Annotated in this window: 53 protein-coding genes and 1 riboswitch (2 of these 54 only partly in view); of the genes, 22 read left to right on the top strand and 31 right to left on the bottom strand. The window is 61.4% G+C overall.

Annotated features, from left to right (window positions below):
* Nucleotides 1-328, top strand: the final stretch of a protein-coding gene (locus tag AUR04nite_RS08175) for a hypothetical protein (protein WP_141363799.1). 665 nt of this gene lie to the left of the window's left edge; 328 of the gene's 993 nt are visible here — the last part of the coding sequence; the start codon falls outside the window, past its left edge; its stop codon occupies nt 326-328.
* A 12-nt stretch (nt 329-340) separates the two neighbouring features.
* Here AUR04nite_RS08175 and AUR04nite_RS08170 read toward each other — a convergent pair whose 3' ends face one another.
* The 3 genes from AUR04nite_RS08170 to AUR04nite_RS08160 form a co-directional block, all read right to left on the bottom strand.
* Nucleotides 341-1075, bottom strand: a complete 735-nt coding sequence (locus tag AUR04nite_RS08170) for a ZIP family metal transporter (protein ID WP_141363798.1) — start codon at nt 1073-1075, stop codon at nt 341-343.
* A 58-nt stretch (nt 1076-1133) separates the two neighbouring features.
* Nucleotides 1134-2492 (bottom strand): replicative DNA helicase, encoded by a 1359-nt coding sequence (gene dnaB / locus AUR04nite_RS08165; RefSeq protein WP_141363796.1) that lies wholly within the window; start codon nt 2490-2492, stop codon nt 1134-1136.
* A gap of 601 nt (nt 2493-3093) precedes the next feature.
* Nucleotides 3094-3594, bottom strand: a complete 501-nt coding sequence (locus AUR04nite_RS08160; protein ID WP_141363794.1) for a flavin reductase family protein — start codon at nt 3592-3594, stop codon at nt 3094-3096.
* A 100-nt stretch (nt 3595-3694) separates the two neighbouring features.
* Nucleotides 3695-3812, bottom strand: a riboswitch (SAM riboswitch).
* Between the two features lie 284 nt (nt 3813-4096).
* Between AUR04nite_RS08160 and AUR04nite_RS08155 the strand changes: the two genes are divergently transcribed.
* Both AUR04nite_RS08155 and AUR04nite_RS08150 read left to right on the top strand, forming a co-directional pair.
* The gene (locus AUR04nite_RS08155; protein WP_141363792.1) at nt 4097-4669 is read left to right on the top strand and encodes a HutD family protein; all 573 of its coding nucleotides are present in this window, start codon (nt 4097-4099) and stop codon (nt 4667-4669) included.
* A 385-nt stretch (nt 4670-5054) separates the two neighbouring features.
* Complete coding sequence (locus AUR04nite_RS08150; RefSeq protein ID WP_141363790.1) at nt 5055-5639, top strand: dihydrofolate reductase family protein; 585 nt, start codon at nt 5055-5057, stop codon at nt 5637-5639.
* Here the strand turns inward: AUR04nite_RS08150 and AUR04nite_RS08145 are convergent.
* Nucleotides 5636-6190, bottom strand: coding sequence for a helix-turn-helix domain-containing protein (locus AUR04nite_RS08145; RefSeq protein WP_141363788.1), 555 nt, complete (start codon nt 6188-6190; stop codon nt 5636-5638). The two genes, AUR04nite_RS08150 and AUR04nite_RS08145, sit on opposite strands and share 4 nt — an antisense overlap.
* A gap of 31 nt (nt 6191-6221) precedes the next feature.
* On the opposite strand from AUR04nite_RS08145, the gene AUR04nite_RS08140 reads away from it, so the two are divergent.
* Nucleotides 6222-7160 (top strand): DMT family transporter, encoded by a 939-nt coding sequence (locus AUR04nite_RS08140; protein WP_141363786.1) that lies wholly within the window; start codon nt 6222-6224, stop codon nt 7158-7160.
* Nucleotides 7161-7204: 44 nt separating this feature from the next.
* Here the strand turns inward: AUR04nite_RS08140 and AUR04nite_RS08135 are convergent, their stop codons facing one another.
* The gene (locus tag AUR04nite_RS08135; protein ID WP_246055452.1) at nt 7205-8722 is read right to left on the bottom strand and encodes an acetyl-CoA hydrolase/transferase family protein; all 1518 of its coding nucleotides are present in this window, start codon (nt 8720-8722) and stop codon (nt 7205-7207) included.
* 266 nt (nt 8723-8988) lie between these two features.
* Here AUR04nite_RS08135 and AUR04nite_RS08130 point away from each other — a divergent pair, with 266 nt between their 5' ends.
* From AUR04nite_RS08130 to AUR04nite_RS08120, 3 genes are all read left to right on the top strand, one after another.
* Complete coding sequence (locus AUR04nite_RS08130) at nt 8989-9447, top strand: DUF6153 family protein (RefSeq protein WP_141363784.1); 459 nt, start codon at nt 8989-8991, stop codon at nt 9445-9447.
* Between the two features lie 106 nt (nt 9448-9553).
* Nucleotides 9554-10147 (top strand): DUF305 domain-containing protein, encoded by a 594-nt coding sequence (locus AUR04nite_RS08125; RefSeq protein ID WP_141363782.1) that lies wholly within the window; start codon nt 9554-9556, stop codon nt 10145-10147.
* A gap of 36 nt (nt 10148-10183) precedes the next feature.
* Nucleotides 10184-10810, top strand: a complete 627-nt coding sequence (locus AUR04nite_RS08120; protein ID WP_170184140.1) for a CueP family metal-binding protein — start codon at nt 10184-10186, stop codon at nt 10808-10810.
* A 676-nt stretch (nt 10811-11486) separates the two neighbouring features.
* Here the strand turns inward: AUR04nite_RS08120 and AUR04nite_RS17890 are convergent.
* Nucleotides 11487-11654 carry a hypothetical protein gene (locus tag AUR04nite_RS17890; RefSeq protein WP_170184139.1) on the bottom strand — a complete coding sequence of 56 codons (168 nt, stop codon included), beginning with the start codon at nt 11652-11654 and terminating at the stop codon, nt 11487-11489.
* Nucleotides 11655-11670: 16 nt separating this feature from the next.
* Complete coding sequence (locus AUR04nite_RS08115; protein WP_141363780.1) at nt 11671-12081, bottom strand: hypothetical protein; 411 nt, start codon at nt 12079-12081, stop codon at nt 11671-11673.
* A gap of 147 nt (nt 12082-12228) precedes the next feature.
* Between AUR04nite_RS08115 and AUR04nite_RS08110 the strand changes: the two genes are divergently transcribed.
* Together AUR04nite_RS08110 and AUR04nite_RS08105 are read left to right on the top strand one after the other, a co-directional pair.
* Nucleotides 12229-19752, top strand: a complete 7524-nt coding sequence (locus AUR04nite_RS08110) for a prealbumin-like fold domain-containing protein (protein ID WP_141363778.1) — start codon at nt 12229-12231, stop codon at nt 19750-19752.
* Nucleotides 19753-19849: 97 nt separating this feature from the next.
* Complete coding sequence (locus AUR04nite_RS08105; RefSeq protein ID WP_141363776.1) at nt 19850-20080, top strand: hypothetical protein; 231 nt, start codon at nt 19850-19852, stop codon at nt 20078-20080.
* Between the two features lie 53 nt (nt 20081-20133).
* Here AUR04nite_RS08105 and AUR04nite_RS08100 read toward each other — a convergent pair whose 3' ends face one another.
* Nucleotides 20134-21924 (bottom strand): NAD(P)-binding domain-containing protein, encoded by a 1791-nt coding sequence (locus AUR04nite_RS08100; protein ID WP_141363774.1) that lies wholly within the window; start codon nt 21922-21924, stop codon nt 20134-20136.
* Between the two features lie 96 nt (nt 21925-22020).
* A complete protein-coding gene (locus AUR04nite_RS08095) occupies nt 22021-23193 on the bottom strand; it encodes a helix-turn-helix domain-containing protein (protein WP_246055451.1) in 1173 nt (390 codons plus the stop codon).
* 221 nt (nt 23194-23414) lie between these two features.
* On the opposite strand from AUR04nite_RS08095, the gene AUR04nite_RS08090 reads away from it, so the two are divergent.
* From AUR04nite_RS08090 to AUR04nite_RS08080, 3 genes are all read left to right on the top strand, one after another.
* Nucleotides 23415-24083 (top strand): DUF6518 family protein, encoded by a 669-nt coding sequence (locus AUR04nite_RS08090; RefSeq protein WP_141363772.1) that lies wholly within the window; start codon nt 23415-23417, stop codon nt 24081-24083.
* Between the two features lie 77 nt (nt 24084-24160).
* Complete coding sequence (locus AUR04nite_RS18480; protein WP_141363770.1) at nt 24161-25159, top strand: TIGR00730 family Rossman fold protein; 999 nt, start codon at nt 24161-24163, stop codon at nt 25157-25159.
* A gap of 137 nt (nt 25160-25296) precedes the next feature.
* Nucleotides 25297-25662, top strand: coding sequence for an SPW repeat domain-containing protein (locus AUR04nite_RS08080; protein ID WP_170184138.1), 366 nt, complete (start codon nt 25297-25299; stop codon nt 25660-25662).
* Between the two features lie 95 nt (nt 25663-25757).
* Here AUR04nite_RS08080 and AUR04nite_RS08075 read toward each other — a convergent pair whose 3' ends face one another.
* The 5 genes from AUR04nite_RS08075 to rpsF form a co-directional block, all read right to left on the bottom strand.
* Nucleotides 25758-26597 carry a PfkB family carbohydrate kinase gene (locus tag AUR04nite_RS08075; RefSeq protein WP_141363766.1) on the bottom strand — a complete coding sequence of 280 codons (840 nt, stop codon included), beginning with the start codon at nt 26595-26597 and terminating at the stop codon, nt 25758-25760.
* 92 nt (nt 26598-26689) lie between these two features.
* Nucleotides 26690-27148 carry a 50S ribosomal protein L9 gene (gene rplI / locus AUR04nite_RS08070; RefSeq protein WP_141363764.1) on the bottom strand — a complete coding sequence of 153 codons (459 nt, stop codon included), beginning with the start codon at nt 27146-27148 and terminating at the stop codon, nt 26690-26692.
* 18 nt (nt 27149-27166) lie between these two features.
* The gene (gene rpsR / locus AUR04nite_RS08065) at nt 27167-27406 is read right to left on the bottom strand and encodes a 30S ribosomal protein S18 (RefSeq protein WP_013350683.1); all 240 of its coding nucleotides are present in this window, start codon (nt 27404-27406) and stop codon (nt 27167-27169) included.
* Nucleotides 27407-27468: 62 nt separating this feature from the next.
* The gene (locus AUR04nite_RS08060) at nt 27469-28026 is read right to left on the bottom strand and encodes a single-stranded DNA-binding protein (RefSeq protein ID WP_141363762.1); all 558 of its coding nucleotides are present in this window, start codon (nt 28024-28026) and stop codon (nt 27469-27471) included.
* Between the two features lie 54 nt (nt 28027-28080).
* Nucleotides 28081-28377 (bottom strand): 30S ribosomal protein S6, encoded by a 297-nt coding sequence (rpsF, locus tag AUR04nite_RS08055; RefSeq protein ID WP_141363759.1) that lies wholly within the window; start codon nt 28375-28377, stop codon nt 28081-28083.
* Between the two features lie 249 nt (nt 28378-28626).
* Here rpsF and lhgO point away from each other — a divergent pair, with 249 nt between their 5' ends.
* Nucleotides 28627-29823, top strand: coding sequence for an L-2-hydroxyglutarate oxidase (gene lhgO, locus AUR04nite_RS08050; protein WP_141363979.1), 1197 nt, complete (start codon nt 28627-28629; stop codon nt 29821-29823).
* A gap of 46 nt (nt 29824-29869) precedes the next feature.
* Here the strand turns inward: lhgO and AUR04nite_RS08045 are convergent, their stop codons facing one another.
* Both AUR04nite_RS08045 and AUR04nite_RS08040 read right to left on the bottom strand, forming a co-directional pair.
* Complete coding sequence (locus tag AUR04nite_RS08045) at nt 29870-30637, bottom strand: DNA alkylation repair protein (protein WP_141363757.1); 768 nt, start codon at nt 30635-30637, stop codon at nt 29870-29872.
* The gene (locus tag AUR04nite_RS08040; protein WP_141363755.1) at nt 30627-31256 is read right to left on the bottom strand and encodes a TetR/AcrR family transcriptional regulator; all 630 of its coding nucleotides are present in this window, start codon (nt 31254-31256) and stop codon (nt 30627-30629) included. Before AUR04nite_RS08040 ends, AUR04nite_RS08045 begins: the two co-directional genes overlap by 11 nt.
* Before the next feature lie 72 nt (nt 31257-31328).
* Here AUR04nite_RS08040 and AUR04nite_RS08035 point away from each other — a divergent pair, with 72 nt between their 5' ends.
* Together AUR04nite_RS08035 and AUR04nite_RS08030 are read left to right on the top strand one after the other, a co-directional pair.
* Nucleotides 31329-32927, top strand: a complete 1599-nt coding sequence (locus AUR04nite_RS08035) for an amidohydrolase (protein WP_218024659.1) — start codon at nt 31329-31331, stop codon at nt 32925-32927.
* A 7-nt stretch (nt 32928-32934) separates the two neighbouring features.
* The gene (locus tag AUR04nite_RS08030; RefSeq protein WP_141363753.1) at nt 32935-34032 is read left to right on the top strand and encodes a C45 family autoproteolytic acyltransferase/hydolase; all 1098 of its coding nucleotides are present in this window, start codon (nt 32935-32937) and stop codon (nt 34030-34032) included.
* Between the two features lie 67 nt (nt 34033-34099).
* Here AUR04nite_RS08030 and AUR04nite_RS08025 read toward each other — a convergent pair whose 3' ends face one another.
* From AUR04nite_RS08025 to AUR04nite_RS08015, 3 genes are all read right to left on the bottom strand, one after another.
* On the bottom strand, nt 34100-34444 hold the full coding sequence (locus tag AUR04nite_RS08025; RefSeq protein WP_246055449.1) for a DUF1801 domain-containing protein: 345 nt from the start codon (nt 34442-34444) through the stop codon (nt 34100-34102).
* Between the two features lie 78 nt (nt 34445-34522).
* The gene (locus AUR04nite_RS08020) at nt 34523-36142 is read right to left on the bottom strand and encodes an amidohydrolase (RefSeq protein WP_141363751.1); all 1620 of its coding nucleotides are present in this window, start codon (nt 36140-36142) and stop codon (nt 34523-34525) included.
* A gap of 44 nt (nt 36143-36186) precedes the next feature.
* Nucleotides 36187-37596 carry an APC family permease gene (locus AUR04nite_RS08015; protein ID WP_246055448.1) on the bottom strand — a complete coding sequence of 470 codons (1410 nt, stop codon included), beginning with the start codon at nt 37594-37596 and terminating at the stop codon, nt 36187-36189.
* A gap of 130 nt (nt 37597-37726) precedes the next feature.
* Here AUR04nite_RS08015 and AUR04nite_RS08010 point away from each other — a divergent pair, with 130 nt between their 5' ends.
* Nucleotides 37727-38743, top strand: a complete 1017-nt coding sequence (locus AUR04nite_RS08010; RefSeq protein WP_141363749.1) for a LacI family DNA-binding transcriptional regulator — start codon at nt 37727-37729, stop codon at nt 38741-38743.
* A 47-nt stretch (nt 38744-38790) separates the two neighbouring features.
* On the opposite strand, the gene AUR04nite_RS08005 is transcribed toward AUR04nite_RS08010, so the two are convergent.
* The 4 genes from AUR04nite_RS08005 to AUR04nite_RS07990 all read right to left on the bottom strand — a co-directional run bounded on the left by AUR04nite_RS08005 (nt 38791) and on the right by AUR04nite_RS07990 (nt 43043).
* Nucleotides 38791-40209: a purine-cytosine permease family protein gene (locus AUR04nite_RS08005; protein WP_141363747.1), complete on the bottom strand. Its 1419-nt coding sequence runs from the start codon at nt 40207-40209 to the stop codon at nt 38791-38793.
* Nucleotides 40210-40526: 317 nt separating this feature from the next.
* The gene (locus tag AUR04nite_RS08000; protein ID WP_141363745.1) at nt 40527-41015 is read right to left on the bottom strand and encodes a helix-turn-helix domain-containing protein; all 489 of its coding nucleotides are present in this window, start codon (nt 41013-41015) and stop codon (nt 40527-40529) included.
* 95 nt (nt 41016-41110) lie between these two features.
* The gene (locus tag AUR04nite_RS07995) at nt 41111-41665 is read right to left on the bottom strand and encodes an LURP-one-related/scramblase family protein (protein ID WP_141363743.1); all 555 of its coding nucleotides are present in this window, start codon (nt 41663-41665) and stop codon (nt 41111-41113) included.
* Nucleotides 41666-41762: 97 nt separating this feature from the next.
* Nucleotides 41763-43043 carry a M18 family aminopeptidase gene (locus tag AUR04nite_RS07990; protein ID WP_141363741.1) on the bottom strand — a complete coding sequence of 427 codons (1281 nt, stop codon included), beginning with the start codon at nt 43041-43043 and terminating at the stop codon, nt 41763-41765.
* A 229-nt stretch (nt 43044-43272) separates the two neighbouring features.
* Here AUR04nite_RS07990 and AUR04nite_RS18275 point away from each other — a divergent pair, with 229 nt between their 5' ends.
* Nucleotides 43273-43740, top strand: coding sequence for a LapA family protein (locus tag AUR04nite_RS18275; protein ID WP_246055444.1), 468 nt, complete (start codon nt 43273-43275; stop codon nt 43738-43740).
* On the opposite strand, the gene AUR04nite_RS07980 is transcribed toward AUR04nite_RS18275, so the two are convergent.
* The 7 genes from AUR04nite_RS07980 to AUR04nite_RS07950 all read right to left on the bottom strand — a co-directional run bounded on the left by AUR04nite_RS07980 (nt 43737) and on the right by AUR04nite_RS07950 (nt 51592).
* A complete protein-coding gene (locus AUR04nite_RS07980; RefSeq protein ID WP_141363739.1) occupies nt 43737-44429 on the bottom strand; it encodes a response regulator in 693 nt (230 codons plus the stop codon). The genes AUR04nite_RS18275 and AUR04nite_RS07980 overlap by 4 nt on opposite strands.
* Before the next feature lie 8 nt (nt 44430-44437).
* Nucleotides 44438-45727 carry a sensor histidine kinase gene (locus tag AUR04nite_RS07975; RefSeq protein WP_141363737.1) on the bottom strand — a complete coding sequence of 430 codons (1290 nt, stop codon included), beginning with the start codon at nt 45725-45727 and terminating at the stop codon, nt 44438-44440.
* Nucleotides 45728-45754: 27 nt separating this feature from the next.
* Entirely contained in the window at nt 45755-46618 is an 864-nt protein-coding gene (locus tag AUR04nite_RS07970) for an ABC transporter permease (protein WP_141363735.1), read from the bottom strand.
* A 3-nt stretch (nt 46619-46621) separates the two neighbouring features.
* Entirely contained in the window at nt 46622-47548 is a 927-nt protein-coding gene (locus tag AUR04nite_RS07965) for an ATP-binding cassette domain-containing protein (protein ID WP_141363733.1), read from the bottom strand.
* A 122-nt stretch (nt 47549-47670) separates the two neighbouring features.
* Entirely contained in the window at nt 47671-48705 is a 1035-nt protein-coding gene (locus tag AUR04nite_RS07960) for a YdcF family protein (RefSeq protein WP_141363731.1), read from the bottom strand.
* A gap of 11 nt (nt 48706-48716) precedes the next feature.
* Entirely contained in the window at nt 48717-50132 is a 1416-nt protein-coding gene (locus tag AUR04nite_RS07955) for a phytoene desaturase family protein (RefSeq protein ID WP_141363729.1), read from the bottom strand.
* On the bottom strand, nt 50129-51592 hold the full coding sequence (locus AUR04nite_RS07950) for a glycosyltransferase family 87 protein (protein ID WP_141363727.1): 1464 nt from the start codon (nt 51590-51592) through the stop codon (nt 50129-50131). Before AUR04nite_RS07950 ends, AUR04nite_RS07955 begins: the two co-directional genes overlap by 4 nt.
* A gap of 196 nt (nt 51593-51788) precedes the next feature.
* On the opposite strand from AUR04nite_RS07950, the gene AUR04nite_RS07945 reads away from it, so the two are divergent.
* The gene (locus AUR04nite_RS07945; RefSeq protein ID WP_141363725.1) at nt 51789-52448 is read left to right on the top strand and encodes a hydrolase; all 660 of its coding nucleotides are present in this window, start codon (nt 51789-51791) and stop codon (nt 52446-52448) included.
* A gap of 616 nt (nt 52449-53064) precedes the next feature.
* Here AUR04nite_RS07945 and AUR04nite_RS07940 read toward each other — a convergent pair.
* Entirely contained in the window at nt 53065-53673 is a 609-nt protein-coding gene (locus AUR04nite_RS07940; RefSeq protein ID WP_141363723.1) for a class I SAM-dependent methyltransferase, read from the bottom strand.
* 152 nt (nt 53674-53825) lie between these two features.
* Between AUR04nite_RS07940 and AUR04nite_RS07935 the strand changes: the two genes are divergently transcribed.
* The 4 genes from AUR04nite_RS07935 to AUR04nite_RS07920 form a co-directional block, all read left to right on the top strand.
* Nucleotides 53826-55022 carry an acylneuraminate cytidylyltransferase gene (locus AUR04nite_RS07935; RefSeq protein WP_141363721.1) on the top strand — a complete coding sequence of 399 codons (1197 nt, stop codon included), beginning with the start codon at nt 53826-53828 and terminating at the stop codon, nt 55020-55022.
* 12 nt (nt 55023-55034) lie between these two features.
* Nucleotides 55035-55928 (top strand): N-acetylneuraminate synthase family protein, encoded by an 894-nt coding sequence (locus AUR04nite_RS07930; protein ID WP_141363718.1) that lies wholly within the window; start codon nt 55035-55037, stop codon nt 55926-55928.
* 93 nt (nt 55929-56021) lie between these two features.
* A complete protein-coding gene (locus tag AUR04nite_RS07925; RefSeq protein ID WP_141363716.1) occupies nt 56022-57020 on the top strand; it encodes a glycosyltransferase family 2 protein in 999 nt (332 codons plus the stop codon).
* On the top strand, nt 57017-57460 hold the 5' end (the start) of the coding sequence (locus AUR04nite_RS07920) for a polysialyltransferase family glycosyltransferase (RefSeq protein ID WP_141363714.1). The gene runs 900 nt beyond the window's last position; 444 of the gene's 1344 nt are visible here — the first part of the coding sequence; it begins with the start codon at nt 57017-57019; the stop codon falls past the right edge of the window. The genes AUR04nite_RS07925 and AUR04nite_RS07920 overlap by 4 nt, the downstream gene beginning before the upstream one ends.

Here is a 57460-nt window from a genome sequence, read left to right as displayed (position 1 = left end):
GCACCGTCGAAAATATGAGCTCTTGGAGCTGTCGCTGCGCGATGAATCCGAGGCCAGAATCTTCCTCACCGACACGCTGCGTGAGGCGCTGCAGTCTGCACGAGCCGAGGGGCTCGTCATCGACTTCAATGACATCCGCAATGTGCCGCTGCCCGCGCAGGTGCAGCGGAAAATGGAGCAAGAGCTGCTACAGCGGCTGCGCCAGCCGAAGCTGTACAGCGAACTGAATGTCGTGGCGTTTCCGCGGCCTTCACGTACTGCCGTATCCATCCTGGTCCGCCCCCGGGCACCCGGTGCGCCAGAGCAGATCGACATTTCCAACGAATAGCCGGCGCACTTTTCAGCCCCCGATGGCATGCAGCGCGAAGGCGGAGAGGAATCCTGCGGTGACAAGCAGGCCCGTGTAGTCGTGGTCTGCCTCGTAGGCTTCGGGGATCATGGTGTCGGCAATCATCGTCAGGATGCCTCCGGCGGCCACTGCTGTGGCAAAGGCCAGCACTTCCTGCGGCATATCGGCCAGCGATATGGCTCCGATAAACGCCGCCAGGCCGCTGGCCAGGGCAATGCCTCCCCACAGCAGGAATATCGATTTGCCACTGCGCCCAGCCTGCTTCATGTCCGCGGTGCTCGCCAGGCCCTCGGGAATATTAGACACGAAGATCGCAATCAACATTGTCGGGTTGATGCTGGCCCCCGCCACGACGCCAAGGCCCAGGGCAACGGATTCGGGAATGCCGTCGATCAGCGCGCCGACGGCAATTGCCGTGCCGGAAGAGTCCCCTGGGCTGGCCGCCTTCTGCTTGCGCCGACTGCGTTTGGCCAGCAGGCGATTGGCACCGAAGTACAGCGCCGCACCGGCAATGACGCCAAGCAGCGTTGCAGCCAAACCGCCCATGGTGAACGCTTCGAACACCAGTTCAAAGCTCAGCGCGCTGACCAGCACCCCGGCGCCGAAAGCCATGATGGAACAGACCCAGATCCGCGGGATGCGCAGCCACCAGGCCGCCCCGGCACCGATCAAGAGGGCGGACCCAGCAACAGAACCCCAAATCAAAGCCTGTAATGACGCAAACATGGCACCCACTATAGCCAGCAAACCGCCGGCACAGTAGGTGCCATGAAAAGTCGTAGGCCTACTGGCCTTCCGAGGACATGTTGTTGAAGCGCGAGTAGTGGCCCTGGAAGGCAACGGTAATGGTCTTGGTTGGACCGTTGCGGTGCTTGGCGACGATCACGTCGGCTTCGCCCGGACGATTTTCCTTGTCATACACGTCGTCGCGGTGCAGCAGGATGACCATATCGGCGTCCTGCTCGATGGAACCGGATTCACGCAGGTCCGAAACCATCGGCTTCTTGTCCTGGCGCTGTTCGGAACCACGGTTCAACTGGGACAGCGCAATCAGCGGCACGTCGAGCTCCTTGGCCAGCAGCTTCAGGTTGCGCGAGAACTCGGAAACTTCCTGCTGTCGGGATTCAACGCGCTTGCCCGAGCTCATCAGCTGCAGGTAGTCGAGGATGATCATGCGCAGCTCATTGCGCTGCTTCAGGCGCCGGCACTTCGCGCGGATTTCCATCATCGACATGTTCGGTGAATCGTCGATGAACAGCGGCGCCTCGTTCAACCGTCCCATGGTGGTGGCGATCTTGGTCCACTGGGCATCCTCCACCGAGCCCTTGCGCAGGTCCTGGAGCTGGATCTGGGCCTCGGCGGAGAGCAGGCGCATCGCAATTTCATTGCGGCCCATTTCCAGCGAGAAGAAGACTGTGGCCATGTTGTTCTTGATAGCTGCCGAACGTGCGAAGTCCAAGGCAAAGGTTGACTTACCCACAGCAGGACGCGCCGCGATGATGATCATCTGGCCGCCCTGCAGGCCCTGGGTCAGCTCGTCCAGTTCGTAGAAGCCGGTGGGAACGCCGGTGATGCCGTCGCCCGCATTGGCGGCGTTCTCAATTTCGTCGACAGTGCCTTCGATGATGTCAGAGAGACGCACGTAGTCTTCACTGCTGCGGTTCTCCGCGACCTTGTAGACCTCTGCCTGCGCTTCGTTGACGATGGCATCAACCTCGCCATCCGGTGAGTAGCCCATCTGCACGATGCGCGTGCCGGCATCCACGAGGCGGCGCAGCACACCGCGCTCGCGGACAATTTCTGCGTAGTAGCCTGCGTTGGCGGCCGTCGGCACATGCTGGATGAGGTTGTGCAGATAGGCTGCGCCTCCGACGCGAGAGATTTCGCTGCGCTTGGTCAAAAGGTCGGCCACCGTCACGGCATCGGCCGGTTCGCCGCGGCCGTAGAGGTCGATGATCGCCTCGTAGATTGATTCGTGCGCAGGCCGGTAGAAGTCGGTGCCGCGCAGCACCTCGACCACATCGGCAATGGCGTCCTTTGAGAGCATCATGCCGCCAAGCACTGACATTTCCGCATCGATATCCTGCGGCGGCTTGCGGCCTGCATCGGCTTCTCGCTGCTCGTAGATTGGCTCGGCGCTCATTACTGACACTTCCATCCCCTGTTGACCCGCTGGGAAAGCTTGTTTTCCATCACTGCAACTTGCCATCATGTCAAAAGCAACCGACGTTTTGACACTGACCGCTTGTGGATAGAGCACTCCCATCGCCAACACTAGGACGGTTGCCAGCAACCGTAAACCCCGATATCCACAGAAACTGTGGATAATCTCCCACTACCTGTGGATTGACCTGTTCACTACTTGGGGAGAACTCTGTGGATTGCCACACTTAATTGCAAAATGACCCCGCTTGACTAGGTTGTTTACGTTTTCACAGCTGTGGATAGAATGTTAATTTTTCCCCACATCCACAGGCCTTTGAGGCTTTATCAACAGCTCTAACGCCAGAATTCAGGCGTTTTTTGCCAGTTATCAACCATCATCAACAGCCAATCCACAAGCGGGTGGATAACTATGTGGATATCCTCGTGTAACAATTGCGCCGCTTTCGACCCCAAAACAATTAAGCCCAGATCAAGGCGCTCAGCCAGCAGGGCGCGGCTTCTCCAAAGACAGCCGAAGAATTAAAAAAGCGGCGTCCGAAGAGCAATGCTCTTCGGACGCCGCCGCGGATTCAGGGAACTCAAACTAGTTCCGGCACTGGCAATGAGTGAAATCGTGAATCATGGAAAATCTGCGGTGAGTGGCCGGACACGTCGTGCCCGTGGACCTGAAGCAGGATCACCCAGTGGTCGCCAGCTTCGATCTCGTCATAGATCGAAGTATCAAGACGCAAAGTGGATTCATCTACCAGCAGGGCGCCATCTGCCGTGGTGCGCGTTGCAATTCCTGCGAACCGGTCGCCATGCTTGGAAGCGATCTGCGCACAGGCTCCGTCATTGCGCTCGCTGAGCACCGACACGCCGATGCGCGCAGCGGTGCGCAGCTTCGGCCAGGTGTTTGAGCTTTTTTGCACGGCAAACATCACCAATGCAGGCTCTAGGGATACTCCGACGGTGAATGACGAGGCGACCAGTCCTGTCTTCTCCCCATTGATCTCAGCGCAGAGCGCGGCTACGCCTGATGGATGCTGAGCAAAGACCTTGCGCAAGGTCAGCGGGTCAAGTTCTTGGTTTAGCGACATGGCTCGATTCCTTCGGGTCGTGCCCACCGAGGCATAGAGGATCCAAGAACAGGCTTAGCTGCGGCCTTGAACGCTCGATATAGATCTCTTAGTGCTCGATGCGCGGTACTTGTTCCAACGTGTCTTCACGTGGGACCGAATCTTCACCTGGAGCACCCCGCTACCGTTGAGAGGGTTGCCGGCCAGCTAGCCAGGGCTTATAGCTGACGCTCTTGATTCTGCTTAAAACGATATGGGGCGTTACACGCCACCGTCAAACATTTCACTTCGCAAATCGAAATAATCACTGTTTCATTCGACACCTGGAGTCAAAATGCATCCATTAGCAGTGGATTATTCGCTATGGCGGTATCTGCTCGGTCGACGGACAGGACACATAACGCCCCTCGATTTCAGAGAAATCGTCGAATATGGGAAGCTCATGGCTAGTCGCTACTGACATTGCATGTAGCTTTGCCAGAGCAGGACTGATCGTTTTATCTCGGACATCAGAAATCAAAAGATGCTACAAACAGATCGGCCGACGACCGCGCGGCTCTTGGATTTACCGCAGGAACACTGGGGAAACGGAAAAGGCGCAACTCGACTCATCGATGCGCACCCTTCAGCCGACGCGGAAGAGTGGGACTGGCGCCTTTCACTGGCGACCCTTGCCGAAAATTCGGAGTTTTCACCAGCAGGCGGAGTCGTGCGCATCGTGACAATTGCTTCAGAAGGACCAGTTCAATTGAATTTGAATGGCACCTGCCACGAACTGAGTTTGGGCATGCAAGCGCAGTTTCTCGACACCGACCGTGCGGCAATCACTCTTGGCGGATACGAGCAGTATGCGTTGAACTTGATGGTTCGCCGAGGGAAGGGCTACGGATCTGTTGAAATCGAACATCTTCGTGGATCGCGCGTCTTCGAGCCCACCAATCTCTGGCACCGAATCGTTGTGCTGGCTGGCACTGTGCAGATGGAGGACGGCACCGAGCTAGGCCCATTAAGCGCGATCAATCCCACCGATTCACGACTGGCTCTTCGGGCAGAGCATGCAATGTTGGCCCATATTGTGGTCGCCGCTATCAGCTAATCCGCTTTCCGGCGCAATCTTTATGCCACTTAGCGCTCCTGACCCCTGTGTCTCTGGAAGCCCGCTCAAAGGCATGCGAGTCTTGACTTCCTTGCGTTTCCCGTTTCAGACGGGATTCAAGGAGCGGCAGGCCAGCTGCCAACTACACTTCGAAGACTTCAGCGGGCGCTAATCCCCCAAATTACCCTCATTCGATGTCTTTGTTGTTTCCCCAGTTTCGGGCAGCTGGCCTGCCTCGAATAGGCACACCCTGCCAAGGCTTGGACGTGTCCGCGAACTTCCACCGCTAAAGTCTTGGCGTTCTCTGAACATCGCGGGCCTCCTGTTCAAAGTCGACGATCTCGGACGTACTCTGCAATGACCGACAGGCCTACAAGGGGGCATCATGAGCGCGACCTATACCTTTGACGTTTTCAGCAGCCTCGATGGCTTCGGCGGGGCCGGAGGAGACTGGGGCGGGTATTGGGGAAAGCAGGGGCCGGAGCTTCTTGAACACCGGCTGGGACTCTATACACCGCCATGCCGGCTGGTCTTCGGCGCAAACACCTACCGGCTGTTCGCCTCATTCCTGGCTCAAATCGACCAGTACCCCGATGTCGAGGATGAATGGGGCGTGGCCATGCGAAATCAACCGACCACGATCATCTCTACAACACTGCAGGAACCGCTGCAGTGGCCGCACCCCACCCTGGAACGCGGGGATGCACTTGACGTAGTTGCGCGGTTGAAGCGGGAATCGGATGTCCCCCTGCGTTCTCATGGTTCTCTGGCCATGAACCACTCATTGCTCGCCGCCGGGCTCGTCGATTTCATCCAAGTCACTATATTTCCGGTGATCACCGGACGCACGGGAGACTCCCCTGTGTTCGCGGGCCTCGATGACTACGATCTTGAGCTTGTCGATTCCACTCTTCTCGATTCCCGCATCCAAGAACTTGTGTATCGCCCCACCCGGCACCCCGGGCGCTAGCAGATCACATTGCGTACGAAACGCACAGTCTCGGACCCGGCGTTCACGTAGGAATAGTACTGCGCGCTCGAGTAGGTTGCGTGCTCGCCGGCACCCAGCTCCAGGCTGGCGTCGGAAAATTCGATGCGCAGCTTACCTTCGGCAACAAGCACCATTTCCGACCATCCTGAAGGGTCCGGCTCCGCGTCATATCGCGCCCCGCGGGCAAGACTCCAGGTCCACAACTGGACCTCTTGGGAGGCGGCGGCCGAGCCGAGAAGCATTGCCCTGCTTTCGGAATCTCCGCCCCTCCAGGCAAGCTCGTTGATCTTTGAATGAGGGGTCGCCGGCGCGCTGACCAGATCAACAAAGCGGACCTTGAGCGCTTCGGCCAGATAATCCAAGCTGGCCAAGCTGACATTTGCTTCACCGGCTTCCAGGTTGATGATCGTGCGGCGGCTGACTCCCGAACGCTGCGCAAGGACTTCCTGGCTCATGCCCGCCTGTTTTCGAAACTCCCGAAGATTTGCTCCGACATTCCGCAGTACTGGTGAATCGTTCACATCTTGCATGTGCACTATTCTGCACTATAAGATGTGCAGAATGGTGCACATTTCAGGTGTTCGGCAAAAATTCCCTATCAGCCGCCAAGAAGCCGCTCTGCTGGCAATCACCGCAGTTTGGGGTAGCACGTTTCTCCTAGTCCATCTGGCCATGCGCTACAGCGGACCGATGTTCTTCGTCGGCGTGCGGTTCATTGTCGCGGGCGTCATCGCTGCGCTGATTTTCTGGCGCTCATTCAACCGCCTCAAGCTCTCTGAAGTCGGCGCGGGAGCGGCCATCGGCCTGATGATCTTCTTGGGCTACGGAATGCAGACCCAAGGCCTGCAAACCATCAACAGCAGCACCTCGGCGTTTCTCACTGCACTGTATGTTCCGATGGTTCCGCTGCTGCAATGGGTCGTCTTCCGCAAGCGCCCGGGCACCATGACACTAGTTGGCGCCGGAATCGCCTTTGTCGGCCTGCTGCTTTTGGCCGGACCGGATGCAGTGAAGCTTGGCTTGGGACCCGGAGAAATCGTCACCCTTGCCAGCACGCTGCCGATGGCTGCGGAAATCATCTTGATCGGGCTGTTTGCCGGCAAGGTCCATCTGGGCAGGGTCACCGCCATCCAGCTGCTGGTAGCGGGAATACTCGGTTTCGCGGCAATGCCTGCCGTGGGCGAATCGGTCCCCGAGTTCTCCTGGCTGTGGTTCCTTCCGGCTGTCGGCTTGGGCGCTGCCAGCTGCCTGATCCAGGCAACTATGAATTGGGCGCAGAAGTCCGTCTCCCCTACCAGGGCCACCATCATCTACGCTGGCGAACCGGTCTGGGCAGGCATTATCGGACGCATCGCGGGCGACAGGCTCCCAGGAATCGCACTGGTCGGCGCCGCCCTGATCATCCTCAGCACCCTGGTCAGCGAACTGAAGCCGACGCTCAAGAAGGGCAAGCTGGAAGAAATCCCCGCAGCGGCTAACTTGGCGGAAGAACAAGCATAAAAAACGCCGGCGGAGAGGAATCCTCTCCGCCGGCGCACTGGCCTCTAGCTGGCTGGGCGCATGTCCCCGGTCTGCTCAAAACGCTGGTGCCAGGACAATGCCTCGCCCAGCAGATGCGGGGTGTGCTTTCCGTAGCTTTGGCTGCAGGCGCGGTCGAAGTAGTCCTGCAGCAGCGCCTTGTAGTCGGAGTGCGCACAGTTGTCGATCACCAGCTGCGCGCGCTGCTTGGGCGAGTGCCCGCGCAGGTCGGCCAGGCCCTGCTCGGTAATCAGGATCATGGTGTCGTGCTCGGTGTGGTCCACATGTGACGCGAAGGGAACGATGCCGGAGATCTTGCCGCCCTTGGCGGTGGACGGGGACATGAACACCGAGAGGTAACCGTTGCGGGCAAAGTCGCCGGAGCCGCCGATGCCGTTCATGACCTTGGAGCCGAGCACGTTCGTCGAGTTCACGTTGCCGTAGATATCGGCCTCGATCATGCCGTTCAGGGCAATGCAGCCCAGGCGGCGGATGATCTCCGGGTGGTTTGAGATCTCCTGCGGGCGCAGCAGAATGCGGTCGCGGTAGCGGTCAATGTTCTTGTTGAACTCTTCCACGCCCTCGGTGGACAGCGAGAAGCTGGTGGCCGAGGCGAAGTCGATCGTGCCGTCCTTGATCAGCTCCAGCATGCCGTCCTGGATGACCTCGGTGTAGGCGGTCAGGCCCTTGTATCCGCCGCGCGCAAGCCCGGCGAGTACCGCGTTGGCGATATTGCCGACGCCCGACTGCAGCGGCAGGAGCTTCTCACTCAACCGCCCCTGGCGGATCTCGTAGTCGAGGAAGCTGAGCAGGTGGTCCGCGATGCGTTCGCTGGTCTCATCCACCGGCGCGAAGGGGCTCAGGCGGTCCGGCGCGTCGGTTTCAACCACTGCAACCACCTTGCGCACGTCGATGTCCAGGTATTTCTGGCCAATGCGGTCGCGCGGCGTGGTCAGCTCGATCGGCTTGCGGTGCGGAGGCAGCGCGGTGCCGTAATAGAGGTCGTGCATGCCTTCAAGGGCCGCCGACTGCTGCTTGTTGACCTCGAGGATGACATGGTCTGCCATCTCCAGCCAGGTCTTGTTGTTGCCCACCGAGGTGGAGGGAATCAGTTCGCCGTCGGCGGTGATCCCGGCAACCTCGACGATCGCCAGGTCGATCTTGCCGTAGAAGCCGAACCAGGCATGCTGGGCCACGTGGGAGAGGTGGATGTCCATGTATTCCATGTCGCCGTCGTTGATGCGGCGGCGCAGGTCCGGATCCGACATATACGGCAGGCGCAGGTTCATGCCCTCGGCCCGGGCCAGCACCCCGTCAAGCTCCGGAGCGGTGGAAGCTCCGGTCAGCACGTTGATCTTGAACTCGCCGCCAGCATCATGCTCCGCTGCGATCAGCTTGGCCAGCGCACCGGGCACCGCCTTGGGGTAGCCCGCGCCGGTGAAGCCGCTCATTGCCACTGTCATGCCGGGCTTGACGAATGCGGCGGCTTGCTCGGCACTCATCAACCGCTCAGTAAATGCCCGGTGGTTGATACGTTCGCTCAAAATACTTCCTCTTCACATCGTTGTGACGCACGTTAACACGTAAACCTCAACGGAACACTCTAGTGCTGTTTTTCCGGTCACACCGACCACTTCTTGGGAGAATACCGCACACAGCAGATCCCAAGCGGTGATCTGCCCCGAGTTTGCGGTAACCGGGCACCTCGAGGTCGGCTGCTAGACACCGACAGAGCCATAAAATCATGTTTATGACGTTTGAGCAGGGCATTCTTAGTTGATTGACAGGCTCACTGCCTAGGGTGAAATCGATGAGACAGATATCCAGAGCACCACTGAACCGCAGGCCTGCGGCTTTCAGCGTCGTGCCCAGGGCGCTGCTCATCGCCGCACTGGTGATTATCGGCCTGATCCTGATGCACGGCATGAACCTGCACAACTCCCACGCACAGTCGGCCGGGGCACCGATGCAGGAGCCCGCAGCCGGACACCACCAGGCTTCGAGCCAGCATCCGCACACCGCGGCCGCCGCTGCCGTGCCGTCCGTGAATCCAGCGGGCTGCCTGAACTGCGACCAGCAGGGACAAGCGCATTTGGCGGCCGCCAGCTGCGTCATTGCCTTCTTCCTGGTCCTGCTGGTTCTGCGCAAGCCCACCACTTTGCTGCTGCGAAAGGTCATTCCTACACGTGCCGGACCAAGCGGCAGCTGGCCGACGTGGAGTGTGCTGCGCGCACCCAGCCTCGTTTCTCTGTGCATTAGTCGTACCTGAGGCCTGCATGCCCTGATGCAGCCGACCGCTGCACAAGGGCGCATTAACCCATCACGACTTTTCAAGCCGCGCCTTTGGCGCGCGCTCCAACCACAGAGAGAAACCCATGAAGAAGCTTCTTGCCTTCAGCGCGCTCAGCGCCGGCCTTGCCATCGCCCTTTCCGGATGCGCCTCTTCCTCGATGGACCCGGGCATGGACCATTCGACGCCCAGCGTGGGCAGCCAGTCCCCCGACGCATCGGCCTCGTTCAACGCTTCGGATGACATGTTCATCTCGATGATGATCGGCCACCACCAGCAGGCAATCGAACTCAGCGACATCGTGCTGGCCAAGGACGGGCTGCCCAAGGACGTCAAGGACCTAGCCAACACCATCAAGGCAGCCCAGTCCCCCGAGATCGCCACCTTGGAAAAGTGGCAGAAGGAATTGAACCTGAGCACTCCGCAGGGGCATTCGATGGGCGGCGATGACGGAATGGTCAGCGACAAAGAAATTGAGGATCTCAAGGCGGCCAGCGGCTCCCAGGCAGCCAACTTGTTCCTCCAGCAGATGACCGCCCACCATGAAGGCGCGGTGGATATGGCCAAGGACGAAATCAGCAATGGGAAATACCAGCCCGCCATTGACATGGCCAAGGAAATCGTCGCATCCCAGAGCGCAGAAATCGATCAGATGAAGAAGATGCTGGGCTCAAAGTAGTCCCGCGCATCAACTCATACATCGTTAGGAACAAGAATGTACTTTGATTCCAAACCCTCAAACTGGAGCCGGCAGGCAGTCAGGCTTGCCGCCCCGCTCGCCGCGCTGTCCCTGCTGCTGGCTGGCTGCTCGGCAGCAACAGAATCCGCCGCCAATTCGGCCAGCGAATCCACGGCTTCCGCCAGCGCCGCCTTCGACGAATTCGGGCTGCAGGGCCTGGATGGCCAACAAGTTGTAGACAAGCTGGAGAAGACGAAAACCGCGGAAAGGCCCAGCGGCCTGACGGCATCAGTCCGGCCGGCCGAGCTCGTGCTGAGCGCCAAGAGCGGGGAACAGAAAACACTCCCGCTGCCCGAGGACAAGTTCTACCTGTCGGTTGCTCCCTATCTGGCGCAGAGCCACGACTGCACGTACCACAGCCTCACCACCTGCCAGGGTGAGCTGGCGAACCAAAACGTTACTGTCAGCTTCACTGCGGATGACGGCCGGAAAATCCTGGATCACGCCAAGCTGACGACCAACGACAACGGATTCGTCGGTCTGTGGTTGCCTCGGAACATCACAGGAGAGCTCACCATCACCTCTGACGGGCTCAGTGCAACCCAGCAGGTAGGGACCGGAAGGTCAGATCCTACGTGCCTGACCACTATGAAACTAGCCTAGTTTTTCAAAATTGCAGTAGTGGCCGGTGGGTGCCGCGGATTGAACTCGGCACCCACCAAATTCACGCAAATCAACTCTCCAATAGGCCCGTATTTTCTCTCACATAAATTCTTAATCAGGTCAAGCAGCTACGGTGGCTCAACTATAGATTAGATGGATCATGTGGCGTAACATGAGTGGGCATCATCATCTTTTGTTTTGGGGGGAACACAAGGCCAGATATGAAGATCTTTTTTCTTGACGTCTAACTACGTACCTTGGGGACATTATTCCTAGTCACTCGCGCTTAAAGATCAGCTAGCCTTGGCAGTTTTCTGGGTATCAACAGCTCACCACTCTTTCTTTAGCAATTCCTCGTGGCGCGAGCTGTTTAACAACACCTAAAATCCGTCATGGACAGCTTTTCTGGGGGGAAAGAAATGTCTAGGAATTCACGACATGGCGCAAGTGCGCCATTTTTGCGACCAAAATATCTAATCAGACGAACTTTCAAGCCATTCTTGGCAATTTTCGCGTCTCTTGTAGTTTGCCTTTCAATAACGATGCCGGGCATGGCGATCGCAGCAGAACCCAGCGTGGGAAGCACGACGACCACCGAAACACCGGTAGAAACCGCAGCTCCAAGCGCTGAAAGCAGCGATTCGACAGCACCTTCGAAAGAAACCGAAGAGGCAGTTCAAAGTGCTGCTCCCACCCAGACAACCGTGCCATCAGATGCCTCGAAGCCACCCGCAAAAGCAACAGCTTCGCCGACCTTGAAGGCTTCGGCAACCACCACCAATAAATTGGTCAAGAAGGCTTCTGAAGCGAATAACGAGCCGGCCAAGACCAGCAGTGCGCCCAAAGCGACAACTGAGTCGCTAGTCGCCAAGGTCGAATCGGATACACCAGTTGCAGGCATTGCCGGTCAGTGCGATACCAATGAAAATTTGGGCAGCGTCAATACCTTCATGCAAAAGTCCGATGAGACAGAATTCCACAACGGCAACGAACAAATCGGCTTGTACGAAGGCGGTGTCGTTCATCAGCGGGTTGAGATGACCTTGCCAGCCGGCGAGAATGAACTGGTCATTACCTATCAGGTAAAGAAAGCCGGTACTTGGGCCTATGACTACCTGCTCAATCAATCTGCAATCGGCGCAAACATCACTGGTTGGCAGGTCATTCAAGGAGCTGCTACCGATGATCAGGTCAACACTGTTAAAATCACGCTCCAGGTTGACGGAACAGCTGGCCAAAATTATCCGGTAACCCTCTACTTCGATGCGCACATCGCTTCGGAATTGGACCACGGTCCGGGTACCGGCGCTTCTTCGATCAGCGGTTCGCCTTACCACGTCACCCTCGACACCCTAAACTGCGCATCGACGGGCAGCCGCGATAATCAGATCAAGGCGAGCGATGTACAAGCTGGTGTAGTGACCATCGTGAAGGAAGCTGAACCAGCTGACGGTACCGATTTCGACTTCACACTGCTGGAGAGCCGTTTCCACGATTCAGTAGGTTTCAAGCTCGACGACAGCGCCAATTCCGACACCGGAGCAGCTCTCGATCAGCAAGTAACTTACACAGTGACACCGTCCACCGTCACAATCACAGAGAATGACATTCCCGCTGGTTGGAACCTGGATGACATCCAATGCACGAATGCTCAAACCACCAGGAACGGATCGTCGATCAGTTTCGCTTTGGTTGATGACCAAGAAGTCACCTGTACGTTCTACAACAACAAGACCACGTACAAGGATCTGACGCTGACCAAGAGCGCGATCCCGAGTTTCGATAGGGATTACGACTGGGAAATTGAAAAGAAGCTTGCCGAAGGACAAGATTCGACCATCAAGTCATCCAGCGAGAGCGTGGACGTCGACTACGACGTAGTCGTCACTCCCAGCGCAGCCCAGGATGCGAACTTCAAGGTAAAGGGCACAATCACCGTCACGAATCCAAACGACACAGCGATGTCGGGCGTAACGCTGGCGGATCAGATCGGCGGAACCAACTGCGTCATTTCCACAGGTTCCGGGCCGATCTCAAACCCGATCAGTGTTCCCTCGGGAAGCACTGAATACACCTACTCCTGCGATATGCCCGACGGAACCACTGCAACCAGCAGCGGCACCAACAACGTCACCGCCACATGGGACGAAGATGCCTATTACGGCACTGACGGGTCAGCGGATGCATCAGCCCCTTATGATTTCTCCGATGCCACGCCAACCGTGACCGATGAAGAAGTCACCATCACCGATGACAAGCTCGATCTGAGCGGCATCGAGGGTGGAAACATCGTCAATGCCACCGACGGTCCGAGGACCTTCCACTACACCATCGAATGGACCGGAGAAGCAGGCAAGTGCCTCACCGAGAACAGGAATACCGCGACTCTCTCCAGCGACGACGGCAAGGATCTAACATCAAGCCAGAATGTTGAAATCTGCGTCGGTGCCAACCTCAGCGTCGAAAAGCTCGTGGTATCCAGCTTCAACCGCAGTTATGACTGGGACATCGTCAAGGAAGCCCTCGACGAGCAGCCAATCACCGCGGATCCGAACACCGGAGAATTTACCGCGAACTACAAGATCACGGTGACCCCGAAACAGTACACGGACAGCGATTGGGCCATGTACGGAACCATCTCCGTGCAGAACCCGAACGACTGGCAGGATGTAGCAGTCACGGTTGACGACCAGGTGGATCTAGGCGGCGGTGTGGCATGCACTGTCACCGGGGTCAAGGACGATGACAGCATCCTCGATGCCGACCCGGCAACCCCCGGTTTCCAGACGAGCATCGCCAAGGGTGCAACCGTCGTGTTCAACTACAGCTGCATTTTCGACGGCAAGCCAGCCAGCTACGACGGAAGCAATAAGGCAACGGTCTCTTGGGATGCCGACAAGGCATTCACTACCGATTCTTCGGCTGCAAAGACCGTCCCCGTCACCGCCGACAGCTGGACTCAGACACCGTTGAACAACCAGGTTGAGATCACCGACAATCCAGCTCTGTTCGACGATCCATGGCTCATCAATTACTCCGATGGCGAGCAGTCGAGGACCTACAGTTACACCTGGACCGTTGACAGGGCAGGTACCTGTCAGCAATTCACTAACGTCGCCACATTGACCGGAAACAGCGGACTGAGCATGAGTGATTCAGCTGTTGTCGAGGGTTGCCGCGAAGCCGGACTGAGCGTGACGAAGGATGTCACCGCCACCTACGACAGGACCTATGAATGGTCCATCGACAAGAAGTTGGCAGAGGGTCAGCCAGCCAAGGTAGTGGTTGATGAGAACGGCAATGCCACGGTCAACTATGAAGTTGAAGCCACCAACACCGGCTACACCGATTCCGACACGACCATGTCGGGAACCATCACCGTCGCCAACCCGAACGATTTCACTGATGTTGCGGCAACCGTCAGCGACATCAACACGTTCTCGGCGGCCTGTACCTTCGAGTACAACGGCGCAACAGGAGATGGCAGCTTGGCGGTGACGGTGCCGAAGTCGGGATCGGTCACCGTCAATTACACCTGCGACGTCAGCTCCGTTACCGAGGCCGACTACACCGGTGGAACCAACACCGCGAAGGTCACCTGGGGCGACGGCCTGTCAAAGGAAAGTGCAGCTGTACCTGTCACCTTCACCCGCGATCAAACTACCGATGACACCGTCAAGGTCTACGACGACCAGTCGAACCCCTCGGGAAATCCGAAGCTGCTAGGCGAGGCCTCCTTCGATGAGTCGCCGAGAAGCTTCAGCTACACGATTACCTATCAGGCTCCCACCGGCGGATGCGCACCATTCACCAACAAGGCCTGGGTAGATGTCAGCGGCGATGAGGATCCGAGCGATACCCAAACCGTTGAGGTGTGCGATCAGGAAAACCTGACGGTATCAAAGACCGTTGACGCCAGCTACGAACGCGACTACGACTGGTCCATCGACAAGCAGGTCGATAAGACACGGTTCACAGTTGCCGGCAATGGCCAGGTCACCGCCCACTACACGGTGACAGCCACGCCTTCGGGCCCGCAGGACTCGGCCAAGAGCGTTTCGGGATCCATCACGATCAACAACCCGAACACCATGGTCGGCGAGCTGACGGCAACCGTAGAGGACATCATCGACGTTCCGGGCGCCGCGTGCGCCATCAACGGCACCGATGCTGCTGCCGATGCAGCAGGGTTCCAGGTAGTACTTGAGGACGGCGGCAGCGCCATCCTCGACTACGACTGCCTGATTCCTGCTGGCACCGACATCGCTGGGTCCTACACGAACACGGCGAAGGTTACTTGGGGCAAGGACCGGGAGGCCAGCGCACCAGTGGAGTTCACCTTCACCGAGGTGAAGACCACTGACGCCGAAGTTCAGGTCCTCGACGACAAAACCGTCGAAGGCGACAGCATGGTCCTGGGCACCGCCAAGGTATCAACCCAGCCCAATGTATTCAGCTACGATCTGCAGCTCTCAGGTGTGGCAGGTACCTGCACCGACTACACCAACACCGCTGTGGTTCAAGAGTCCACCGCACAGGGCGACGAAAATTCCGCGTCGGCCACCACCACCGTGTGCGCCGGCGCGGACCTGTCGGTACTGAAGAATGTGGTGACCTCCTTCGACCGCTCCTACCTTTGGAACGTGGACAAGGAAGCCCTGTCGTCTCAGCCGCTGACGGCGGACCCGGCCACCGGAGAAGTCACCGCTGACTACCGCGTGACCGTGACCCCGACCGGGCACGAAGACAGCAGCTGGGCCATGAGCGGACAGATCACCGTCGCCAACGACAATGACTGGCAGGATGTTTCGGCCACCGTAGTCGACATGGCGAACCTCGGCGATGGCGTCACCTGCACCATCACCGGAGTCGACGGCGAGAATATCGCCGACGCGGATATCAACGCCGCCGGGTTCCAATTGGTCATCGAGCGCAGCACCACCTTGGTGCTGAATTACAACTGCCAATTCACCCAGCAGCCTGCCTATGACGGTTCGAATACCGCCACGGTCACTTGGGATGCGCAGGCAGCCAACACCGTCAACGGGGAGTCGAGCTTCGAAGCCCAGATCTTCGCCGATGACTGGTCTCAGACGCCGAAGAACGACTCGGTCACCGTGACCGATTCGCATCACGACTTCGGCGAGCCATGGGTGGTGCACCTGGGCGACAGCCCGGAGAGCATGACCCGCGACTACTCGGTGACATGGACCGTTGCCGAAGCTGGCGCCTGCCAAGAGTTCACCAACATCGCCGTGATCAACGGCAATGACGGATTCACCGACCAGGATTCGCAAACGGTTCAGGCCTGCCGCGAAGCCGGGCTGGGCATCTCCAAGACGGTGAATGCCAGCTACGACCGCACCTACCAGTGGACCATCGACAAATCACTGGCCGAAGGCCAGGATCCGAAGATCGTCACTGACGGAGAAATGGATCAGCGGATCAACTACGAGATCACCGCGACGAACACCGGCTTTGAAGATTCCGGCTGGGAACTGAACGGCGTGATCACTGTAACCAATCCGAACGACTACACCGGCATCGACGCCACCTTGGCAGATACGGTGAGCATCGACGGCGTGGAATGCACCCTGGAGCAGACGCAGGTGAGCATCCCGGCCAACGGGTCGGTTGACGTTGGCTACTGGTGCGACGTTTCCTCCGGAGTCGCGGCCTCTTCCTATCAAGATCAGCACAACACGGTGACTGCCACCTGGTCGGATCAGCGCACTGCGAGCGCAAAGGTCGATTTCAACTTTGCCATCGACCAGCAGACCGACCGTGAGATCACCGTGTGGGATGACCAGGCAGATCCAGCCAAGGATCCGGTGGCCCTGGGTACGGTGAGCATCGACCAGTCTCCACAGGTCTTCGAGTACCAGCTGGTGCTGCACTCCCCTGCGGGCCAGTGCGCCAGCTACACGAACACCGCATGGGTTGATGTCACCGGCGAGGACGATCCTCGGGACAGCGCCACCGTGGAGTTGTGTGGAAAGCTGGCCCTGGCGCTGGGCAAGGATGCATCGGCAAGCTTCGACCGCACCTACCTGTGGGACCTGGACAAGAAGGTTGATCGCACCGAGGTGACCGTTGACGAGGACGGCACCGCCGACTTCAGCTACACGGTCTCGGCTCTGCCCGACGGCTTCGAGGATTCCGGCTTCGAGGCTCACGGTGTCATCACGATCGAGAATCCGAACCAGTTCTCCGAGGCTGACACGGTAGCCACCGTGACCGATACGGTGGATATCGACGGCGTCACCTGCACGATCGACGCCGAGGATGCCGATGCCGGTACGGCCGGCCTGCAGATCGCGGTTCCCGCCGGGGCCCAGCTGCAGCTTCCGTACAGCTGCGATGGAACCCCGAAGAAGCTGACGGGCACCAACACTGTGGCGATCAGCTGGGGCGAAGATTCCACTGCCACCGCTGATGCGGCGATCAACTACACGTTGGATCAGGAAACCAACGCCCAGATCACCGTCGTAGATGACAAGACAGATCCGGCTAATCCGGTCGAGCTTGGCACCGCCAACTGGAATGCTCAGGGCACTCCGATTGATTTCGACTACACCCTGAGGCATCAGGCGGTGGCCGGTGAATGCACCGACTTCACCAATACCGCGGTGATATTGCAGACCGGTGCCACCGATTCAACGACGGTCACCCTGTGCGGCCAGAAGTCGCTGGTGCTCTCCAAGACCGCCACGGCCCTGTACAACCAGGATTACGAGTGGGCGATCGACAAGCAGGTCGATCAGACCAAGCTGGTCGCCAATGAGGACGGCAGCATTACCGCCCACTACACTGTTGAAGCCCGCACCACGGGCGTGGCAGATGAGAATCTGCGGCTGAACGGCACCCTCACGGTGCAGAACCCCAACGAGTTCGGCTCGATCACCGCCACCTTGGAAGATCGGGTCAGCACCGCAGGAGCCACCTGCACCATCGATGCACCGGATGCCGATGCGGAGATTCCCGGCCTGCAAGTGGTACTCGAAGCAGGTCAGGTCCTGGAGGCAGACTATGGCTGCACCCTTGATCCGGACCTCGGTGTTTCGGCCTTCGACCAGGCAGTCAACACGGTAAGCGCCACCTTCGGGGAACGCACCGCGTCGGCCCAGGCAGATATCAACTTCACCGTTGACAAGGTCACCGACCAGTCGGTCACCGTCACCGATGACAAGATGAATCCCGAGGCTGACCCGGTAGTGCTTGGCACCGTCGATGCAGCGGATGCGCCGAAGAGCTTCGAGTACGACATGCGTCTGACGCCGGCTGAAGGCACCTGCACCGTGTACACCAACACGGCGAAGGTCGCTGAACACACCGACGGCAATCACATGGACGAGTCGAGCGTCGACCTGCAGCTGTGCAAGGAGGCGGATCTGACGATCGCCAAAACCGCTGCCGGCAGCTACCACCGGGACTTCGACTGGAAGGTGAGCAAGAACGCCGAAAAGACCGAATTCATGGTAGGCGAAGACGGCAGGGCAACTGCCTCCTACACGGTCGACGCCGAAGTCACCGGGCATCAGGACAGTGACTGGGCCGTTGCAGGCTCGATCACCGTGGTGAACCCGAACGACTACAAGGACACCGAGGTGGCGCTTCAGGACAACCTGTCGCTGGATTCGGGCAGCTGCACCTTCGCAGATGTCGTGGACGGCAAGGTCATCGTGAAGGCAGGCGAATCGCTGGTAGTCGACTATGACTGCACCTTCGATGCACCGCTGGCCGAATCAGACTACGATTCGGCAACCAATTCGGTCACCGCCACCTGGCAGGATGATGAGGGCGAACCACGAACCGTCACCGCCGCTGCGGATATCGCCTTCAGTCCTCGGACGCTCAGCGACGATTCAGTCACCGTCATCGATGACATGACCGATCCGCAGAACCCAGTGGAATTGGGAACTGTGAACGCCGACGATGAAAAGGTCAGCTTCGTTTACGACCTTGAGCTGAACACGGCGCCGGGAACCTGCTCCGTCCATACGAACACCGCATGGATTGAACAGGCCACCGGCAACGACGACGACGCGGATTCGGTGGACGTCACCCTCTGCGCCCAGACACCGGTAGCGCTGACTACGCAGGCAGCTGCGGACTTCGACCGCCAGTACCTTTGGGAAATTGGCAAGGTCGCCGCGGATGACCAGTACACCGCCAAGCCTGGCGGTGACATCACCGTCGGCTACACGGTCAATGCCACCCCTCAGGGTGTGAAGGACACCGGCCATGAAGTCACTGGAACCATCAGTTTCAGCAACCCGAATGCCGGCGATGAACCGCTGGCGTTGACGCTGGATCAGCTGGGCGACGTGGCTGGCATGAAGTGCAGGGTCGATGCCCAGGATCTTGATCCGAAGCTCGACGGCATCCAGCTGCTGGTTCCCGCCGGCGCTGGAGACCAGCCGGGCGTACTGGACATCCAGATCAATTGCGAGGGCGCGCCAACGGCACTGTCCGGAGCCATCACGGTGAAGGCAAGCTACAAGGACGCCGACGGAATTGAACGCCGGCTCAGTGCCGAGGCCAAGTTCGAGTACCAGATGGCCAGTGAGAAGGACAAGGTCATCACGGTCTCAGACGACCAGGCCAACCCGCAGGGCGATGCCCGCGAGCTGGGTCAGGCCACCTGGAATGAGCAGGGCACACCGCAGGTATTCACCTACGATGTGGTGTTCAAGGCTCCAAACGACGCCTGCATTACCAAGGTCAACACAGCGACTATTGTGCAGACCGGACAGCAGGATGCCGCAAGCGTGAACCTCTGCGCTGAAGAACCACCAGTTGTGGCGCCGCCGGCGCCTCGTCCGCCGCTGGCAATCACCGGCGTCTCAGAATCTATGCTGTGGCTTCTAGGAGCATCCGGAGCCATGCTGGTCGCTGGAGCGCTCATGCTGCTTCAGCACCGACGCCGTCAGCATCCATAGCCTGAACGGCTAACGCCAAGGCCGGTTCCACCTTTTGGTGGGACCGGCCTTGTGCAGCGTCCTTGTTCCTGCGGCACGAACATGCTTGAATCCGGTCATGGGAAATGCTCCTTCAGGATTCGACTACATTGTCCGCAAGGACGGTTCGGTGCAGATCTCGCACCATGGCAGGGCGGCAGCCGTCCTGCGCGGCCAGCGTGCCGAGGACTTCCTGGCCGATCTTGGATTCGGCGGCGGCCAGGAGCTCATGGCCCGGTTGACTGGGAACTACAAGCGCGGCAATGAACGTGCTGCGCGCAGCCATCCGAGGAATTCCGGACGCGCCTAGCAAACCCAACCGCCTCCCGGCGTAGCGCCGGGAGGCGGTCGTCTGTTGACTTTCTACTGCTGGTGGTAGCTTTCGGCGAGCGCGTAGACCGGGGTGTCCAGGCCCTCGTAACGGGCCTTGAGCTGCAGGCCTAGGTACTTCGAATAGTGGCGCGACTGGTGCAGGTTGCCGCCATGGAACCACAGGTTCTGAACCTGGGTCGGCTTCCACATATTGCGCAGCTCCCCCTCCCACGGTCCTGGATCCTTGGTGGTTCCCGAGCCCAGACCCCAGCACTTGCCCACCGCGTCGGCCACTTCCTGGGAAATCAGCTTGGCCGCCCAGCCGTTCATGGAGCCGTAGCCGGTAGCGTAGACCACCGCGTCCGCGGCAAGCTCGGTGCCGTCGGCCAGCACCACCGAGTTTTCGGTCAGGTGGGAGACCTCGCCCTTGGCCAGCGCGATGGAGCCGTCGGCCACCAGCTCGGAGGCGCCGATGTTGATGTAGTAGCCCGAACCGCGGCGCAGGTACTTCAGGAACAAGCCCGAATCGTCGTCGCCGAAATCCAGGTCGAATCCGGCGTCCGTGAGCGACTGGTAGAACTGTGCGTCGTCCTCGCGGATCTGCGCGAAGGCTGGCTTGTGGAATTCCGGCAGCACCTTGTACGGGATGGAGGCGAAGATCAAATCCGCGGTGTTGTGGTCGATCCCGTTGGCCAGGGCCTCTTCCGAGTACAGCGGGCCGAGCACGGTTTTCATCAGCGAATCCGAGCGCACGATGTGGGTGCTCGAACGCTGGACCATCACCGGCTTGGCGCCGTTCTGCACCAGGTCGGCGCAGATGTCGTGGGCTGAATTGTTGGCCCCGATGACCACTACGTTCTTGCCCTTGTAGCGTTCGCCGCCCGGGTGCGTTGACGAGTGGTTCTGGTCCCCGGCAAAGATGTCCTGCCCCTGGTACTTCGGAATGTTGGGGATGCCTGACATGCCGGTGGCAAGCACCAGCTGGGTGGGGCGCAGGGTCAGCGGCTTGCCCTCGCGGATTACCTCCACAACCCAGCCGCCGGTCTCCGGATCCTGGCGCGCGCTGGTCGCCTCGGTCAGGGACCAGTAGTCCAGCTCCATGAGCTTGGTGTAGCACTCCAGCCAATCGCCCATCTTGTCCTTCGGGGTGAACACCGGCCAGTGGTCGGGGAATTCGAGATATGGCATATGGTCGTACCAGACCGGGTCATGCAGGGCCAGCGAGTGGTAGCGCGAGCGCCACTGGTCCCCTGGCTTGGGGTGCTTGTCGATGATCAGCGCCGGCACTCCCATGCGCTTGAGGCGGGCGCCGAGCCCGATGCCGCCCTGTCCGCCGCCGATGACCAGCACATATGGCTGTTCGGTGACTCCGAAGCTCTCCTGGGTGGCGATGCGGCGGTCAAGCCAGTTCTCCGACTGCATGGCCGAGCCGTGGTCTGCACCGAGTTCTCGGCGGGTTCCGGCGGGCTCTGGGAAGTCGCGCAGGTTCTGCGCAGTACTCAGCATCGTCCAGCCTTGCCCACCGCGTAGGCGGAATAGCCCTTTCCCGTCGAAGGCGTCGTTCTCAAAGGTGAACCAGGCTTCGATCACGCCGTCGGCATCCGAGGCGCTGGTGACTTCCAGGCTGCGCGGCCACGCCCCGCGTTCAATCCCGGTGAGCAGGTTTTCAATCCCGTCGCGTCCTTCTGCGGTATGCAGATTCCAAGTCAGCGAGGCCAAGTCCCGCCAATAGCATTCTTCGCCGAAAAACTGGCTGACGCCCTGGGCGTCGCCGGAGTCCAAGGCGGCCTGAACCTGTGCGAGCCATGCTTCGGCCTGAGTCTGGGCTGAGTTTTCTGCCATGATCATCACTTCATTTCTTGGTGGGATGAATCCGAATTCACCCCAGAATATGGCGTGGATCACAAAAGAAAAGCGTTGCAAAAGGTTGCAGGCAGGTTAGCCGGAGACCACCACCGGCACCACCAGCCGATAGGGCCGCGCGGCAATCAGTCCGCCCAGCTTGGCGCGCAGACGTGAAACTTCAGCCCGCACGGTCACCGCAGAGACCGGCTGGGACCACGCCTGTGCCAGGCCCTGAGCATCGAGCCCCGGACCGTTGTCGGCAAGCAGCTGGAGGATTCGCCAGTGGGCCGCGCTCAGCGGCACTTCGGTGCGTTCGGCGCCAATCCAAAGCACCGCATGCGGCAGCGGCCGCTCGATCAGCTCAAGCAGCGTCTGTTCCGCGCTGCGGCGCAGCAGCCAGCCGCCGGGAACCTGTTCTGCGGCCATGGCTCCCAAGCCATTGACCCAGATTCGCCCTGCGCGCAGTCCCCCCACCACTGAAATCCTGGCCGAGGCGCTGAATCCTCTGCTGGCGGCCACCATCTGGTGCTCGTCAACCAGAAGGTAATCGCCCTCGGGCTGGGAGACGGCGTTCCTCAACTGGTTCAAGCCGAGCTGGTGCTGCCATGCCAATTCCGATTCGGCTTCGCGGGCAGTGCCGGCGACCAGCGCCAAAGTATGCGGATGGGCTGTGCGGAAGGACCCTGCTAGGGTCACCGTTGCCACGAGCTTGCCGGTGACCGGGCTGATGATCGGCGCAGAGGTGCACACCCAAGTGTGCTGCTCTTCGCGCCCATGCTCTGGGCCGAACACCTGGACTGCGCTGCGTTCGGCCATTGCTGTGCCGATGCCGTTGGTGCCCACATCGGATTCCAACCAGCGCGCTCCAGCGATAAAGCCGATGCCGTCACTCTGCCGCCGTACGGCCATAGGGCCTAGCACCGAGAGCACATAGCCCTCTCCGTCGGTAACGACCAGTTGGTTTTCCGCCTGGCCAGCGACGGACAGCAAGCGCTCCTCCACCATCGGCATCAGTGCCGCCAGCTCGCGGTTTTCCTGTTGGCGGGCGCGCAAGTCCTGCGCGGTCAGCGCTCGGGGCTGGTTTTTCAGTTCATGGGCACGTTCCCACGACCTGGCAATGACTGGGCGAACCGACTCGAGGATTTGTGAATCCTGCGTCCAGCGCCGATGCAGCGGCAGCAATTCGCGCGCACGGCCGAGCGGATCAGCGCCGGCATCAAGGGCGGCCTGGATCTTCGGAAATGTCGACGGACGAACACTGCTCACCTTTAGAGGATGCCATGCGCCCTATCTGGATCAAAGGGCTGCCATCAGGCAATGATTTCGCAGTCTTCATGCCACAGCATGATTCTGTCGACGAATTCTCCACCCCCTCGGAGGATCAAGTCTCTAGTCAGCACCACATAAAATTCAATCTGGACTCGTGAGATGTCCGACGCAGCCACCTTTAGACCCATTCCGTCACGACTCTTCACGAGGGATAGATTTTGAGCGACCACTCAAGCACGAAGCAACCTGTACTCGACATGCGCGGCAGGTTCTACAGCGCCGGAGCATTTTTGTTTGTCATGCTCTCTGCTCTGGTTCTTGGCGGACTCACCAGTCCGGCCCAGCAATACCTGCCCGAGTTTATGAACTCTTTTGCCAACTCATGCAGCGGTTGGGTGCTGCTGGTCAGCTTGGTTATCTGGTTCTCCCGCCTCCGGCCGCTGCCGGCTTCAGCCGCAGGAGCCGCGGCATTTGTGCTGATGGTCGAGGGGTACAGGATCGTTTCCCAGTGGCGGGGCTTCTACTACGGCGAGCCGTTTCAAGACAGGTTCACCGTGATCGGCGTGGCAGTCGGCCCGATCATCGGCTTGAGCATTGCCTTGCTGCGCTACGGCACACGAGCTTGGCGGACCCTGGCTGTTATTCCCGTTTCCACGGTGCTGCTCGGCGAGGGCATCTACGGACTCACTGTCATTTCCGAAACAACAAGTCCCATTTTCTGGTGGTTGATGATTGCCGCGGCAGCTACCTTTTCCCTCCTCGTTTTTTGGAGGCAGCGGCCAGCGCCCAAAATCGCGGTCCCGGCTGTTCTCCTCATCATGCTGGGCGCAGGAACCTTCTGGTGGGCCTACTCGAATCTTGACCAGCTGCTGGCATCAGGCAGCTGATGCCTTGGCCCAAGATGACCTGCACATGATGCTTCACGTATGTTTGAGGGGCTGGAACAATACAGAAGGAACATCGAATGTCAGATCAGATCACGGTCAGCGCGGTAGTCATCAGAAACCCCGAAGGCCAGGTGCTGACAGTACGCAAGCGCGGCACCGACTCGCTGATGTTCCCCGGCGGCAAGCCTGAAGCAGGCGAAATTTCCCTTCAGACTGCGGTGCGCGAGTTCTCCGAAGAATTGGGTGTGGACCTTGATGAAGGCTCGCTGAAATTCCTCGGCGTCTTCACCGCTCCTGCCGCCAATGAAGACGGCTTCAGCGTCAAGGCCACGGTCTTCGAGCACCCCTACGTCGAGGTGGCGAAGCCCTGCGCAGAGATCGAGCACCTGCAGTGGGTGGATCCGGCGGCGAAGACACCAGGGCTTGCGCCGCTGACGCAGGATGAAGTCTTCCCCGCACTGCTGCGCCCGGTGCCTGCGGCACAGCGGCTGACAGTATTCACCGGATCAGCCATCGGAACCTCGCCCCGCTTCGCTCAGGCAGTAGAAGCGTTCGGTACGGCAGTGGCAGGCAGCGGACGCGAAGTGGTCTATGGCGGCGGCAAGGTCGGCCTGATGGGAGTCGTCGCAGATGCAGCCCTCGCCGGCGGCGGGCAGGTCCACGGTGTCATGCCGCAGGTGCTGATCGACGGCGAGCTCGCACATCCCGGGCTGACCAGCCTTGAAGTGGTTCCTGACATGCACGCGCGCAAGAAATTGATGGCTCAGCTGGGCGACGGGTTTGTGGCGCTCCCTGGCGGCGCCGGCACGCTTGAGGAACTCTTCGAGGCGTGGACCTGGCAGCAGCTGGGCATCCACCGCAAGCCGGTGGCGCTCTTAGACGTCGACGGATTCTGGCAGCCGCTGCTGCGCATGCTTGAGCAGATGACCGCCAATGGCTTCCTGTCATCCCAGTTCCTTGATTCACTCATCGTCGCCAGCACCCCGGAAGAACTCTTCAGCAAGCTGGAATCATGGGTTCCGCCGGCGGCCAAGTGGGGCAAAGACAACCGTGAAACGGTCTCGCAGAACGGCTGAAGCCCTTCTGCACAATTGACGTCTGAGGCGTTACCAAAATGGCCCCAAAAGTTGATTGCGCATCGCCTGGCCCGAACCTACATTTAAATCGACTCCCGCTTAGGAGCCCTCTGCAATGAATGTTGGAGGTCTTTGCAATGAAGAAATGGACTCGGTGGCAAGACTGGGTCGGTGTCGCGGCAGGTGTTCTGGCCGTAATTTCAACCTCATGGCTTGCCGGAACCACCAGCTCAATGACGTTGATGCTGGTCTTTGGCCTGCTCATGGTAATCACCGGCGTGTGGAGCCTCATGATGCCGCGCCTGGTTTCAATGGAATGGGCGCTGACTATCGCCAGCGCACTGCTATTCGTCTCGCCGTGGATGGGATCGTTTACCGACTTCGCAGGCAGCGCATGGATGTCCTGGATCTGCGGTGGCGTCGGCGTGGTCTTCGGCCTGCTGGCCCTCTCCCCGGCAATTCAAATGCGCCATACAACCGGCGGCTCCCGGCTGGCGCACTAATCGAATATCGTCTGCAGTACTGATGGGTGGCTACGGTGTTTTCACCGTAGCCACCCATCTATGCTGGGCCGGCTGGGACACAGAGCTCGAGGCCTCTAGGAGCGCGCACGCAGCCGCTGGCGCACTAGTGCCCCGGCGGCTGCCACAGCATCGAGGATATCCCTGCCTTCATGCAGCCCGGCAACGATGGAAGCTGCCATGACGTCCCCAGTGCCCTTCACCGAAATGTCCAAGCGCTCGTAGCCTACGGACGCCATGCGGTCCCGCGTGATGACTAGGTCTTCACCCCGTGTCCCCGATGCGGGCACTCGGCTGTCCAGACCCGTTGCGACGACCCACTGGCCGCGGGGGCCGAGCAGGGTGCGCGCTGCGGCGGCGATGGATTCAACGTCCTGGCTGCGGTCGATGGCACCGCCGGTGAGATGCTGCAGCTCGAAGAGGTTTGGAACCAGGCCAGTGGCCAGCGGGACCAGCTCATCGCGCAGTGCTGTGGCCACCGCAGGATCCGTGTAGGCTCCGACGTCGTAGTCTCCCAGTGTCGGGTCGACGATGACGCGCAGCCCGGGGCGCTGGATTACAAGGTCTTTCAGCCAGGCGGCCACGGCGCTGACCTGCTGCGGCGAAGAAAAATAGCCGGTGTACACGGTGGAAGCCTCAGAGGCGATGCCCAGTTCTACGAGGTCTGCCAGCGCGCCCTCCATCCATGAGGAAGGTGTGTCCAAACCATGCACGCTGGGGTAATGCGGAAGGTTGCTGAGTACCGCAGTGGGCAGCGCCGCCACTTTGAGCCCTCGGGCTTCCAGGGTGGGCACTGAGGCGCTCAGTCCGACGGTTCCATAAACCACCTGGGAACCGATGGCGATGACGTCTACCGGCCGGGAATCAAGTTCCCAGAGTTCACGGTCCTCTACACTGTTTTCATCTTGGTACTTCACGTGGACATCTTATCGCCGGTTAACGCCAACGGGTGGCGCACCCTCCTTGCGGAGAATGCGCCACCCGTTGAAAAGAGGTGAGTCGAAAAGACTTACTTCTTTGCAGCAGCTACAACCTGCAGGCGCAGGTTTGCAACGACGTCCTCGTGTACGCGGACGGTTGCGGTGTAGTTGCCGGTCGACTTGATGTGATCGCTAACCTCGATGTTGCGCTTGTCGATCTTGCCCAGACCGGCAGCCTCAACAGCAGCAGCGATGTCACCGGTCTTCACGGTGCCGAAGAGGCGACCGTTCGAACCAGCCTTGATGGTGATCTTAACCGGCTGGGACTTCAGCGATGCTGCCAGAGCCTGAGCCTGCTCAAGATCGGCAATAGCGCGAGCAGCGCGAGCAGCCTTGATCGACTCAACCTGCTTCTCACCGCCCTTGGTCCATACGATTGCGAAGCCGCGTGGCAGCAGGTAGTTACGGGCGTAGCCGTTCTTTACCTCGACAATATCGCCAGCAGCACCGAGACCGGTTACTTCGTGAGTCAGAATGATCTTAGCCATTTGAGTATCCCTTCTTCCTTAGCCGCGGCCAGCGCCGGAGTAAGGCAGCAGGGCAACTTCACGTGCGTTCTTGATTGCCTGTGCGATCTTGCGCTGTTCCTGCACGGAAACGCCGGTCACACGACGAGCGCGGATCTTGCCGCGGTCGGAGATGAACTTGCGCAGCAGTGCGGTGTCCTTGTAGTCGATGACGGTGATGTCAGCGGCCTTCAAAGGGTTGGACTTTGGTTTGGGCTTACGGATTTCAGCCTTAGCCATCGTGGAGCTCCTTAGTTTGGGAGCCCGCAGAGTGATCTGCGGGATGGTGAATAAATTTTAGTTTAGAAAGGTGGTTCGTCGTTGCCTGGGTTGCCCCAGCCGCCGCCATTGTTGCCGCCGGTGCTCCACGGGTCGTTGGCTGGAGCGTTCCAGCCACCACCCTGCTGCTGTTGCTGCTGTGGGGCACTTTGCTGCTGCTGCGGGGCGTTGGAGAATCCTCCACCGCCACCGAAGCCACCGCCACCACCGCCGGAACGCTGGGTGCGGGTTACCTTGGCGGAAGCGAAACGGAGCGATGGGCCGATTTCATCGACCTCAAGCTCCATCACGGTGCGACGTTCGCCTTCCTTGGTGTCGTACGAGCGCGAACGCAGGCGACCCTGGGCAATGACGCGCATGCCCTTGGTCAGCGTTTCTGCAACGTTCTCTGCAGCCTCACGCCATACCGATGCACGCAAGAACAGGGCTTCCCCGTCCTTCCATCCATTGGTTTCGCGGTCGAAGGTGCGAGGAGTCGATGCGATCGTAAAGTTCGCTACGGCTGAACCGGAGGGCGTAAAACGCAGTTCCGGGTCGGCGGTCAGATTTCCGACGACGGTAATAACAGTCTCGCCTGCCATTGACTCTCCTTAGAAAGGGTGAACGTTTTTCCTACGACGAAAGAACAGGCGTAATTAAACGCGAGCCTCTTCCGGGCGGGTGACCTTGTGGCGCAGGATCTGCTCGTTGATCTTCAGCTGACGCTCAAGCTCAGCGGAAGTAGCTGGATCTGCGGTGTAGTTCACCACTACGTAAGTGGCTTCTGCCTTCTTCTTGATTTCGTAAGCCATCTTGCGACGACCCCAGATATCAACCTTTTCGATGGTGCCACCGTGGGAGCGAACAACCTCGAGGTACTTCTCGATGGTTGGCTCAACGGTACGGTCATCGACCTCTGGATCAATGAGGACCATAAGTTCATAAGCACGCATGTGAACCCACCTCCTTTGGGCTAAACGGTCGCGGTATTTCCGCAACAGGAGGTTCTTGCGTTATCTGTGCCGGACATACCAAAGTTTCAGGCATGCGGTAGCACAGACCTAACAAGCCTACCCGAGAGCACCCTGCTAGCAGAAGTTTTGGTGGTGTAGATCATGAAATTGTCTAATAGAGTTCATCAAGCGCAAGCGTCGCTGCCTTGATCGCCAACCCTTCAACCAATGAGCTTTAAGGACCTGGAAATGCTGCCAATTCGATCATTTGCCGTGGTGGGTGCTGGAATCATCGGTGCGGCGGTAGCCCGGGAACTGACCATGAAATTTCCCGGCGTGCAGGTCACCGTGGTGGAAAAGGAAGGTCGCGTGGCCGCGCATCAGACAGGCCACAACTCCGGAGTGGTGCACGCAGGGCTGTACTACGAACCGGGCAGCCTCAAGGCTCTGCTGTGCCGACGGGGCGTTGAACTGGTCACCGATCTGGCTCAGAAAAAGAACCTTCCCTATGAAAAATGTGGAAAGCTGGTCGTTGCGCTGGACTCGGCAGAGGAAACCAGGCTGCACAGCATTTTTGAACGCGCCAAAGCCAACGGCGTTCCGGGGGTAGAACTGCTCGGGCCTCAGGGTATTAAAAGCATCGAACCCAACGCCGTCGGGCGTTTGGCACTGCACTCCCCCGACACCGCGATCATCGACTATGCGGCAGTGGCGCAGGCGCTGATCGACGATGTGCTTGAGGCGGGCGGGCAGCTGCGCCTTTGCTGCACGGTGGAGCGCATCAGCGAACAGAAGACCGGGGTGGTGCTTCACACCAGCGAAGGCGAGATCCGGGCAGACCATGTGATCGTCTGCGCGGGCGTCCAGTCAGACCGCCTGGCGCGCGGTTCCGGAGCACAGAACCAGCCGCGGATTGTCCCGTTCTTCGGCCAGTACTTCCAGCTTGAGGAAGAATACCGCAGCATCCTCAATGGCCTGGTCTACCCCGTACCCGACCCCAAATATCCATTCCTGGGCGTCCACCTCACCAAGCGCGTGGATGGGCAGATGACTGTGGGGCCCAATGCCTTCCTGTCGCTGTCGCGGGAGAACTATCGAGGATTGGGCCTGAACGCCAGGGACTTCGCCGAGGTGCTCGCCAACCCGGCGTTCTGGAAGTTTGCAGCCCGCAATGCGCCGGCGGCAGTACGCGAAATACGCAGCGTTGCTTCCAAGGAGTTTTTCCTGCAGCAGGCGGCTAAATACGTGCCGTCGCTCGAGGGCGCGAAAGCCACCCGCTTGACGCGCGGAATCCGAGCCCAGGCCATGGATCAGAACGGCGGGCTGCTCGACGACTTTGCCATTGACTACCGGGCCCAAACGACTCATATCCGCAATGCGCCGTCCCCAGGCGCCACCAGCTCGATGGCTATTGCCCAGTACATCGTCGAAAACCTTCAGATGTAGTTCAACGTTCGGGAAATTGAGGCATTCCGTCGGCTGCGGAACATCGTCATTTCCCGAACGCCGTCGCGGCGGCGGCTTGCGCCGCCTTTGAATGCGAAGACACCAGCCTTCGGCGACCTGGAACAAAAACCAGATCAGCCAGTTCCTTGGAGGCATCCCTACCGATCCACCGCCCCGCATTACTCCCGGTCTCGATCAGGCCCTTGGCGACAGCCAACGCCCGGTCCCGGGTGGGGATATCGATATGGCCAAGTTCTCGCAGGGCCCAGGAAACAGCCTTTTTGACATGGGCCCTGTCATCGCGGTCGCATCTTTCAATGAGCCCGAACCACTGCCCGATGAGCTGCTGGCCAAGGGAGCGCTGATGCGTTGCCTGGGTGGCGATCAGCGCAAAGGCCGCTCGTTTTACATAGGTCTGCTCGGCATCAGCCCATTGCTCGATGAGCTGCGGATACTCCGGATCCGCTGCAAAGACCGAAGCGCACAAATGGTCGCAGAGATCCCACGAAGCGACCTCGCCCAGCAGGCTGTTGAGCTGCGCGTGGTTCAGCGTGCCCGGTTCGAAGACCAGGGCGGCCAGCAGCCTCGCCTCATGGATCTGCACAGCCCACAATTCCCAGGCAAGGTTGTTCGAGCGGCCCAGCGATTTTGCCAGGGAGCGAATCACCGGCATCGGCACGCCGAGGCTGTTCTGCTCGGGAATGCCCATTCGCACGACATTGGCCTTGTGCTTCTGACTGGCATTTGCGCCCAGAGCATCCAGAATGCTTGGGACATCCCTCGGACTGTCCGCAGCCGAGGTCCTATCCTGCATTCAGGCTCCCGGCCTCCAGGCCCAGGGCGCGCTCGGACATCCGCCAGGTCACCCCGGCGAGCGCCGCTGTTGCTTCCTCAGACGACGTATTCACGTAGCTTCCGGCGCCGTCGACGACGATCAGAATTTCTGTCGCCGCCTGTTCAGGATCAATTCCGGAAATTTCTCCCATTTCCAGCGCCTGTTCAATACAAGTGCTCAGCTGCTGGTTGGTCAGCAGTTCCTGGGCGATCACGACTTCGCGCAAAGCGGCGCGGTAGCGGGACTGGTGCCGCGCATCGAGCCACAGCTTGCCCAGATCGGAAAAGTCAGGCGCGGTGGCCTGCCGCAAAAAGGCGCAGAGCGCAGCGAGGCCCTTCAATTCTTCTCCCTGGCCCTCGAAGAGTGCTTCGCGCTCCCTGGTGGCGGCGCGTTCAAAGGCGGCACAGAGCAGTTCGTCAATGGTGCGGAAGTAGTGGCTGATCAGGCCCGGGCGAACCTCAAGATGTTCTGCAACCAGTTTCATTGTCACTTTTTCAAGACCCATGCGTAGCGCCAACTGGGATGCTGTATCCAGAATTTCCAGCCTGCGGTCTTCGGGATTTTTCCTGACTCGCGGTTTTGCAGCACTTGACCTCATGCCGCAACCCTATTAGTTTTAGAAGTCAGAGTCTATTGGTGTTAACACCAATAGTGAAAGGCGGAGGACATCGTGAACGCGGATCTGATCATTTCGGCGAAGGCCATCATCAATCCCCTGGCCCCCGAATCCGGGGATACCACCGTGGTGATTTCTGACGGGATCATCACCGCTGTCGGCGGAGACGAGCTGATCAGCGCCGCATCGCCTTCCGCTCAGCACCTAGCAGTAGACGGCGTGCTGCTGCCCGGCCTGGTAGACATCCACACCCACCCCATCTGGGGCTCGATCGAACGCGGCATGTCACTGGATCTCATCGACGCACACAGCATCCAGGACCTGCTGCAGGCCACCGATGCCCGCATCCGCTCACTGGGCGCTAACCAGTGGATTACCGGATTCAACCTAGACGTCAACATCTTTGGCGAGCAGGTCAGCGGGATATTTCTTGAAGAACACTTCCCCGGCGTCAAGATCAGCTATATGACCGCCGACGCCCACGCCCTGGTGGTCAGCCCGGCAGTCATTGAAGAGCTGTCGATCACCGGCCAAGAGCGCTTCGCCGACGCCTCGCAGATCGTGCTGGATTCCGACGGCGCGCCCACCGGCTACATCCTGGAGCTGCAGGCCATGGACCTGGTCATGGACCACTACCCGGTGCCAACTACCGAGCAGGCCGCGGGCTACGTGCTGGCGGAGCTGAACGCCATGGCGGCCAGCGGGCTGACCGAAATCCACGCACTCGACTTTGCGCAGCCCTCCGAAGAGGTGCTGCGGTACTTGGACGAGCGCGGGCAGCTGCCGCTGACGGTGCGCTGCTCGCCGCTGGTCCCGGCCGACTCCACCGCCGAACAGTGGCAAGAAGCCCTGGAGCTGCAGGGGCTGGGAGGCAGGCGCTGGCAGGTGGCGGGCGTGAAATTCATGCTCGACGGCACCGCAGACAACGGCTCGGCCTGGTTCCACTCCCCCGACTGTCTGGGCCAGAACGCCCACAGCCTCTGGCGCGACCCGCAGGCCTACAAGCGCGCGGTTAAGTTCTTCGCGGACCACCAAGTCCCCACCGCCACCCACGCCATCGGCGACGCGGCAGTGGCCTTCGCGCTCGACGCCCTGGAGGAAGCCGGGCCTGTCGCGGGCGGCGCCCACCGCATCGAGCATCTTGAATCCATCGGAGATGAACTGCTGGGCCGCTTTGCGCAGCTCGGGGTCATCGCCTCGGTGCAGCCGGTGCACGGCACCCGCTTGACCAGCCCCGACGGCAGCGACAACTGGTCGCAGCGCCTGGGCGCCGAGCGCGCAGCCCACGGCTGGCGCACCAATGACCTGCTGGATGCCGACGCACCGCTGGCCCTGGGCTCCGACTGGCCCATCGGCATCGCCGACCCGCGGATCGCGCTGGCCGATGCCCAGCTGCGCCGGCCTGTAGACCAGCCGCAGCAGGGCACCCTGCACGCACAGCAGGCGGTCACCGCAGCCCAGGCCTACCACTGCATGACCCGCATCCCTGCTCTGGCATCTGCCAAGCCGCTGGGCGGAGTCATCGCCGTGGGAGCACCGGCAGATTTGAGCATCTTCGCCGCCAACCCGCTGCAGCTGACCCCCGAAGAACAATCCACCAACCCAGTGCTTGCCACCGTCGTCGCTGGCGAACTGCACAACCACGCACTCTAGGAGCACCATGACCGCCTTCCCAGCCCCGCGCCCGGCACAGCGCCCGCAGGTACAGATCAACTCAACCGACCCGCTGCTGCGCGGCCGCCAGCGCGGCGAGCAGCTCGGCGCCTCGCTGGCCTCAGGCTTCGAGGTCTACGAGCGCTTCTTCAGCCTTGGCGGGCTGGCACCCGCCCAGATCCGCTCCATGGCGGAGCAGGCGCTGGAGGACGTCAACAACTTCGCCCCGCAGCTGGCGCAGGAGATCCTGGGCACGGCCCAGGGTGCAGGCCTTGAGCCTTGGCAGGTGGGCGCGCTCAATGCGCGCACCGAAATCCTGGCGGCCTCCAAGACCACCGGACCTGGCGAATGCTCGACCATCGTGCGCACCGCAGGCACCGCCCAGACTCCTGAGATCTTCGGCGTGCAGACCTGGGACTGGCATGTAGAGCTGGCCGAATTCTGGCACACCCAGCAGGTGGCCGGCGCCGCCCACAGCTTTGCGGGCATCACCGAACACGGCATCCTGAGCAAGATCGGCATCAACGACGCCGGACTGGCGCTGCACTTCAACATCCTGGGCCACGAGGACGACGGCGTGGGCGGCATCCCGATGCATGTGCTCTCGGCCTACGTGCTGCAGAACGCCGGCTCGACGGCTGAAGCGGTGGAGCTGGTGCGTAGCGCGCCGATCAAGTCGTCGGGATCCTTTGCCCTATTCGACGAACACAGCGCGACCCTGCTGGACATGACCCCGCACGGCGTCTTCGAGGTGCCGCAGCTGCAGGCAGGGCTGCACCTGCGCACCAACCATTTCCTGACCGAGGAGCCCAAGGCCAAGGAGAAGAACTGGCTCTACCAGCCTGATTCCTCCCAGCGCTTCGACTTCCTCGCCCAGCGGCTGAGCCAAAATCTACCGCAGTCCGCCTCCCAGGTCTTCGACTCGATGCTCACCGCTCCGGGCGAACCGGCAGTGACCTGCGTACCGGACATGGCGCTGCCCATGGGCCAGCGCTGGGCCAGCCTGGCCACCGTCATCCTCGAGCCGGCGGCCCGCACCGCCCGCGTCCTGGACGGCACCCCTGCAGAAGGCGAAACCCGCCCCTGGTACACGCTGGACGCCTAAAAGCCACAAGGTCCGCGGCCTGATCAGTGTGATCGGGCCGCGGACCTTCGGTTTTAAACATGCGGAGCTAGGCCGCCGCCAGCTTGATCAGCCGTGACAGCTCCTGCTCGGTCTCGGGGTTCAACGAGGTGATGCTCCAGACCACCGGGTGCATGGTTTCCCCCTCGCGGAATGCGGGGTTGATCGTCTCACCGAAGCCGAAGACCAAGTAGTCCTTGTCGGATTTGATGTAGCAGACGTCTTCGCCGTTGCGAGTGTAGAACGGGATGCCCCAGCGGAGCACCGGCTCCAGCTCGGGGGCTGATTCCTTGATGATTTCGTGCAGCCGCTGGCCGATTTCCTTATAAGGGCTCGGCGCCGCATTCAGCTTGGCCAGAACTGCACTATCGCCCTTTTTAGCGAACATACCCATCGTGTACCCCTTGCAATTGGTTCCATGATCCTCAGGACAGCTTCATTCTAGAAAAGATGACGCGGGAAAGACGAGGATCTACAGGTCATTGCCCGTAAAGGTGATGATTCCCTCGGATACCGTGAGCAGTACCCTTCCGGCGCCCAATTCCTGCGGGGAGGCATTCAGCGGATCCACGTCGAGCACCGTGAAGGAGCCTGGAGCTCCCAGGCTCAGCGCTCCGCCTTCCCTGCCGATGGCACGGTGCGGGCCGGTGGTGTAACCGGCCAGGGCCTCGGCGGCGGTAATCGCCTGCTCCGGAAGGATTGGGGCGGCCGTATCGTCTTCGACCGGTCGGCGCAGCTGGGCATCTGCCATGATCGGCAGCACCGGGTACGGGGCCACCGGGTAGTCCGAACCAAGGGCCAGGACAGCGCCGGCATCCAGCACATCGCGCAGGCACCAGGCGCGCGCCGCCCGCTGGGCGCCCAGGCGCACCGACCAGTCGTCGCTGCCATCGGCCTTGGTGTAATGCGTGCAGTGCGTGGGCTGCATGCTCGCCGCAATGCCCGCGGCGGCCAGCTGCTCGATCACCTGGCGGGGCACCGATTCAATGTGTTCGATGCGGTGCTGGACGCCGATGGCTGGCAGCGCCGCCAGTGTCTCAACGACCTCGCGGATGCCGCGCTCCCCGATGGCGTGGGTGGCCGTGGGCACCTGGGCCCGGTGCAACTGCTCGATGCGGTGCGCGTAGGCGCTGATGTCTCCCCAGGCGGAAGTGGTGGATTCGCCTTTACTGTCGGGGGTTTCGAGCCATGCGGTGCCGCCCTCCACGGTCCCGTCGATAAAGAATTTCACCCCTTCGATCTTCCAGCGGTCGCCGCCGCGCTGCTGCAGAGCGACCAGCTCGGCACACTCTTCGTCGCTGAGCGCCGGCGTGCACCAGGGCGAGATGCGCAGTTTGACCGGAAGCAGCGCGTGGGCCTCGGCAGCGTCCAGCAGTTCAAAGATCTGCGGATGGTTCATGTCCATCACATGCACCTCCCCGAGGCCCTGTGCCGCCATTTCGCCGAGCAGGCCGTGCAGCCCGAGCACCTGTTCATCCAGATCCTGCGCCGGAAGGACCTCCTGCACCAGTGCCATCGCCTCGAATTCCAGCAGGTGCCCGGTGGGCTTTCCCGAGGCATCGGCGACGACGCTGGAACCGCTGGGCCAGCTGCGCTGAGAGTCGATCCCCGCACGCCGCAGCGCGGCAGGAGAAGCGATGGCCGAGTGGGCGTCGAAGAGCGTCACATAGGCCAAGCGCTCCGCACCGAGCGCCCGGACCAGCACGTCGTTGCTGATTCCCTGCTCGGTGAAGAAGTTCGGGTCCAGACCCCAGCCGAGCACCCACTCATCGGCCCCGCGGTCCGCTGCCTCGCCGCGCAGCGCCTCAGCCACCTCGTCCAGCGAGCGGCAGCCGGAGAGGTCAGCCCCGCGGGCCATGCTCAGGCTCATCACCGGATGGGCGTGCGCATCGGTGAAGGCGGGGACGAGCGTCCCTTCCAGCTCGATGATCCTTGTCTGGGCGTCCGCCTGCTTCAGGAGATCTCCGGCGGCCCCGAGGCCGCTGATCATCCCCGAGGTCACGGCGATGGCCGTCTGCTCCGGTGCCGGCTCGCCGCTCATGCTGTGGATGCGTGATGCGCAGACGATGAGTTCTGGTGCTGCTGAAGTCATTGAATTACCTTTCTAGCGGTTGTTTTTGCGGAATGCTCCTGCGGCTACTTGACCGCTTGCGGCGACATTGAGGTTGTATGGTGCTCACCCAAGATCACGTCCGTTTCGACAAAGTTCATGGTCGGCACAGGCTCACGGAAGAACTTCGTTTTCAAGGCCATGACTGCTACCCCCAGCAGCGCCCAGATGCCTCCAACAACCCAGGTCATGGGTTCCAGCGAGGTCCACAGCCAGATGCTCAAACCAAAGCCGACCAGCGGCAGCAGCCCATAGCGGATCAGCTGCCACGCACCGAGCTGAGGGCGTTGGCCGCGCGGGAACAGATACACGCGGATTACCGACAGGTTGACCATGCTGAAGGCTGCCAAAGCGCCGAAGCTGACCATGTAGGCTACCTGGTCCAAGGAGAGGAACAGGCAGGAGAGGGCGATCAGCGATACCAGCGTGGTAGCGAAAACCGGAGTCTTGAACCTCTTGGACAGGGTGCCGAAGCGCTGGGGAAGGATGCCGTCACGGCCCATCGAATACAAGATGCGAGACACCGAAACCTGCCCGGTGAGTCCGGAACCCAGGCAGCCGGCAATCGTTGCCACCACCATTGCCACGCCGAAGGCCGAGCCGCCCACGTGGTTGGCCAGCACCACGCCTGCAGAGTCCAGCAGTTCCTGCGGTACAGCCTTCCAATTTTCAGGTTGATAAGCCATGGCGCCGATCCAGGAAACAACGATGAAGATGCCGCCGCCGATCAGCGTGGTGAGGATAATTGCCCGCGGAATATCGCGGCCCGGACGGCGTGCTTCTTCTGACAGGGTGGATACTGCGTCAAATCCCAAGAATGAAAGCGCCAGGATTCCAGCTCCGGTGAGAATTGGGCTGAAGCCCCCGGCTCCTGGCAGGAACGGCTCGACCAGGCTCGGGGCGTTGGGGTCGTTAATTGCCATCTTGAGCGCTAGGATGCCGAAGACCGCCACCACTGCCACCGAGATCGCCACCGTGGCGATGTTGAATCTATTTGCCAGCTTGATGCCCAGCACGTTGAACAGATAGACGACCAGCACGGCCAGGAAGGCAGGCAGCTGCATCGGGATGCTGGGGAACTGACTGCTGACGTAGAGGCCGAGAATCAGGAAATTGAGCATTGGAATGAACAGGTAGTCCAGCAGCAGGAGCCACCCGGTGATGAACCCTGTGGCTCCGCCGTAGGACTGCTGGACGTAGGTGTAGGCGGAACCCGCGACCGGGAATTTCTTCACCATTGCCGCATAGCTCATCGCTGTGAAGAGCATAGTTATCAGCGCCACGACATAGGCCAGGGGCAGCCGTCCCTCGGTGATCTGGTTGACGATGCCATAAGTGGTGAACACCGTCGCCACAGCCATATAGGACAGCCCGAAGAGGAGCAGCCCGACTGGGCCGAGAGCCCTACGCAATTTCGGGGACTTTTGCTGTTCCACTGATTCTCCTCCACTAGGCCTGCCGAAAATTTATGCGTGCAGAATGTGCAACGCTGACGACAATACTAAATCGATTAAGTGATGCAGGCAATAGTCCTGGATTGATCGATTTATCTGTTACGTTCAATGCATGGCCCAGAAGCACCCTCCAGTGACCCTCAAGCAGGTTGCGGAAACTGCCCAGGTTTCCCGCGCGGCGGCTTCCTTCGCGCTCTCCGGAAAGCCGGGCGTCTCGGAAGCAACCCGCCAAAGAGTTCTCCAGATCGCCTCGGAGCTGGGCTACAGCCCCAACCAGACAGCTCAAAACTTGCGCTCCTCGCGCACTGGAATCATCGCCGTGTATCTTCCGGAGAACGTCTCCACTCTGAGCTATTACATGGAGGCGACCTTCGGCATCGTCGACGAAGCAGAGCTGAGCAATCTGACAGTTACCCTTGTGCCGCACACCTCAACGAATGCCCCCATCGCACGCCTGAATGCCGACGGCCTGCTCATCCTTGATCCAGCGCGTGAGGACGCAATCGTCGACCGGCTTTTGGCCCTCGGGCTGCCGGTGGTCACCGGAGAGGCGCTGCCGGATCCCAATCAGTCAGCGGCCGGCCAAGTCATCTCAGACCACCGGCGCACCACCTGCGAAATTTTGGACCACTTCCATTCCGCGGGAGCCCATTTCCCTGCAATCATCACGCCCGTGGAACGCATGGCATGGTCAATGAGCATTGAAGACAGCTATATCGACTGGTGCCAGAGGCACAACGTCACTCCGCGCATCGAACACACGTCCATGGACGAACTCACGGAGACGACCAAGTTTTCAACCCGCAAGCTTCTCGAAGACGGTTCCACCGATGCGATCCTGGCGCTCACCGACGGCTCCGCACTGGCCGTCGCAGCCCAGGCGTCAGAACACGGCCGGCACATCGGGAAGGACCTGCTGATTGCGGCGGCCGTCGATTCTCCGGCGCTGAGCTATGTCGATCCCGGCGTGACCGCAGTGGATCTCAACCCGCGGGATTTCGGTCGACGTTGCATGAATCTGCTGGTCCGCATCCTTGATTCGAAGCGTGCGCCAACGGATGAACCGCTGACCGAGTACGCTCCAACTGCCGTCATCTATCGAGCATCAACCGGCGCGGGAAACAGCTAGGCCCCCGGGCAACGTTTCGAGCTCGGGGGCCTAGGAAGCATGGGGCGCTAAGCCTTATGTATTCCGGCAATCTTTGCCAATAACACGTACGCCAGAACAGAGACGATCAAGCCAACAGGAACGGAAAGGTCAATGCCCCCGAGCAGAACCGCCAGCGGCCCCATCCAGATATCCGTGGAGAGGAACAGCGTTGTGGCGATGCCTCCGCAGAGCACCGCGCCGATGCCGGCAATACTGAATCCCTTGGCAAACCAGTACTTTCCCGAAGGGAACTGTTCGAACAGCTGCATCGAGTCGTAGCGGTTTCTGCGCAGCAGGATGTCGGCGACGTAGACCGCCATGGTCGGCACGGAAATGATCAGCAGGAACTGCAGCATGAGGTTCACCGCCGCAATCAGCGAGGTCGACATCGCCAGCACAAAGGTGAACACTGTGCCGAGCACGCCGATCAAAATGGCAGAGGGAATGCGTTTGATCGGGACGCCGATGGACTGGAAGACCATGCTTGCCGAGTAGGTGGTCATGCCGTTCAGCGCCACGGTATTGAGCACTACTCCCGCCACCAGCAGGATGCCCAGCCACTGCGGAAGCATGTCCATCAAGGCAAAGTCGATGCCAATGTCCACAGCATCAGCGCTCAGTGCGGTTCCCAGCAGGGCACCCACGGTGGTGAAGATGAAGCCCGGGACGGCTCCGCCCAAAGCCGTTGCGGCGACGATGCGCCATGGCTGGGTGTCATGGGGCAAGTAACGGGCCAGGTCCGCGCTGTTCGAGTAGGACATCGGCGTGGATGAAAGGATCGCGAAGGCAATACTGAGGGAAATCCACAGGTCGGTTCCGGCCAAGGGCTCCGGCTGACTGAACCCCATATCCACATGCGGCAGGATATAGGCGGTGACAACCACGAAGATCACCAGCAGCGCCACGGTGACCACTGTGTAGCTGCGCAAAATCAACGCATGTCCATAGACGGCAACCAGGACAGTCACCGCGGAAACCGCAACGGTCACCAGCGCCTTGCCCAGCGTCTCATTGCCTAGGCCGAATCGGCGCAGCAGCTCGGCGCCCATGAAGGTCGAAGCCACCCAGTTCAGCGCAAGAAAGACGCCGGAGACGAACCAGCCGTAGAAGGCGATGATGAATCGGTTGCCGCGGATTCCGTAGACCGCGCGGGTAATCACCGATCCAGAAGTTCCAGCCGAAGGTCCGCTGATGGCAACGATGCCCGGCAGGATCCACAAGAGGCTGCTGGCCAGAATCACTGCAATGGACTGCCAAATTTCCAGCCCGAGAACCATGGTCAGCGTTGCGCCCATGGTAAAGCTGAGCACGCTGATATTCGGCGCGGCCCACACCGCAAATAGTTCGCGCGGCTTGCCGTGCCTGTTTTCTTTGGCAATGAACTCAATGCCGCGCACTTCAAGCTGCGTCGCCGAACTATCTGCCGGCAGTTCACTTTCGGTCATGCTCAATGCTCAGGTCCCTTCGTCTGCGGCTGCCGGACAACCCTGTTCGACCGCTCTCGCCAACCCTCTATTGGCGCGAATACCAATAAGCGTTATCCATCTATTAGAACGGCATTCATTAGCAGGTGTCAAGGCTCACAGATCAGCCGGTATTTTAAGCAGGCTGCTTCGGGCGCCGCGGCGCTCCTTCGCGCGCTGGCCAAACGGCATTAACGCAAAGGATCCGACAGCATGGCTGTCGGATCCCCAGGCGAATCAAGATTGAATTTATATGCCGAAAGCGGCATGTAAATGGGCTGACGCCGCTGCGTGCACCGCTACTTTTCGCCGTGCCGCGCAACTGACAGAGGGTATTTTTCGTTGAGCATCGGGTCGAGTTTCAAACGGAAGAGCGCCTCGAGCACCAACTGCCCGCCTCCCCAGTACACAGGAATAATCAGCCAGGGATACCAGCCGAAATTCGCCGTCATGGCAAAGACAACCGTCGCAAGAGTGACGACCAGTCCCACTCCCCGATAAACCAGCATGATGCCCTTGGCATAGGAGTCCCGCTGTTCCTGCTGTCGGCCGGTTCTCAGTTCCAGGCTTTCCACCGCTTCGCCGAACTCCTGCTTTTCCACCAGGCTGAAGAGGTCGCCCACCGGCACTTCAAGTGCCTTGGCGATGCGCGTGAGGGTGTCCATGCTGGAATCCTGGCCGGCCTCAAGCCGCTGGACCGTTCGGGTCGTCACGCCGCTTTCCGTGGCAAGCTGCTGCTGGGTCCATCCCCTGGAGCGGCGCAGTTCTGCAATTCGTGATTCATTCATACCAGCCACACTAGCCAGCACTGGCGCGACATCACCACGACAGGAGCACGACAACTACACGACAGTTCAGTTTCACCTAGTCAGCGACGTAACACTCAGGAGCTCTTGCGGTTCTCCTTTTCGCGGATCAAGTCCAGAGACAGCACCGCGCCAATCAGCGCCAACCGTCGACCCGCATCCACATTCTGTGCAAACTGCACCGCATAGGTCGATTTTCCCAACATGGCATTGCCCATTCCCGACCACTGGCGCGAGACGGTTGCCAGCACGCCGGCTGATGATTCTATGGTGAAGTTGAAGCCCCACAGGTCGCCAATCAGATCGATGTCTTCGCCCTGGTAGTCCAGGGTGACCCGAGTCTTGAAGAAGGTGATCCGCTTGACCAGGCTTGCCAAGTGCCCGCCTTGCCCGTCGAGGATTTCCATGCGGTCCCGGCCGATCCCCATGGTGTCCTTGACCTGCAGCACCGGGTTCTCCGGTCCGTCGAAGACTGTCAGGTTCCTGGAGCCTGCGAAAAACCTCCCCAGCGAACTGCCGCCGGTCTCGACATGCGCCACTTGGGCTCCCGAGCCGTCCATGATGGCAAAGTCGTTCTTCATGATGTTCTTGGTCTGCTGGAAAACCAACACCGCCGGTTCAAGGATCGTCATGCCTGCGATTATGCCATCTGCAACAGGCAATTAAGCAGATTTAAACGGTTCTGGGCCAGCTCATCGAGCCGGCCCAGAACCTGCAGCAGAAAAATCCCTACTGCTCGAAGAAGACGCGCGCTACCTTCGACAAGTACCACGGGTCGTCAACGCCGCACATCTCGCGGGCGGAGTGCATCGACAGCAGAGGGATGCCCACGTCGACTGTCCGGATGCCGATGCGGGTTGCGGTCAGCGGGCCGATGGTCGAGCCGCAGGGAACGCGGTTGTTGGAGACGAACTCCTGGTAGGGAACGCCGGCGGCTTCGCACCACACGGCGAAAGCCGCGGCGCCCACCGCGTCGGTGGCATAGCGCTGGTTGGCGTTGATCTTCAGCAGCGGGCCGCCGTTGACCAGCGGGCGGTTGGCCGGGTCATGGCGCTCGGCGTAGTTCGGGTGCACCGCGTGTCCGGCATCAGCGGACAGGCAGACCGAGTTCGCCAGCGCGCGGGCGGTGTCTTCCACCCCTGCGCCCAGGGATGCCTGGATGCGCTGCAGCAGCTCTTCAAGGAAGGGCCCGCAGGCGCCCGAGCGCGACTCGGAGCCGAGCTCCTCGTGGTCGAAGGCCGCCAGCATGGCGATGTGCTGCCCCTCCGGCTTGCGCGCATAGTCGGCCAGCGCGATCAGGCCCGCATGTACGGAGCTGAGGTTGTCCAAGCGGGAGGAAGCGAAGAAGTTCTTGCCCACGCCGAAGACCTCGCCCGGCTGGGCGGGAGCGGTGAGGATGTCATAGCCGGCCACCTGTGCCGGATCCACGCCTGCCGAAGCGGCCAAGACCGCCAAGATGTCAGCCTCGGCCGCGTCTCCCAGCCCGAAGATCGGATGGGTGTGGGCCTGCTTGTCCAGGGTCAGGCCGTCGTTGACCTGCCGGTCCAGGTGGATCGCCAGCTGCGGGATGCGCAGAATCGGTTCGGTCTTGGCCAGGTGCACGGAGCCGTCGCGCAGCACCAGGCGTCCTGCCAGCACCAGTTCGCGGTCCAGCCACGAGTTCAGCAGCGGGCCGCCGTAGACCTCGACGCCGGCCTGCCACCAGCCATGCGACGAAGTGGTCGGCTTGGGCTTGAGCTTGAACCCCGGGGAGTCGGTGTGAGCGCCGAGGATATGGAACCCGGTGGTGGCGGTGGCGCCCTGCGGCTGCACCCAGGCGATCACCGCTCCATCGCGCACCACGTAGTAGCCGCCGGGGCCTAGGCTCCAGGCGTCGTTTTCATTCAGTGCGGTGAACCCTGCGGCGTCCAAGCGCTTCGCGGCGCTTGCCGCTGCGTGGTAGCTCGACGGGGAGGTTGCTACGTACTCGGCCAGATCTGCAATGTGCGCCATTGCCGCGGCTTGTGCCATAACTGGTTGCTCACTTCTTTCGAGGTCAGTTCTCTTCAGGTTTGATGTGCCCGCCTGAAATTCCGGGCCTTCCACCAGCTTAGTGGCCCAGGCCACTAGATGCTCGGCGGTCCATGATTTTCGGCTTCGCCTGCTATTTGCCGGTGATTACTTCTTCCAGCTTGACGTGGCATGCCTTGTCCGTCGATGCTGAGAACAAGCCACTGGCAACCAAGGAAGAGAGCATCACATGCCTACCTCGCACCGCGCCCCTGATGATTTCTCTGCAGACAACGAACCGGTGGATGCCGCGCCTGTCACGGCGGAGAACCGGGCAGTGGAGATCAGCTCGGAGCCTGCAGCCGTCGAGTCGATCATCGAGCCGGAGCAGATCCAGGACGAACAGGAGCCGATCCCGGCGCCGATGTCCGCCCACACCGATGAAAACAAGATCCCGGTGACGAAACTGGTGCGGCTGTGGAGCGCCACGATCCTCGGGATCATCCTGCTGGGCCTGCTGGTCGTCTTCATCGTGCAGAACCAGCAGCTGGTGACCGTGCGCTTCTTCGCCGCACAGGGCGAACTGAACCTGGGCATCGCGCTGTTCATCGCGGCGCTGGGCGGCGTTCTGGTGGCGACGGTGCTGGCGGCGATCAGGGTGCTGCAGATCCGCGCCGTGGCCCGGCGCGAGCGCAAGGCGCAGACCAAGCGGCGCTAGAAGTCCAGCCCCTGGGAAGGGATGACCAGCCCGGTCTCATAGGCGTAGACCACCGCCTGCACGCGGTCGCGCAGGTGCAGCTTGGTCAGGATCCGGCGCACGTGGGTCTTCACCGTGGCCTCGGAGAGGAAGAAGCGGTGCGCGATCTCGGCATTGGACAGCCCCTCAGCCAGCGCACGCAGCACCTCCTGCTCGCGCGGGGTCAGGTCGTCAAGCAGCGGGTCACGCTGCGGCGGCGCTGCGGCCGATGCCTGGCCTGCACCGCGCACATAGGTTTCCAGCAGTCGGGCGGTGACCCGCGGCGCCACCACCGCGTCGCCGGAGGCCACCAGCCGCACCGCAGACACCAGGTCTTCGGGGGCCACGTCCTTGAGCAAAAAGGCGCTGGCTCCGGCCTGCAGCCCCGAAAAGGCGTACTCGTCAAGGTCGAAGGTGGTCAGGATGATGATCTTGGTGTCGGGGAACTGCTTGGCGATGCGCTCGGTGGCTTCGATGCCGTCCATATTCGGCATCCGCACGTCCATCAGGATCACGTCGGGGCGCAGCGACTGGGCCTGGGCCAGCGCCTCCACGCCGTCGGCGGCCTCGCCCACCACGTGGATATCCGCCTCGCCCTCGAGGATCAGGCGGAAGCCCATGCGCAGCAGATGCTGGTCGTCCACGAGCATGACCTTGATGATTTCGTCCATGTCCACTCCTAGTGTGCCTTGGTCCTATTATTCTTCGCGCTGCACTCCGGAAGCTGCAACATGGCCTTGACGATCCAGCCGCCGCTGTCCACCGGCCCGGCGTCCACCGTGCCGTCGAAGAGCTCCGCGCGCTCGCGCATGCCGCGCAGCCCCCGGCCGCTGCCGACGCTGGGCACCCGGGTGGCGTCCCCGTTGTCCATGATTTCAAGGCGCAGCGCCGAACGGCCGCGCTCCACCCGCACCTGCACATCGGTGACATTGCGGGCATAGCGCAGCGAGTTGGTCAACGACTCCTGGACAATGCGGAACACGGTGAGCTGGAAGGCCTTGTCATCCGGCAGCGGCTCGCCCACATAGGTGTAGGTCAGCGGCAGCCCGGCGGCCCTGAACCCCTCCAGCAGCTGCTCCATGCTGCTGCCGGTGGGCTGCGGGCTCAGCTCGGAGCCCTCCCCCTCGCGCAGCACCCCGAGCATGCGGCGCATGTCCGCCAGGGCCGCGCGCCCGGTGCCGGACAGCTCGCCGAGCACCTCGTCGGCGCGCTGTGCATCCCGCTTGCCCACCACCCTCGCACCCTCGGCCAGGGCGATCATCACCGACAGCGAGTGGGCCACCACGTCGTGCATTTCGCGGGCGATGCGGTTGCGCTCGGCCACCTGGGCCAGCCGGGACACCTGGGAAGCCCAGTGGTTCAGCTCCGCCTCGTGGATCCGTGCATTGCGCACATAGACGCCGATGCCCGCGGAGAGGATGTACAGGCCGATCAGGAACACCGCGAACACGATGATGATGATCTTCGCCAGGGTGGATTGCGTGATCCCGTCATTCGGGTCCAGCTCGATGCCCGTCATGTCCGGGAACCCCACCAGGGCCATCAGCACGCTCTGCAGGCTGCCTGCCAACACCGCCAGCGGGATCGAGCGCTTGGCGGAATAGCTGGTGGCCACCGAATACAGCCCGAACATCATGCCCAGCCCGTCCACGCCATAGGAGGAGCCGCCGGCGAAGATGGCGATGCACTGCAGCGCAAAGATCACGCACAGCACGCTCATCGGCGCCCGGCGCCTGAACAGCAGCGCCGCCGCGGTGGCCAGGGTGGTCAGCAGCAGCACCACCTCGTAGATGCCCGGCAGATCCGCCAGCAGCACCACCGAAGGCAGCGAGAGCAGCAGATAGAACAGCACGACGCCGACGACCACCAGGCGGGGGTGGGTGCGCAGGTATCTGCGCACCCGGCCCATCCGCCTGGCGGCCAGTTCGTCGAAGGAAACCACGGTTTCCTGCAGCGAATTATTGCTCATGGCTCCAGTCTAATTTTCTGCGGGCCGCTACTTGATGTCGCGGCTCTTGAGCAGCACCGCTCCGAGGGCCAGCGGGATGAGCACCCAGCCGGCCACGCCCAGCAGCTGCTGCCACATCTCAAGATCGCTCGGGGTGCTCAGTGGCAGGGCCAGGCTCAGGCCCAGGCGGTCGGGCATGAAGCGCGCCACGTCGGCAAACCAGTCGGTGACCGCCGTCAGAATCTGGGCAACCAGCGGCAGCACGAAGAACAGCGCCACCAGGCTGGTGATGCCTCCGGCCGAGTTGCGCAGCAGCACGCCCAAGGCCAGGCCCATCAGCGCCGCCATCACCACTGCCAGCGCCCCGAACCACATCATCCGCTGGAACGCTTCGCTGCCGAAGTCGAGGGTCATGTTGTAGTTCTTCGCCAGCGGCAGGCAGACCAGGTAGGCCGCCAGGGTGGAGGCCAGTTGGACCACTGCGGTCAGCACGGTGATCAGGATGACCTTGGCGCCCATGACGCGCAGCCGCTGCGGGCTGGCCAAAAACGTGCTCACCGCGGAGCCGGTGGTGAATTCGCCGCTCATCAGCAGCACGCCGAGCACGCCGAGGATCAGCTGGGAGAACATCAGGCCGGAGGCCAGGGTTTCGGCCGCGAAGTCCGCGGTGCCCATGCTTTCAGTGCCGGGGATCTGCCCGGCATTTGGCGTACCGCCCATGCTTTCCATGAGCGAGCCGACGCCCCAGATGCCCACCGCGGCAATGCCCACATAGACCGCGAAGGAAACCAGGATCAGGATGCGCGTGGAGTTCAGCGAAAAGAAGCGGATCATTTCGCTGCGCAGCACCCCGCCCAGGGTCACCCGGCCGTGCATGGGGCGTGGTCGTGCGTTGATCAGTTCGGTGCTCATTTTCTACTTCCCGCCAATGCTCTGGGTGGTGATCTGCGACTGGTATTCGACCGCGTCCCGGGTCAGTTCCATATATGCGTCTTCCAGGGTGCGCTGCAGCGGGCGCAGCTCGCTGAGCACCACCCCCGCCTCAAGGGCGCGCCGGCCGATCACTTCTGATTCGGGGCCTGTCACTTCCAGCGTCACCGCATCCAGCCGCTTGAGCTGCACGCCTTCTGCGGCCAGCGCGTTCATCAAGGTCTCGGCGTCCGCGGTGCGCACCAGCGTCTGCGCCAGCCCGTTGTCGATGAATTCGCCGATCGGGGCGTCGGCGAGGATCTTTCCGCGGCCGATCACCACCAGGTGGTCGGCGGTCTGCGCCATCTCGCTCATCAGGTGCGAGGAGATGAAGACCGTCTTGCCTGCCGCCGCCTGCTGGCGCGCCAGGTTCCTAACCCAGGCCACGCCTTCCGGGTCCAGGCCGTTGACCGGCTCGTCGAGGATCAGCACCTGCGGGTCGCCCAGCAGCGCGGTGGCGATGCCCAGCCTTTGGCCCATGCCCAGCGAGAAGCCGCCGACCTTCTTGCGCTGCACTGCGCCCAGACCGGTCAGCTCCAGCACCTCGTCGACGCGGGTCGTAGGCAGGCCGGCGGTGGCGGCCATGGCCCGCAGGTGGGCCCGGGGAGTCAGCGACTTGTGCACCGACTTCGCCTCCAGCAGCGTCCCCACTTCCACCAGCGGATGGGTCGAGGAGGTGAACTTGCGCCCGTTGACGAGCACCTGCCCGGCGGTGGGCTTGGCAAGGCCGACGATCATGCGCATGGTGGTGGATTTGCCTGCGCCGTTTGGTCCAAGGAAGCCGGTCACCATGCCCGGCTGGACGGTAAACGAGGCATGGTCGACCACGGTTTTAGCGCCGTAGCTCTTCGTAAGTTCCTGTACCTGGATCATGTTTCCAGCCTATTGACGCCGCGGCACTTTTGAACCACCCGGAATGCTGATCTTGGCTCTCCCTCCAAAGGAGGATCCCCCACTGCCGCGCGGCGCAGCGCTACTCCTTCAGGAGCATGCGCCTAGGCGTTGAGATAGTAGGCGGTGATCACGAACAGCATGCCGGCCACCCCCAGGCCGAAGGGCAGCGCCAGCAGCACCATGAACTTCACGTGGTCGCGGGCGATGGCGATGCACTCGCGCAGGAAGGCGCTGGGCCGGTAGTAGGCAGCGGTCTTGCCGCCGAAGGCCCTGGCATCCAGTCCCAGCTGGCGCGAGGCCAGGCCTGCGCGCAGCGCGTGGTAGTCGCTGGTCACCAGCCACAGCCTGCCCTCGGCCTGTTCGGCGCGGACCAGATCCTCGGAGAACTTCAGGTTTTCAATGGTGTCCTTGGCGCGGTCCTCGATCAGGATCCGCTCTTCCGGGATCCCCTGCTCGCGCAGGTAGCGCGCCATGCTCACGCCCTCGGGCTCTACCTCGTCGCGCCCCTGCCCGCCGGTGGGAACCATCAAGGGGTGCGGGTCTTCCTGGGCGCCGAAGAGCTCGATGCCCTTGTCCAGGCGGCCGCGCAGCAGCGGGGTCACCTCGCCGTTGATGGTCCGCGCCCCAAGCACCACTACCGCCGCTCCCCTGCCCTTGGCCGGGAACTTTGCGTGCACCCATGCGTAGAGCAGCAGCATCGCAAAGACGCTCGCGGTGAAGACCGATGCCATGAAGAGGATGAAGGCGATGGACATGCTCCACCAGGTCTCGATCATCACCAGCGCCACGGCGATCACCGGCAGCGCGAACACCGCGATGCCTGCGGCCAGGGACAGCAGGTTCTGCACCCTGGCGCCTTCGCGCCGCAGCATGAGGATTCCGTTGTAGACCAGGGCCGCGCCGAAGACCACCACCATCAGCGGGGTGAGCACCGCCAGCAGGGCAACCAGGAACACGAATCCCGGAACAACGGTGGAAAGCAGCTCAATCAGCGAGGAACCGGTCACCGCGACCAGCGGCAGCAGCGCGGCCGCCAGCGACAGCCGGCGCGGATCCCTGCGGTACTTCACGATGAAGATCGCCCAGAAGAGAGCGAGCACTGCTAGGGTAATGAATTTATAGCCGTAGGTGTCCATTGCGTTTAAGCCTAGACGATGCCGAATTCCCTGCGCAGCATGGATTTAGCCCCGAGCCACCCGCCCATGCCGTGCACCGAGGGCCCGGGAGGCGCCGCCGAGGAGATGAGGTACAGCCCCTTCGACTGCAGGTACCAGGGATCGGAGGAGAACACCGGACGCCTGATGCTGCCCAGCAGATCCATTGTTCCGCCGGAGATGTCTCCGCCGACCAGGGCCGCATTCTGCGCTTCAAGGCCCTTGGCGGTCACCACATGGGATTCAAGCACCAGATCGCCGAATCCGGGGGCCGCCTGCTCGATCATGGACGAGATTTCCGCCTTCATGTCCGCCCCGCTGCCCAGCGGTACATGGCAATAGGCCCAGAGGACCTGCCGCCCGGCCGGTGCCCGCGAATCATCGAAGAGCGAGGGCTGGGCCACGATGACAAAGGGCTTGCCCGCAGGCCTTCTACGCGCCTGGCGCTCGACGCGGCCAACCTGCGCCGCGGTGCCGCCAAGGTGCACGGTGGCCGTCTGGGACAGCGCCGGGTCCGTCCACGGGACCGGTTCGGAGAGCACAAAGTGCACCACGCAGCTTCCCGGCGAGCGCCGCACCGTGCCCAGCGCCTTGGACAGCTTCTGTGGAATCCGCCGGCCGGCAATGCGGGCGGCGGATTCCGCCGAGGTGTCCAGCAGCACCACGTCCTCGGCCAGCTGGTCCAGTGACTCGATGCGGATGCCGGTGCGGATGGCCCCGCCGCGGCTGGTGGCTTGTCCGGCGAGCGCTGCGGAGATTGCCTGGGATCCACCGCGCGGCACCGGCCATCCTTTGGCATGCGCCGAGGCGGCCAGGAAGAGCCCTGCCCCGGCGTTGGCAGGGCCGCGCGATCCGCCGGCTACGTGGGCGGCGCAGCCTGCGTACAGCGCCGCCGCCCTTTCGCACTTGCCCGAGGCCAGTTCCTTCAGGCCCATGCCCGCGGCGGCGGCCGCCCCGAAGAGCGCCAGGGTTTTCGGGTGGGCTGGAACCTTGAGCAGCGGGTTGAGCAGGGTGTCGGCCAGCTCGTCCATCCGCGCCGCCAGCGGTCCCAGCAGCCTGGTGTAGGCGGCTCCTTCACGCCCCAGCTCGGCGCCGGTGCGTTCCAGGTCCCTCCAGGCGTGGACGGTGCGCCCGCCGTGGATCACATGGGCAAAGGACATCGGCGGAACAATGAAGTCCACCTGATCCACAATGCCGAGCTCTTTGAACGCCTGCGACTGCAGCGCCATCGGGTGCACTGCGCTGCCCAGATCGAAGCGCGCGGCAGACCCCTCCAGCGGCACGGTGCGCGCCGCCCCGCCGATGCTGTCATTTGCTTCATAGACGGTGACCTCCAGCCCCGCACGGGCCGCCACCGCGGCCGCGGCCAGCCCGTTGGGCCCGGAGCCGATCACCGCCACCGAGCTCATGCGGCGTTTTCCTTGTCCTTTGCCCCGCTAGGGCCTTTCGCGGCAAGGGAGCGCAGGGTGAACTTGTCCGGAGCCCCGGCAAACGGGCCAGCCAGCGGGTCGTCCTGGCCTACGGCGCGGATCGGGTCGCGGCGCGGGTCGATCACCGACCGGGCCACGAGGTACATCAGATAGGCCAGCATCAGCATGTGAGCGATCACCGCCAGGATGTACCCGCTTTCAGGGAAGGCCTTCTGCGCGTTCTCGGCATTCATTGCATCTAGGTAGTACCAGACGCTGTAGAAGTGGGCGACCTCCACAAGCATCCAGATCAAGAATTCCTTCCATTTGGGCAGCGCGAGGGCGAACAACGGAATCAGCCAGACGATGAACTGCGGCGAGTACACCTTGTTGAACATGACGAAGGACGCCACGATCAAGAAGGCCAGCGAGCCCAGGCGCGGGCGCTGCTTGGCCAGCAGGCCCAGCACCAGCACCCCTGCACAGGCCAGGAAGAAGAGCACCAGTCCGAGCCGGGAAATCTGCTGCGCGTCAAAAGGCTTGAGCACCTCGGATTTCGCGGCCAGCAGGTTCCAGACATGCCACAGGCTGGAGAAGCCGGCACCGCGCTCGGAGGAGAAGGTGAAGAAGTGCTTGAAGGAGTCCGGGTAGGCCAGCGCATAGGGCAGGTTCACCGCAGCCCAGGTCAGCGCGGCCGTTCCGCCGGCCACCCAGAAGGTCTTGAGCCTGCCTGTGCGGATGGCCAGCACCAGCACCGCTCCGAGCACAAAGAACGGGTAGATCTTCATCGCAGCGCCCAGGCCTATGAGGATGCCTGCCAGCACCGTCCTGCCGCGGGCGAAGCTGAGCATGCCCAGCGCGAGCAGGGCCACCGCCCACATATCCCAGTTCACGCTGCCGGCGAGGATGATGCCCGGCGCGATCGCCACCATCGCAGCATCCCACGGACGACGCCCTGCCATGCGCATGGTGCACAGCACCGTAACCAGCCAGAGGACCGCCACCAGGATCAGGTTCATGTCGAAGTAGATCAGCGACCGGTTCGCCGCGTCCTGCGGCACAATCGACGCCACCGCCGAGGCAACGGCGCTCATCAGCACCGGATACTCGAACTGCGCATCGGCTGAGAAGGGGATCCACGGGTTGTCAGCGAAGCCCCGCGCGCTGAACAGCGGGACCCAGTCGCTGTAGCAGGCGTAGATATAGGGGTTGTTCCCGCCCCAGCCGTTGACGCGGCAGGGGTTCTTTGCGAGCAGCATCAGCAGCGAGCCGATCACCGTCATGATGATCAGCACCCGCTGCACGGTGAAGAACCCGGGATTCACCCGCCCTGGGTCGCTGTGCCGGCCCAGCGGTCCGCCGATGACGGCGGTGAATTGGCGCAGAAAACCATCGGCCCGTGAAGGCACTGTGATCCTCAGCGGTCCCCTGGTGGACTTGGGCTGCTTTGACTCGCGCATAAATCCAAGCCTAGTTGTATCTACCTGGCAACCCGGGGTGGCTAGAGCTTGTTTCCCGGATCCAGGGCAGAAAACCTTTGGATTGGATGCCTTTGCCTGCAACGAGTGAGACTTCAGGCAATAAGCGCTATCCTGACCCCGTCAGCGATTGAGTCCGACGTAAAATTGCAGCCAACCTGGGAAGGTGCTTGTATCCATGACGACGAAGAAACTAGCTCCGGAACCGATCCGCGATCCGAAGACCGACCACCTGCTCACCCCTGATAACAGCGTCATCGTATTCATCGACTACCAGCCGGGACAGTACGCGACGGTGGGCTCGGCCAGCGCAGAAGAAATCAATCTTGGCGCCGTCACCCTGGCGAAGCTTGCCCGATCCTACGAGGTCCCCACCATTCTCACTACCGTGGCAGTGGATATGGGAGTCAACGAATCAACCATCCCGGCAATCACCGATGAGCTTCCCGGCGTCGAGGAAATTGACCGCACTGGCGTGAATTCCTGGGAAGATGCAGACTTCCGCGCGGCCATCGAGGCCACCGGACGCAGAAAAGTCATCATGGCAGGACTGTGGACCGAAGTCTGCCTGGCATTCCCGACCCTTGACATGCTCAAGGAAGGATACGAAATCTACCCGGTAATCGACGCGGTAGGAGGCGTTTCGGCCGTCAGCCATGAAACCGCAATCCAGCGCATGGTGCAGGCCGGCGCCCAGCCGATCACCTCGCTGGCCCTAGGCTGCGAGTTCATGCGCAATTGGGCCAGGGACGATGCAGATTTGTACCGGGTAGTCATCAACGACTACTTCCGTCGCAAACGGGAGATCGGCCAGAGCAGCGGAGACCTCTTTAATTAGTGGAACTCGAAGCTTCTAATCTAACAATGGGGCAACCTGCAGCGAGCACTGGACACCGATGAGCTACATCGGCGCCGAACACATGATCACCATTCGCTCGACACATATGTGGGCCGGCTCCCCTACAGACTGAGGCAAGGACTGGAGAACAATAGATTTGCCCGTCAGGAACTTCAGCTGAAAAAATCCTGCTCCCCGAGGCATCCTCAGGGAGCAGGTGAGACTCAATGACCTTGCGATCGAATGAGCCTGAAATTTGATCAGATTGATCTGAATTAGCACGTCCGAAGAGACTAGCCGCCCAGACCGCCCAGCAGGCCCTTAAGAATTTCGAGAATAGCGTTGATGAGTTCCATGAACTTCCTCCGTTGAATGGGTTGAGAAATGACTTCGCGCGATATCAACAAGCGTTGATGTGAAGAATCTAGCAAGCGGCCGGGCTCAAAAGGTCTATGCGCAGAATTATTACGCGTTAAATCACAAAAATATCTAACAAATGACTAGTCAACGTGGTTACATATTCAAAAATCAATAAATGTCAATACTACTTTTGTAGGATGAACACCGGGCTTCGTTTTGGGAATATGTCGAGTAGCATGCCGCGATCGCACTGGCATCAGATCCGCCGCGCCAGAACGTCAAGATGCGGCCGACGACCCTGAACTGTTCTTTTATGGGATTCGACAACCATGAAACCGGCACCTTCCAGAGCCGCGCACAATGCCGATTCACTCCAATAAAAAGCAGGCAGAACCGCATGATCAAATTCATGTGACTGCGGCCCCTGGAAAGCGCCGATCAATAGCGCACCGTTACTTTTCAAGACTCGCGCAAACTCGGCAAGAATCCCGCCACAGTTTGCAGGGTGAATATGGATAATCGAGTACCACGCCAGCACACCGCCTAAGCTCTTCGCAGCAAAAGGCATCCGGGATAAATTGCCGACACTGAACCGAGAATCTGGAAATCTCGATCTGGCGGAAGCTATGAACGCCGGCACCGCATCCAACCCTTGAATATCCGCTCCGCTCCTGCGCAGATAATCGGTCCAGTGCCCCGGCCCGGATCCGGCATCCACTATCGGACCGTCAATGTCTTGAGCCCATTGGGAGATCAGTTCCACATCCAAAGACTCCATATCCTGCATTGAACCAAGCAGTGAAATGTATTCCTGGGCTCTCGCAGCGTAGGCGTCGCGAATTGTGTGCATGCACTCTTCAGTCATTGAACCAGCCTAGGTGTTCTTCCCGGCCACAGTATTGCAATTCCGGATTTGACCAGTCGCCCAGCAAACAAGCAGGTAATTAAACCAGCACTTCACCATTCGTTTACCCAAGCACACCCTGACGGTTAACTCGGCTGTTTATCGTCGAATCTGTGAGCAACACCGAAGAGCCGAAGGTCCTGGCGATCATCCCAGCACGGGGTGGTTCCAAGGGCATCAAGCTAAAGAACCTACGCCGGATCCACGGCAAGTCCCTGCTGGGACGGGCCATTGAATCCGCATTGGCCGCAGCTTCAGTCAGCGACGTTGTGGTGAGCACCGACCATCCCGAAATCAAGGCCGAGGCATTGGCCTACGGGGCCCGCGTGGTGGACCGTCCGGCAGAAATCGCCGGCGACACCGCCACCAGCGAATCAGTCCTGGTCCACGTTCTGAACAACGAACCAGTACTTCCGCAGACCACCGTATTCATCCAGTGCACCAGCCCATTCATCGATCCAGCCGACCTGAACACGGCAGTGAACCGCGTCAACAGCGGCGAACTCGATGTCAGCTTCGCAGCGGTGGCCGACCACGGCTTCCACTGGGGGCTTGACGCGCAGAACCTTGCGGTGGCCGTCGGCCACGACGCGGCAACCCGCCCTCGCCGGCAGGACCGCGAACCGCGCTTCCGCGAAACCGGGGCGTTCTACGCCATGAACACCGCAGGCTTCCTGGCGGCGAACCACCGCTTCTTCGGCCGCACCGCCATCCAGGAGGTGCCGGCAGAGCACGGGATCGACATCGACACCGAAGCGGACCTGCTGCTGGCATCGCTGCAGGGCGAACAGCGCATCGAACCGCTGCTAGTGGACGCGGTGATCACCGACTTCGACGGGGTGCACACCGAAGACACCGCCTATGTCGATGAGCACGGCACCGAATCCGTGCGGGTTTCCCGCTCGGACGGGATGGGAGTATCCCGGCTGCGCGCAGCCGGGGTGAAGTTCCTGATCCTCTCCAAGGAGGCCAACCCGGTGGTGGCGGCCCGCGCCGCCAAGCTGAAGGTCGAGGTGGCCCACGGCATCGAGAACAAGGCCGAATACCTGGCCCGCTGGCTTGCCGACGAGTCGATCAACCCGGCCCGCGTGGCCTACGTCGGCAACGACGTGAACGATCTGGGCCCGATGGCCCTGGTCGGCTGGCCGATCGCGGTGGCAGACGCCCAGCCGCAGGTCATCCAGGCGGCACGGCTGACCCTGAACCGCCATGGCGGCCACGGGGCGGTGCGCGAAGTGGCAGAGCTGGTGCTCGCCGCCCGTGCCGAAAAGGCCGCAGAATCCAAAAGTTTTCCAAGTTTCACCCACTGAAAGGCAATACCCATGACCTCGATTACCACTGACATCAAGCCAGTAGCCATCGGTGAAAACCTGCTCGGCGCCGGCCAGCAGGTCTACGTCATCGGCGAGATCGGCATCAACCACAACGGCGACATCGAGATCGCCAAGCAGCTGATCGACATCTCCGCAGAGGCAGGCGCCAACGCGGTGAAGTTCCAGAAGCGCACCCCTGAGATCTCCACCCCGCTGGACATGCGCGACAAGATCCGCTCCACCCCATGGGGCGAGATGACCTACATGGACTACCGCTACCGCGTGGAGTTCGGCGCAGAGCAGTACAAGGAGCTGATCTCCTACGCGGCTTCCAAGGGCCTGCACGCCTTCGCCTCCCCATGGGATGTGCCTTCGGTGGAATTCATGGAAGAGCAGGGCGCCGTGACCCACAAGGTCGCCTCCGCCTCGGTCACCGACATCGAGCTGCTCACCGCGCTGCGCGAAACCGGCAAGCCGATCATCCTGTCCACCGGCATGTCCACCATCGAGCAGATCGACAAGGCAGTGGAGACCCTTGGCACCAACAACCTGGTGCTGATGCACGCCACCTCCACCTACCCGCTGCCTCCAGAAGAGGCCAACCTGCGCATGATCGAGACCCTGCGCGACCGCTACCAGGTCCCGGTGGGCTACTCGGGCCACGAGCGCGGCCTGCAGATCTCGCTGGCTGCAGTGGCACTGGGCGCCGTGACCGTGGAGCGCCACATCACCCTTGACCGCACCATGTGGGGTTCGGACCAGGCGTCTTCGCTGGAGCCAAAGGGCTTCGCCTCGCTGATCCGCGACATCCGCATCCTGGAGCAGGCCATGGGCGACGGCGTGAAGAAGGTCTTCCCAGGCGAGCTGGCACCGCTGTCCCGCCTGCGCCGCGTCGACGGCTAAGCGCGCCGCACCGCAGATCCCGGCGGCCGGACCACACCGGTCCGGCCGCCGGGTGCTATCCACCACTCGAAGATTAAGGAAGCCAGTTAAGCCATGACGAGCTTGATTCCCGGCCGCATTTCGGTAGTCATCCCGGCCTACAACCAGGAAGCGTACATCTGCGATGCGCTCACCTCGCTGGTCCGGCAGAAACTCGGGGCCTGGGAGCTGGAGGTGCTGGTAGTGGACGACGCCTCCACCGATGCCACCGCGGCGCTGGTGCGCAGCTTCCACGACGCCCTGCCAGGGCTAAAGCTGATCGGGCTGGAGGAAAACGCGGGGGTGTCGGCCGCCCGCAATGCAGGCCTGGCGCAGGCCACCGGCGAATACTTCACCTTCCTAGACCCGGACGACTGGTTCTCCCCGGAACACCTTGCCACGCTGGCCGAAGCACTGACCGAGCTGCACGTCGACTTTGTGCGCTGCGACCACGTGCGCGTCACCGGCACCACCCGGGTGATCCACCGCGCCCCACAGGCGCTGCGCGGCATGCCGCTGAACCCTGCCGAGGACATCGAGCCCATCGACTCCCCGTCCATGGTCGACTACGCGTTCGTCTGGGCCGGCATGTACCGCACGGCATTGATGCGCGATGCCGGGCTGTACTACTTCGATCAGGCGCTGAACTCCGCCGAGGACAGGCTGTGGCTGTGGAAGCTGCACCTGAACACCGGGCGCTACGCGGTGCTCTCCTCCCCCAGCGTGTTCTACCGCCGCGGCCTGCCCGGCTCGCTGACCCAGGTCTTCGACGAGCGCCAGCTGGGCTTCATCCCGGCCTATGCGCAGATCCTCTCCGAGGTGCGTTCGCACCCGGACGCCGAACGGCACCTGCCCAAGGCGCTGCGCCAGTTCTTCGCGATCGTCTGCCACCACGAAAAGCGGGCCAAGAACTATCCGCCTGAGGTGCGCCTGGCCATGAAGCAGAAGCTGCGCCAGGTCTTCACCACCATCGACCCCTTCGCCGCCCGGCAGGTGGCGCTCGAGATGGACGTCGCCCGCCGCCGCCACATCCTCTCCTTCCTGCAGCCCGGAACGATCGGAGCCGCCAAATGATCGCATTAGTAGAGGCCAGCAGCTACTTCCAGCTCGCCTCCCTGGCAGCCATGGCCGACGCCGGCTCGCTTCCGGCCGCCGACGAGCTCATCCTGGTGCTCGCCAACGGCTCGCAGGTGCCTGAGCTGACCACGCCGCTGCAGGATGCCCCCGGGTTTGAGAAACTGGCTGCCCGCTTCGACCGCGTGGTGGACTACGCCCAGCTCATGGCCCCGCGCCGCCCGGCCCAGTTCAACCCCCGCGAGGACGAACTGCACATCTTCGAGAACCTTCTGCGCAGCGCCTGGGAGCTGGGCGACCAGCCGCTGACCCTGGTGCTCGAATCCATCCAAGTCAACCCCTCGAGGTCGCTGGCGCGGATCTTCTTCGACGCGCAGATCTGGGTGCATTCCGACGGGCTGATGTCCTACGGGCCCACCCGCACCAGGCTGCCGCTGCCG

The organism is Glutamicibacter uratoxydans (assembly GCF_006539925.1).
Lineage (GTDB): Bacteria > Actinomycetota > Actinomycetes > Actinomycetales > Micrococcaceae > Glutamicibacter > Glutamicibacter uratoxydans.
Note: the sequence above shows the minus strand (reverse complement) of the source record. Positions and strands in the feature narration are given on the sequence as shown.

Coding starts and splice junctions, on each gene's coding strand:
- AUR04nite_RS07975 (WP_141363737.1), bottom strand. CDS start 45,727: ATGAGCAATAATTCGCTGCAGGAAACCGTGGTTTCCTTCGACGAACTG.
- rpsR (WP_013350683.1), bottom strand. CDS start 27,406: ATGGCTAAGGCTGAAATCCGTAAGCCCAAACCAAAGTCCAACCCTTTG.
- AUR04nite_RS08030 (WP_141363753.1), top strand. CDS start 32,935: ATGACCGCCTTCCCAGCCCCGCGCCCGGCACAGCGCCCGCAGGTACAG.
- AUR04nite_RS08040 (WP_141363755.1), bottom strand. CDS start 31,256: ATGAGGTCAAGTGCTGCAAAACCGCGAGTCAGGAAAAATCCCGAAGAC.
- AUR04nite_RS07950 (WP_141363727.1), bottom strand. CDS start 51,592: ATGCGCGAGTCAAAGCAGCCCAAGTCCACCAGGGGACCGCTGAGGATC.
- rplI (WP_141363764.1), bottom strand. CDS start 27,148: ATGGCTAAGATCATTCTGACTCACGAAGTAACCGGTCTCGGTGCTGCT.
- AUR04nite_RS08140 (WP_141363786.1), top strand. CDS start 6,222: ATGGTGCACATTTCAGGTGTTCGGCAAAAATTCCCTATCAGCCGCCAA.
- AUR04nite_RS08020 (WP_141363751.1), bottom strand. CDS start 36,142: ATGACTTCAGCAGCACCAGAACTCATCGTCTGCGCATCACGCATCCAC.
- AUR04nite_RS07990 (WP_141363741.1), bottom strand. CDS start 43,043: ATGGCACAAGCCGCGGCAATGGCGCACATTGCAGATCTGGCCGAGTAC.
- dnaB (WP_141363796.1), bottom strand. CDS start 2,492: ATGAGCGCCGAGCCAATCTACGAGCAGCGAGAAGCCGATGCAGGCCGC.
- AUR04nite_RS08160 (WP_141363794.1), bottom strand. CDS start 3,594: ATGTCGCTAAACCAAGAACTTGACCCGCTGACCTTGCGCAAGGTCTTT.
- AUR04nite_RS08105 (WP_141363776.1), top strand. CDS start 19,850: ATGGGAAATGCTCCTTCAGGATTCGACTACATTGTCCGCAAGGACGGT.
- AUR04nite_RS08120 (WP_170184140.1), top strand. CDS start 10,184: ATGTACTTTGATTCCAAACCCTCAAACTGGAGCCGGCAGGCAGTCAGG.
- AUR04nite_RS07995 (WP_141363743.1), bottom strand. CDS start 41,665: ATGACGATCCTTGAACCGGCGGTGTTGGTTTTCCAGCAGACCAAGAAC.
- AUR04nite_RS08145 (WP_141363788.1), bottom strand. CDS start 6,190: ATGCAAGATGTGAACGATTCACCAGTACTGCGGAATGTCGGAGCAAAT.
- AUR04nite_RS08000 (WP_141363745.1), bottom strand. CDS start 41,015: ATGAATGAATCACGAATTGCAGAACTGCGCCGCTCCAGGGGATGGACC.
- AUR04nite_RS07980 (WP_141363739.1), bottom strand. CDS start 44,429: ATGGACGAAATCATCAAGGTCATGCTCGTGGACGACCAGCATCTGCTG.
- AUR04nite_RS08010 (WP_141363749.1), top strand. CDS start 37,727: ATGGCCCAGAAGCACCCTCCAGTGACCCTCAAGCAGGTTGCGGAAACT.
- AUR04nite_RS08025 (WP_246055449.1), bottom strand. CDS start 34,444: ATGGGTATGTTCGCTAAAAAGGGCGATAGTGCAGTTCTGGCCAAGCTG.
- AUR04nite_RS08150 (WP_141363790.1), top strand. CDS start 5,055: ATGAGCGCGACCTATACCTTTGACGTTTTCAGCAGCCTCGATGGCTTC.
- AUR04nite_RS07970 (WP_141363735.1), bottom strand. CDS start 46,618: ATGAGCACCGAACTGATCAACGCACGACCACGCCCCATGCACGGCCGG.
- AUR04nite_RS07925 (WP_141363716.1), top strand. CDS start 56,022: ATGACGAGCTTGATTCCCGGCCGCATTTCGGTAGTCATCCCGGCCTAC.
- rpsF (WP_141363759.1), bottom strand. CDS start 28,377: ATGCGTGCTTATGAACTTATGGTCCTCATTGATCCAGAGGTCGATGAC.
- AUR04nite_RS08170 (WP_141363798.1), bottom strand. CDS start 1,075: ATGTTTGCGTCATTACAGGCTTTGATTTGGGGTTCTGTTGCTGGGTCC.
- AUR04nite_RS07965 (WP_141363733.1), bottom strand. CDS start 47,548: ATGATCCAGGTACAGGAACTTACGAAGAGCTACGGCGCTAAAACCGTG.
- AUR04nite_RS08080 (WP_170184138.1), top strand. CDS start 25,297: ATGAAGAAATGGACTCGGTGGCAAGACTGGGTCGGTGTCGCGGCAGGT.
- AUR04nite_RS08045 (WP_141363757.1), bottom strand. CDS start 30,637: ATGCAGGATAGGACCTCGGCTGCGGACAGTCCGAGGGATGTCCCAAGC.
- AUR04nite_RS08155 (WP_141363792.1), top strand. CDS start 4,097: ATGCTACAAACAGATCGGCCGACGACCGCGCGGCTCTTGGATTTACCG.
- AUR04nite_RS08100 (WP_141363774.1), bottom strand. CDS start 21,924: ATGGCAGAAAACTCAGCCCAGACTCAGGCCGAAGCATGGCTCGCACAG.
- AUR04nite_RS08125 (WP_141363782.1), top strand. CDS start 9,554: ATGAAGAAGCTTCTTGCCTTCAGCGCGCTCAGCGCCGGCCTTGCCATC.
- AUR04nite_RS07960 (WP_141363731.1), bottom strand. CDS start 48,705: ATGGACACCTACGGCTATAAATTCATTACCCTAGCAGTGCTCGCTCTC.
- AUR04nite_RS07945 (WP_141363725.1), top strand. CDS start 51,789: ATGACGACGAAGAAACTAGCTCCGGAACCGATCCGCGATCCGAAGACC.
- AUR04nite_RS18275 (WP_246055444.1), top strand. CDS start 43,273: ATGCCTACCTCGCACCGCGCCCCTGATGATTTCTCTGCAGACAACGAA.
- AUR04nite_RS07940 (WP_141363723.1), bottom strand. CDS start 53,673: ATGACTGAAGAGTGCATGCACACAATTCGCGACGCCTACGCTGCGAGA.
- lhgO (WP_141363979.1), top strand. CDS start 28,627: ATGCTGCCAATTCGATCATTTGCCGTGGTGGGTGCTGGAATCATCGGT.
- AUR04nite_RS08005 (WP_141363747.1), bottom strand. CDS start 40,209: ATGACCGAAAGTGAACTGCCGGCAGATAGTTCGGCGACGCAGCTTGAA.
- AUR04nite_RS18480 (WP_141363770.1), top strand. CDS start 24,161: ATGTCAGATCAGATCACGGTCAGCGCGGTAGTCATCAGAAACCCCGAA.
- AUR04nite_RS08130 (WP_141363784.1), top strand. CDS start 8,989: ATGAGACAGATATCCAGAGCACCACTGAACCGCAGGCCTGCGGCTTTC.
- AUR04nite_RS08060 (WP_141363762.1), bottom strand. CDS start 28,026: ATGGCAGGCGAGACTGTTATTACCGTCGTCGGAAATCTGACCGCCGAC.
- AUR04nite_RS07955 (WP_141363729.1), bottom strand. CDS start 50,132: ATGAGCTCGGTGGCGGTGATCGGCTCCGGGCCCAACGGGCTGGCCGCG.
- AUR04nite_RS07930 (WP_141363718.1), top strand. CDS start 55,035: ATGACCTCGATTACCACTGACATCAAGCCAGTAGCCATCGGTGAAAAC.